Raw genomic sequence first — 43570 nt, 5'->3', positions numbered from 1 at the left:
TGTTTCACTCTCCATTAAAGCGTGGCGACATTGCCAGAACACAACTGATCTTGTGTTAACGAAGCAATATAGTATCTTTTTTTTGATACAATAACAAGTGATTGAGATCACATAAATACAGTGCTGTATAAATGCGTTTTCTCGATCTGCTCTTGGTGATTTTTCTCTAACTTCGTGACAACACGAGCGTAGTTATTGCGAAATCCGCCGTGTTTTTCTGCCAATTCATCGAATGTTAAACCGTCAGTAAAACGCTCTTTTAACGCCAACAAAATGCTTGGTTTAAGTGCGGGACTTAACGCCAGTATCAGTTCATCTATATGATGAATAACCATTTTATAACGTTTAAGGAGCTGCTCTAACTCGTCGATAGTCAGACCGTTTTCGGTCGCGGCTTCCTGTATCGTTTTCGCCCCACTTTCAACACTCACAAGCGCGTTCGATCTCGATTTATCTTTGATGCCGAAAAACGTTTTCAACGTCGCCTCTATCGCTATCTTCTTACTCATACTGATATATCCAACAACAACAAACCCTCGCATGTTATCAATTTTTTTATACCATTGAAAGGCATTTTTTGATACAATACTATCAGTGTTAAGGCAATGAGGCATTAACACTAAATAAAGGAAAACATGAATGGATGAGTAATAAAACAAACGTCTACTTCGGATCGGATCGAAAAGAGGTAAAGCTGAAACAAACCAAGTTACGACTTGAGTGTGAAGAGGCTAAACTTAGACTAGAGAAGATGAGGGTAGATAAGCAAGAGGCAAGGCTGAAAGTAATCAAACTGGTGCTCGAAATACCACTAATTACAACAGCCTTAATAGTCGGGATAGATAAAATCCTGAGTCTATAAAAAGGGAGGCGGTGACAGCCGCCGCCCTTTCATTAAAAAGGATAACACATAATGCGCTTTAGTACCGAATGGCTACCTGTAATCATTGCTCTAGGCTTAACCGTGGCGAGTGTGAGCACCTATTTCATATTCTTACGCTGAGTATTAATAGTGTTATGAGGAGCTGCGCGACGAATGCTAGACACTCTCTTTGCTGACGTACCGCGATCATAAATGCATTGGGTGAAAACAGCACTGTCAACCCACGCAGCACCTCCCCCCCTTCCTGCTAGACTGCGCGAAGCGCCTATGTCACTGAACGTTCAGCAACACAGAAGCTTGACGGTCGGATGACAAAAGGAAGAACCCGCAACAAAGATACGTGCTCCTGGCGAAGACGAAGGCTTGGCCTACTCGCTTTAGACGTGAACGCAGTTCTGGTCGTCGCTTTTCCTAGCCCTGACCGTTACCCGAATGGGCGGAGACGCGAAGCGGCTACGTTTTTCTAGCGAGACAAGGCCGAAGGCCGCCGGAGAGTGTGAAAAATAGGGCATGGTTGCCCGTAGGGCGCTTCAAGAACTAGCCATCAACAACAGGTAAACTAAGTCCCAACGTCTCATACATCGCCAACGTTTCATGAGGCGTAACATTCAACTCAAAGTCAAAACTACCTTCAACAGTCGCACGCAGTTTTACAGACTCCCCATGATGAAATAAGTAGCAATCTGACAAATTCAGTTTGATTCCCATATACCCAGAACTCACAAACAAAAATGGCCGTTGCAACACCACACCCAATTCATCATTCGTCCACTCAACAATCTCCACAGCACCCCTCACTCATCCATAAAAAATACGCATTCAACGCATCGCGAATACGCATCATAGGGTCATCAAACACAACCGGATTTACACATGTGTAAAACGCTAGCCCTGTTGTTCCTTAATCAGAGCAATATTCGCTTTCACCGCAGAACCCACCACATGCCCTGTTTGCAGTACCAACATCTCATACAAATTGATGTCATTCGTATTCGCTTCACCAAGTACACCACCAAGGATCTTGAACTCCAACGACTCAATCAACTGCAAAGCAGGATCTGGAGAAGCCTGCTTACTCTCCTTCTCACTCTTGGCCAGTTTCTTACGCTCTTGTTCCAAATCGGTATGACGCAAGCAGATTTCTATATCGTGATAAGTCTTGCCTTTCCTGTGTAGCCTATAACCTTTACCTTCATCATCCGTCGCAGACCACATCCCCTTAGATGCCTTGATCAATTCAGGAAAAGCCACATCCAGAACATGACGGCGAAAATCTTTAAACGCCTTATACTTTGGAATCCGCTCAGACTTGCCCTTGTCATCTCGCTGCATCTTATAATCACCAAGGCGCTTACCCGCTTTCTCAGCCTCATCCTTGTCTTCATACACCGCAAAATCCACGCCAAACATCCGCTTGAAATCAGACAACGCGATACGCTGGCGTTCACGTTCCTTATGCTTACTGACCAATTCAAGAAGACGTTGAGAGTGCTGGCTACTCAAATTACACCACACCGACAGATCGCTAGAGCTATAACCCAAGCTGTGGTCCATCAAATAAGGAACCGCAAGATCCAACACCCCAAGTGTCAACACCCCGTCTTGATACTTCGCATAAGGAATAGGCGTCATTACCTCAAGCGTTCGCTCATTCTCAGTCAAGATCACCGACTTATTCGGGATAGCCGCCGTCGCCCGACGAATAGCCCGACGAATTTCCTCCACAGAACCATTAAAGAAACGAGTCAGCACCTCATGATCATAAGTGTGATAGCGATTCGCCTTCATCATCATGTCGTGATCGGGAATATAGTTGTTGTAGTGCAGGCGTTTTTCAGCGGGAGACAAACTCTTAGCCGCCTCCTTCCCTTTTGGGTCAATCTCATACAAGCGGTTTCGCTCTTGCTGTAACGCAAGCATGGCCAAAGCCACCATGCGTTTTTGATGGACACTGAACCCCTGCCGCGCCTCCAGAATTCGAGTAGGCACAACATAGTGAGAGGGTGTTTTCGTAAAGGCTTTACTCGAATCTGGATCAGACATAACGGACACTCAAACAAATCAATATAATACAAACTTATCATAGGGAGTCACAAAACTCAAAGCTCCCTTTTAATAATCAAAACCTACCAAACCACTCCCCTTTTAGATCACAAAACGAACAATACGCCATACATCAACCGATCAAACCAGTTCGAGCAAATATCTAATTCATCCAATGATTTAGTAATAATATTTCTATAAACAAGTGGCCTTGTGATAGTTACACACACCCTCTCGGACAATTACTCCCTTTATTCGGGACATTTACTCCCTTTTAACGCGATCCACGTCCAAAAACCCCCTATAAGCTCCCCATTCATTAGCACTAGCTCCCTATAAGCCGGACATTTACTCCCTTTCAAACCCGATTAACTCCCCAAGATGATCCCCCCACTCCCTTTATTCGGGACATTTACTCCCTCTTAAGTGAAGACATATCCCCGAACAAACGTGGCCATATCATGACAAGTTCCCGTACAAGCAAACTTAATACAATCAAAGCATCGGGACATTTACTCCCCTTTAACGTGACATTCGCTCCCTGTTCATTGGGACATTTACTCCCCCTTACCGGACATTACCTCCCTGCGTCAGGACAATTACTCCCTATGATGGGACGTTAACTCCCTCTCACCGGACATTTACTCCTCTTAAACGGACGTTAACTCCTCATGATCGGACAATTACTCCCCTTGATCGTTTTTTTACTCCCTTTGATTGACGCTAACGTAATGTTTTTAAACAAGTTAAAATCGCAAGTATTAAAGCTCTAAATGTTTAAAGATCCAAAGTGATTAAAGTTAATTAAAGTTAAAAGTAAAAAAGAAAAAGTCTTTAAGTGGGCGCGGGCAATCACGAGACAAAGAGAATGTGGATAAGTCAAAGACTTACCGCACAATCTCTTTGAGAGGGAAGGTGTTGAAGCCAGTCTGCGCTCCGCGCTCAAATTGATCTTTATTCTTGTATATAAAGATCAAACCAAACCTTGAACTACGACGCATCGTTTGCAGTATTGATTGAGAAATCAGCCGAAGAAACGACGTCTCCACCTATCCAGCCAAGCACGACTTGATACGCTTTTTGATTCATATTCAATGGATTGAAAAACGTATATGCCCGTGATCAAACGAGATAACTACACAGAAAGCGATATAGCCGTAGCCTATGACCAAGGCGGCAGCTTAGAAGCGATGAAGGTACTGTTAGACGTTAGCTATCCAACAGCGCAAAGATGGGCGCAAGACACCGGCATAAAAGTCAAAAGTCAGGGATATAATGCACCCATGCTTTCCATTACTGGCTTACAGTGTCGTCATGCAAGGGAATACCTTGGATTAACGCGTGATACGTTCTGTGCGAGTGCTAATGTAAGCAAAACCGCATTGAGGCAATTTGAGTTAGGGAAAGCATCAATTCGGCGTGAAACTGAGCAGAAGATCATGCAGTATTTCAAAGGGCAGGGGATTGCATTCAAAGATGGCCTCTTTACCATCAATAATCCAACCGAGACAGTCAAAAACAAGAAGCTAACTGAACTCGGTGTTGATAGTCCGTATTTCGTTTTTAGGAAACATATGAGTAAAACCGAGCTAGCGACAGATCCCGTTGTACTGATGCTGTTGGAAGACATCAAAAGCTACGTTGCAGGGGAGCGACACTTGCTAACGGAAGCAAAGCGCTCTGCGCAAATATTGAAACATGAATATGACATTACCCCCTCGTTTCTGGCCAAGATCTGTAATGCGGATTTGATGGAGATCAGTAATATTTGGTGAACAAAATCTGGGTGTTTTGTCGGTTCTTCTTTTGTGCGATTTAACCTGGTCGGTTAAAGCACTTCTACGCTGATAGAGCAGTAGACAATTTTTACACATGTGTAAATTGAAGAGGGCGTGCGTAAAGCACGCCCTTTTTACTACCTACTCAAAAACTCCAATACGGTTGGAATGAAGATAAGAATTAAGATGGTAGCTGTTGCGAATTGAAACGATTTCATTAGTTATCCTCTTTAGTGTGTTATTTAGATCAACATAAATGAAAATCAGGCTAATTTTCCCGCTTAACGGCGCTAAATTCGCTGCTTAAGGTTTTAGTGGGGGGGAAATGCCCAGTATTCGTTATCGTCACAACTATCGGGGAGTCGTTCTCAACGGTATAGATTCTCCGGAGAGTCGAGGGATTTCTGGCAGCACCATTCCTGCGCTACTGAAAGATGGGTCGTATCGGTTCTTTCCATTCGGTGGTTTTTTGACTCTGGAATTTGTAGAAAGTAACAGTCTCCAGCGTGTGAAACTGCCGAACATTGATGGATTCAGCACAGATGATCATGGTCTACGAGATATGGCCTATATCCCTAACAATCAATTATTGGGCGTGTTTCTCGACGGTCGCCTCTATGTCGTATTAGAAGACAAATTTCCGATCACATTGATTGATGAAAACGAATGCTAATGGTGTTCGAGGCTGCTTGAACACCAAATCATATCCTTCAAAAAATCTATTTCGAACACGTGCATATGATTAAATTAAAATGAGATTCAAGTCTCATTATTGACACCAGTCTAAATGTGGGCTATATTTAACCCATCAAAGTATGGAAGGAGGTAAGTTCATGATATAGGGTAAAAGCAACACAAAGAAAGGTTGATACACTTTCTTTGTGGCTACATAAAAAACGCTCCCGCAAAGTTAGTAAGAGATGAGTTTAGTAGTTAGTAGTTGTTTGGTAAGAGCACCAAAACAATAGATTATAGTCAAAAAATAGCGTGTATCAGTGGGTTAAATCTAGAGGAAAGAAAGATGAGCACTCAAACAATTAGCTTTTTAAAAAAATACGCGGCAAACCTTCCATTGGAAGAGCCACTGATCATTACCCAAAATGGGTTGCCAAAATATGTTGTTGAGTCTTTTGAGGAGAATCAGCGACGAAATGAGGCAATTGCCTTGATGAAACTTATCACGCAATCAAAGCAGGATAAGGCAGCAGGTCGGGTAATGAGCAGCGCTCAATTCAAGGATGGTTTGTCGAAAAGACTAACCAAATTGAAGGGGGATAATACCCATGAACCAGAGCAATACCGCGAGTAAAGAAGTAACAATAGTACCAACAGAAACCTTTAACAAAAGTGCAGATAATACGATTGCCTATCTTGGTGATCATATGGGCGAATTGCAGGCCGTAGAACACATTCAAGCGGTCTACGAGAGCTTTGAAGGGAATGTTACTGACAACCCGTATATGTACCGTAGTTGCCCTGATCTGAGGCAGTTGGGAGTGAACACATATCGGGAATTTATATTCAAAGGGTTACGGATCATTTACGAAGTTGAAGAACAACAAGATAGCATTGTTGTCACCGCTCTGTTGTTTTTGACAACGCGGCAGAGTATACAAAAGCAAATGGTCGATTTTTACTTGTTTCAGTCATGATTATGATTAGCCCATGCCTTCGTGCCTTTTTGACTAATGGACTAATTGGAAAGCACAAAATAAACAGGACGCTCCAAAATTTGCAGTGTTCTTGTACTGAATTGAAAAAGTAATCATCATCGCGGTGTAGATTTCTAGGTGAATTGCCCTAGGTCTGCACCGCGAAAATTTACACATGTGTAAATATGCGCAACGCTAGTCTAGCTTGGACAAACCACTATCCAGTCAGGGATAAGCTTCATGCAAATTACTCACCTTCTAATCGTTAGCGTTTGTCTCGTTTCACCCGCTCTATCAGCAAACATCTATTCTCCCTTTTGTCCTTTAGGCTGTCCTGAAATGAGAGCGGGTAACAACCTCGTTTTTACGCACATATACGCCTTATCTAACAACCCAACGACTAAGTTTGCTGATTGGGCTGCGTATGAAGTTGATGTCGTTAATTTTGGGCCAAGTCCTGGGCGGAGTTGGGGGAGCAATCCAGTGATTCCCGAAGAGGATGTTCTTGAGAAAGGCGACTATTCAGGTGCGTTCAAATCGATAGGTGTTGACCGTGGCCATATGGCTCCTTTAGCTGCGTTTGCAGGGAGTAAATATTGGTATGAGACGAATTACATGAGCAATATTGTTCCTCAGACTTCTGCGTTAAACCAAGGTGCTTGGGAAGAACTAGAACAGGCCATCCGCGACGGTGTTAGCTATGGTGAGCCACTGTTTGTTATCAATGGATCTCTCTATGAAAATCCTATGGCAGATATGCCAAAAGCTAATGAAGACCATGAGATACCGTCGGCATTCTATAAGATTGTTTACGATGTGAAGGGCAATGCGGCGGCATTTATCATGGAGCAAGATACGCCAAGATCTGCGTCTTACTGTTCTAAGCAGGTTTCGCTTGATGAGCTAAAAACTCGGGTTGGGTACAAGCTGCCGCCAGTGTCATTGCGTGGTGGTGTGCAGAAGCGGGTAGGGTGCTAGCTTCGGGGTCTATCTAAAGCGATTTAACACTTTGGGTATAATGCGTAGTGGGGCGGTCGAAAAAGGTTAGAATCTAGCTCGTTTATGCCCCAAAGTGATTTTGAACCGATGTCAGAGCTAGTCAGCAAGAAAATATTTTGTGATACCTGAACTAATAGATAGGCATACGCAAGCTCTGATCCCTTCGGTTTTCGTAGTTTTCAAGTCCAAATCAATGGCTTAGTTATTATCACCAGATAGAATACTCTTGTCTTTAGTAAAGTGGATAGGAATAGATGGGAAGCTACACGTATGATTACCTTAATGATTCACTTCTTTTAGATGGTACATTGGTTACACGAATGTACCGTGGCATACCAGATGCAGCATTAGAGAAAGAGCTGCGCGATTATCGCGAATATTGCCTAAAAGTGCTGCCAGAAGTGCGGGAAACCGTTAAGGCAAGCAATGGCTCTGTTAGCTGCATGGCAACCGGTACTATGTCTCGTACTTCGCATCTAAAACAAGCAGCACTGTACTTAGAAGAAGCCGTTGTGGCTGATCCGATCTTTGAACTAACTGACTTTCGCTCGAAAGTATCAGAGAACTTCAAGCTATTTATGGGTATGGCAGCAACCCCGAACATTGATCGTAAAAAACTAGCCCAAGCAGCATCTAAATTAATTGACTTACGCCCGCTGGTTGCTGGCGGTTACGTTAAGCTGTATCCAGTGACCTTCGAGTTAGAAAGTAAGACAGAAGTTATTCCATTGCTTCACTCTGATAATGCTTTCGAAGATATATTGCCAGAGTCAATACTAAAGCAATACAAAACAAATGCTCTAGTTCGAAGCGTACAGAATGACAATGGTAAACTACTTGTCATGCGACATCTGCATGTAGGTCGACATATACACATCGGATTCCAAGGCATGCAGCGTGGCTTTGGTATGGGATATACGCTTTTCCCACCAGAAATTCTTTCAAGCAACGAAGAGCAAAGAACAATCACGATTGCATTGAGAAAGGATACACCACCACCAACTAAAGAAGAGTTCAATGCGTGGGTAAATCAATCAGTCAATCAAACAGCCCGAAATCATTACATCGACCTGAACAAACGGATCGCTTTGTGTGATTACCTCGGCTGTATGTTCGGTACAGAGCATCCTTTTGAAAGCAATATGCTGAACATGAACACTGATTTCACTGATATCAAATCAAATACCTTGAACTGTGCTGTTCAAATGGATGTACCATTTCTGGATCAGGTATCGTCGGTTGATTTAATGTCCATTCGAAACAATGATGGTGAAGCATTCCAATCGTTCCGTTCTGAACTAGAGAAAGGATTACGTGAAGCTAGGCATGAATCAGATCCGATTCGTGTACGTGCTATTATCGAAGACACACAGCATGAACTATTTGAAGTTCAAATGAGCCAGATCGCACCACAAGTGAAGCACATCAAAAACACGCATCTAACTGAAGCTGGCATTGCTGTTGCTGGATTAGGGTTAAGTGTGCTGACAGGCGGTGCTAGTTTATTGGCTACTGGGATCGCTTTGGCACATGGCTATAAGTCGCATAGTGACTACAAATCAAAAGTCACGGCTAATCCATGTCATTTCTTATGGAATGTGAAGCAGAAAGCAAAAACTTAGTTAGCCGTGTGCTTACATACTTAAGCTAATTTTTGTTTGTTCAATTTGACTAAAAAGCCTAACTCATCTGGGCTTGTTGCAAAAAATTCGATGGCGCGGATTTCACCACACATCCTCCTGACATTACGTGTAAACCCCCTCGACATTAAAGAGTCGATTCATGAAGGCGGATCTCTCCCGCACAAGCACTTTACGTCCATCCTGACGTAACCAACAATCGAGTTGCCCCTTATTCAACATGCGCAGTGATTCAAATCCTTTGATGGTCGCCCAGGCTCGATGATAGCGTTTGAAACCGCCGGTCGCGGTGATGAGTTTTTTTAACGGCGCATGGTCAGATTCAATGCGATTATTGAGGTATTTCACTTGCCGATGTGCCACATCTTCTCGCAGTAATCCCTCTTCTTTCAGTCGAGCAATCGCATTACCATAAGAAGCGTGCTGGTCGGTATTGAGGGTCTTTGGCTGCATGTCGTGTTTGTACTTTTTCAAACAATGCTTTAGGAAACGATAAGCGGCATGTTTATCGCGTTTTTTCGAAAAGTAGAAGTCTAAGGTTTCGCCTTTTTTATTGATGGCACGGTACAGGTAACGCCATTTACCCTTCACTTTGATGTAGGTTTCATCAAGTTGCCAAGAGGAGTCAGCGCCGATAGGTAGGTAGCGACGGAGTTTCATACGAAGTGCGGGGGAGTATTCAATAAACCACCGATAAATCGTTGAGCGGTTCACTGAAATCCCTCTTTCCGCCAACATATCACTGACGTTGGCATAACTCATGGGTGTTGAGCCATACCAACGTAGCGACCAAAGGATGATCTCAGGGGCGAAGTGTTTCCATTTAAATTCGTTGTTGGCCATTGACTACCCATCCGCTAAGGCGATATGACTATGTTGGGTCACGAGGGATTTTTTGCAACAAGCCCGCTGGACCGACTGCTTCATCACTCTCACATCATTCAGATAAGTGGAGAGAGTTATCGGCTAAAAGGAAAAAGGGCGTTAGGGACAGTGCCAACCGTTCTACAAAATGAATCGGAAAGGCAGAGATAACTACCATGGGTGGGTCAATTTTACTTCGGCGATAGCGTCGCTAAGTGGATCAGTTTTAAGTCGGCGTTGACATCTATATGAAAAGCCAATGGAAGACATGCCTAAAGCCAATGAGGAACATGAAATCCCTTCGGCCTTCTATAAGCTTGTTTATGATGTGAAGGGCAATGCTGCTGCATTTATCATGGAGCAAGATACGCCAAGATCTGCGTCTTATTGTTCTAAGCAGGTTTCGCTTGATGAGCTAAAAACTCGGGTTGGGTACAAGCTGCCGCCAGTGTCATTGCGTGGTGGTATGCAGAAGCGGGTAGGGTGCTAGCTTCGGGGTCTATCTAAAGCGATTTAACACTTTGGGTAAAATGCGTAGTAGGCATTGAAATTTAGTAAACCTGTTATCTTATAAAAATTAACTTCAGCAAAGCTTCTTCTCTAATACATTCAGGCTTATTCTAGAAAAATTTGTAGCAGCTAGTTTGTTTTTTTACTTTTGAAAATCCTGTGCTTACTCTATTTTTGCTTGTAATATAAGCACTTTAACTAGGTTTGGTCCGTAATTTAATTCGGTAATAGGGCTCTTAAGAGTAGAGAAAAATGACAGGTAAGAATATTATTGCATAACACCAGAAACAAGTGAGCCACCCTCTAGAGGGTGGCTCTTAAACTCGCTACCTGTTGTCAATACTGTTTCCAGCGGAAGAGGACAGGGCTATCACAACAAGAGGCAATGCCTCAGTTGAAGTTAATATACATCGTAATTTTGCTAAGGGCAAATATTTTGGACTTTGAAGAGATTAAGCAAGGACTTTCTACAGAGAAACTAGAAACCTATCGTCAGGTTCTTGACTGCAAATCTGACAGTGAGTTGATTGCGGTTTACATGGCGATGCAAAGTATCATGTCTCAGTTTTTCTCGGTAGTGCAGTTACTAGAGGTAACATTGAGAAACTCCATTCATAAGGTGGCTTCAGAACATTTCGAAGATGATGAATGGTATCTGCGTATACCGATAAGCCCAGAGTCGAAAAAACAGGTCAATTTTGCGCAGCAGCAGTGTTTGAATGATGTTGGCAGTCGGTATACCTGTGATGATTTAATTTCTCGCTTACCCTTTGGTTTTTGGGTACACATGCTTCATCGGAATTATAACAACCCTCGTGAAAAAAAATATAATCTTTGGCAGACACAGTTAACTAATTGTTTTCCAAATGCAAAAGTGAAAAATGTAACGGTCAATACTCTATTTCAACAAATGGGTTCTCTTAATAAATTTAGAAATAGACTATTTCACCATGAGCCAGTTTGGAAAGGAAAAAGTACTAAAAATCGAACTGAGGCCATCCTATATCTGCACAAAAAGTTCAATGAGCACATAGACACTATATATTTGCTGTCCACATCTAAACGAGAACTGATTACCATTTTGGGGTTTGAAGAGAGGTTTGCTCGAGAATGCGACGTTAAAAGTTTAGAACGATTTGAGTCATTGCTGGAACCAAAAATTGAATAATGTGGCTACAGACAGTCAAAATTTACTTGTATAGGTAAAGTGCTTAATTGGTCACTTATGATGGGTGAAAATATGAAGTATATGGGAAGTGAACAGAAGCAGTAAACGGTTGTCAGATAAGGTTAATTAACTCCAGAATGCGTATGGAATTAAATGATGGAGAGCTAATGTATAATTGGCTCTCCAAGTTACGCGTAAGACGTTTAGTTAGTAGAGTGATTGAACGGCTTCATCCCCAAACCATTGATTTAATAAAGCCAGTGATTCATCCGATAGATGTTGTGTAATAAGCACTGTCAAATTATTCTTGGGTCTAGAGCACGCTACGTAAAATAGGTTTCGATTTCTTTCCAATGCATCTATTTTATTTGCTGGACATGTCGTATGTAACCACGTAAATAATTGATCCCAATTGTATAAATTCCACCCTCTGCCCAAAACAACTAGAACATTATCAAACTCTGCACCTTTCACTCCGTGCTTAGTCGAAAATGGTGTGTGATTCTTAATAAACTTCTCAAAAGTAATCAGCTCTTTAAAAGGCACGTCTCTGAGTTTTTGTAGCTCAGTTAAAGATCTACTCTCTGATATTTCGTCACTTTCAGATGTATCTAACTTGTCCTCAAGAGAGGATATCTTGTCGGGTAAAATAGAAGGGGACATCGGTCTGAGGAGAGCCATCACGTCACCGACAGAACCCTCTTCTTTCAGTTCAGACAATGTGTCAAAGTTAGCTTTCCATACAGCCTTATCGGAAGCTTTCTTTATTTTGGGAGCATTTGTCCCAAGAGCTAAAAACATCTTCCCATATAGCCCTTCTTCAAAGCTTTCTAAGGCAGGCAGCAGCGTGTTTACCATATAGCTTACATGAGCATTTTCTAGGTTAAAGAGCGAATCATTATTGGAAAAAGCATTAACTAACGCTTCATAGCCTTGCTCAGATGCCATCACCTTGTGCGTAAGCATGAGAATTCTTGAAGTTTCTGACGAAAAGTCCCAACCAACTTCAGTTAACCTACTTTTTGCCAAAACTAAGGCATCATGACTGTCACGAGGAAACAAATCCCCTTTCCAATGACCACCAGTTTGTCTATCACCTTGCCAACTATTCGTGTGATATATAGAAACATGCCCCAAATCAGCGCCCTCTCTAGCAATCTGAGGTAGTTCAGGTCTCATGTTATTGAGGGTTTCAATTATTTTAGAGGCGGAACGGAAGTTTGCACCTTTTGCAATTTCGGTTAAATTTGGATGGGCTAATGAGCCAGCACCTGTTCGGTATATCTTTTGCCAGCTATCCCCAAAAAAACCTAATAACGGTGTAGATGGTCCATATTCAGGTGCGACAAAATATTCTATGAGAGCCTCTGCAAACTCTTTGTGTGTGTCTTGATATTCATCGATGAAAATTATTGGGTATCTAGCCGCTAAGTTTCGACGAAACTTTTCCTTGCTTAACAACAACACCATCAAAGGAAGGATGTCATCATGGCTAAGATGAGCCTCGGCATCAGTTAATCTGCGTCTTCCTGTTGAGTAGGTAATCTTCCTTTTTTCACCATCTTCTATCTCATTTATCATCTCCTCCCATTTACTATGTATTGTTGGAAGAGACTCCCACAAGAATGGTTGATGGTCTTGTATTAATGACCAACAAAAACCATGAATAGTGGAGGCAAAAACTATAGGGTTACTGTCTGTTCGAGTCTTGATTTCCTCTGTTGCTACATTGGTGTAGGTGATACAAGCAACTCTCTGAGACCGTTTGGCTAAATGTGTCCCTTTTTCATCAATAATGAATTGAAGCCCTTTAACAAGAGAAAACGTCTTACCCGCCCCTGCACCAGCCTCTAACTTAAAGTGCCTTTTGTTTCTTATACAACTATACATTTGACAGAGTGCTTCTTCAGCAGCTACTTCTGCACTTTCAATTACATGTGGCATTTCAATCAGTCTCCACCGGAGCATCGTTAGTTTCAGCGACTCTTGGCTCTGTAACAGGCACTTGCTCTTCTGGCTCAATCAACAGTAATGGTGCAGTGCAGAATTCTCTAGCTAACCATTCTAGGCCTTCTTTTATATATAGGGGAGTCTCCCAGTCAGTGATTTGAACACTGTACTTTATCGCGAAGTCAGTCTTGTCTTGCTCTTGTGCAATATCCCAAGCTTTTAGCTCTCGATTCTCTTCACCAACATTAGGCATACCACTAAACAAAGTGCTGTTTGATAGGATAAATGCATCTTCAAAACTACGAGCGCTTGCATCACCTGTAGCATTAGGTATTTGATAAGCTATTCGCAGCTTATTCTGAACCTTGTACTCTTCGTCAAGCGCAATCAATTGTGAAGGAGCTATCTTTTTATCAAACCAAGCTTTAATGCAGCTATTACTGGTTCCATCGCTCTCAGACACACGACATTTCTTTCTTCTCGTCGAGCCTTCCGGTTTGTATGTAGCGTCAATATCGGTGATAACTAATGTTGGCAACTCTAAAAAGTCTAATAGTGGGAAGAATATTTGAGCGTATGCTCCTCCGACCTCCATCGTAGTAACGTAACTACGACCAAGAGCATATGAACCTCCACTATTGGCATCAACTTTTCGGATCATTTCAGGAAGCATTAAACGCTCAGTAGTACCTTCAATAAGTATTGCTTGATCTGCAAAAAACAAATCGCTCTTTGTTTGTGTCAGGTATTTATGAAGAAACTCTTTGTTTTTATTCTTGTCAGGTTCGCTCAAGTCGCCCCCCTGATACAGTTCTTTCAAATTCTTAACTTCAGTATGACGTGAGCAGGCATTTAGGCTTTGCCCTTTAGTTAAGAAGTATCTGATAGAGGAGAAGCCTCCTTCATTCGCTAGGTGTGATGAGTGTGTTGTTACTAGATACTGACTTTCACACAAGTTATCAGTATCAAAGGCGTTGCGGATCTCTATTAGTTGTCGAATAAACACACTTTGCATCTGCGGGTGCAAATGTGCTTCAGGTTCTTCAATAACGATAAGATGCACACAGGGTTGAGGTTGCATTACACTCAATGCCTGATAGAACTCATAAAGTTTTAGCAGCATGAATAGTAGATTTCTGCTTCCAAGACCATTGAAGCTCTCTGGTAGATTAATCCCGTTATGACCTTTGTATGAGACCGTCGTGTGATTGCTAAGTAATTTGGTTACATCAAGTTTTGTTTCAGTTTGCAGGTGCGGATCGACTAAACCGGGATAATTGAACTTATCAAATATCGGTGCGAGAGCACTGAGATTCTCATTAAATTGTTGGTTGATGTCGTTTTCAACACTTTTAGTCGCCAGACTAAGAACATCTGCCAAATTTCTACGCTCTGATCCTATCTCATGCCTATTTGCCGATTGGAATAGCTCTTCAAGAACCTTCCCTAATATAGGTTTTTCTCCATTATCCAAGACTCTCTGTGCGTCAATGAAGTCGACTCTTATTATTGAGTCTAAGTTACTGAAAGATATTGTTTTTTTGTTATTTTCATCAGAGGGGTCTTGAGCTTCAATAATCAAATTATACAAGGTGGATATTTTATCTTTCATTGAGGCAATGATACTTTGAGGATTGGCATCAGCTTCCAAGGGAGATTCTGCAAATAGCTCGTCTATTTTTCCAGCCTTTAAGCTAAAGAGTACGTTAACTTGGGCCACATTGCAGTTGGGGTCCAAATCGATTACAAAATCCCCAAGTGCTCCCAACTCTTCATTTTCCCCGTAGGAAATTGTTAACGTAGCAGAGATTTCTGGGAGAACAGCTCTAATGTCCTCAAGATCGCTATCTTCTACAAACAGTCTGTGGGCTTCAATAAATCCTTCTACACAACTTAAAGAAAAGTCTTCAAACCTAAAACCACCTTTAGCGTTTAGTAGAATTCTTAAAAATTCGGTAAGTGATGTTTTACCACTGTTGTTTCTACCTACAACAATCGTAGAGTCTCGCTCTAGTGATAGCTTGACGTCTTTCAATAAGCGGAAATTTTTAACGGAAATTGCCTTAAGATTCATTGATTTCTACCTCATTACAAGAACAGGTAATTCTATCATTAGGCTACTAGGTTCAGTTGATTGCGAGTCATATAAATAAGATGTTTATTACGTTAAGTGAGGGGGGGGGGGTACTCAACCACTACAAGCGGGCTCCACTATTACCTGCACTACAGCAAAAGTGATATTCACTACCAATACTGAAAACTTGGTTAAGTTGCGCTAATTATTTGTAGTAATTTAAGAATTACTAATTTATCAAAGGAACTGGCAAAGCCTATTTTGCAGAATTCACCCCGCCAAAATCCTACACACCTGCGATCGGCTGTAATTGGTCGCTTCTGCAATCTCTCTTAGGCTTAATCCTTTCTCTCTATAGCTTTTCACTTTCTGATGCCGTTCGGTGTCGGCTTGCTTGCCTTTGTACTTTCCTGCGGCCTTGGCGGTTTGTATTCCCTGGCGTTGGCGTTCTCGTCGGGTTTCGTAGTCCTTTCTGGCCATCGCTGCCATCAGTTCTATCAGCATGTTGTTAATGGCATCGAGCACGGCTTTGATGATGGGGTCGTTGTGGGTGAGGGCGTTGTTGTCGAGTGCCTGCCAGCTGGTTGGTACGTCCATGCTGACGATGCGTATGCCTTTTTCCTCAATAATGCGCTTGAGCTGTTTCCAGTCGTGGTCATTAAGGCGGGTGAGGCGGTCGATTTGTTCAACAAGCAGAATGTCGTTTTCTTGCGTGTCGTTGAGTAGGCGATTTAGCTCAGGCCGTTCCAGTTGAGTACCACTGATGTTTTCGGTGTAGTAACTGGCAATGCGTTGGCCATGTTCGCTGATGAACTGTTCGAGAGTGGTTTTGGCTCGATCTGCGTTTTGTTCATCGGTGGAGGCGCGAAGGTAAGCGCGAATAAACATGGTGTGTCTCCCTGAAAGTGGCCAACGTCGCATTTAGGTGGTCGCAATAGCGAGTGTCGCATTTAAGTGGTCACATTGCCAGTTTTGGCATCAGCGTAGGGTGGTCGCGCTGGGGTATACTCTAAAGATAGAGTTACACATGTGTAAAAATCAACCGCTTCAACGTGCTTAACTTTTTGGGCTTGGTGGCTAGATATAAATACACTCGGCCGGATCGAAAATGTCATTTAACAAATTAGTCAATTACATTTATATCTATGAAGTAGCCCTAATCGTTAATTTTCTGATTTTAACTTTATATATATTCACGCTTAAATCCATGCCAATCGAATGACGTTAACGATGGAACTAGTCAGAAAGAATTTTCAAGATTATATCTAGGCGCATATCATCACTTTCTAATGATTTAATTATCTCAATACATTGTTGTTGTTTATCTGAAATATCTCTTTTCCCCAAAAGAATGAACTCAGGATTTAAATTGTAAAAGGTTGTGAACTGTATTAATGATTCTACTGAAATTTTTCCGGTTTTTGCCCATTTTCCAACAGCGGCTCTACCTACATCAATATCTCTAGATATTTGGGATGGCGATAGGTCAAGCTCGTCAATTACATCAATTAGTCGTTGTTCAAAATCAGTCATAATTTTTAATTCTATCAATTTTAGCGTCGATTCTAAGAGGGGTTGACATTCAATACAAACGTATTCATAGTAACCATATTGTATCTTATAGGATACAAAAGGAATGGTAATGAAAAAATCTAAATCAGAATCTAGTCCAAATAGTACTGCGGTAACTGTTTTCTTGTTCGCTTCACTTAATCGACTTTTAAATGAAGCGATTGAAAGAAGCGGGAGAAGCAAGAAACAAGAAGCGACAATGAGAATCGTGGACGGCTTGAGTATTCAATCTGATTTGAAGTTCGAACAATTGCCATTAGCCGGAGAGTCATCTTATGTTGGCGTTTCTCTAGCAAAGACAGCAAATGATGAACTAGAAGGGCTAATTGCCAAGTACAAGTCAGTAAATGGACGCAGAATTACGAAGGCTCAGGCTGCGGCGGCTTGTCTTTATGAACATTTGAGTGTGTATCACTCGATTAGTGAAATAGGTAAGCGCTATAAATCCACTTAGTATTTTGTATTGTACAAAACAAACTGATAGCGCTAAGAAGGGCGCGGGCAGGTTAACCCAACAAATCCGAACGCCAAAGTTGGGCGTTGACTGTAGCTCGAAAGCGCAGGAATTCAGCTTATTTCTAAGTGTTTGTGAGCGAATGCTTAGACATAGGAGGGAGCTAGAAATGCTAATCGAAAGCACATTGTTATTGTCATTGTTAAGTCAGTGTCAATCATCGGTTGATGCAAGCGTACTTTCTAGGCTTATTGAAATTGAGTCTGGGTCTAATCCTTATGCGATAGAAATTGAGGGCATGTCATCGGCATCTCAACCAAGTAATAAAAACGAGGCTATTAGTATTTCGAAAGACCTTACTGATAAAAACATACCGTTCAGAGCGGGGTTGTTTCAGTTGAGAAGTAGTGAGTTTTCTTCATTAGGTATTACCGAAGAAAGTGTATTTGAGCCATGTAATTCAATATCTGTGGCTGCTTCAAAATTTTCATCCTGTCAAATTATGGTTGAGAAAGAAGAAGGAAATATTTCCGATAGAGTACATAAGTCGGTTAGCTGTTTTCGATACGGGAATTTTAATGAAGGGTTCGATAGGAAAGGTATGAAACAAAGCTATGTGGAAAAATTTACACATGCGCAAATAGAAAGTAAGGCCAAAATAAATTCTGGAAAAATATCGGACTTGCCGAAAATAAAACCTAATCCAGCGGCGGCTTGGGATGTTTTTAGTGAACTATCAATTAATTGAAAGGAATCAAAATGAAACTCGTTAATAAACTAAAAAAAGGAACACTTACTATCGCATCAGGTGTTTTTTTGTCTTTAACAAGTACAAGTGCTCTTGCGGCGGGTCTTTCGGCGGGTACTGATGAATTGAATGCACTGAAAACATGGCTTTATGGGGCCTTGGGTGTCATCGCGTTCATATATCTCATGTATTACGTGGTGATGGCGAAGCTAGAGAAAAAACAATGGGGTGATGTGTTAATGGCTCTCGTACAAGTTTCACTTGCAGGCGGCGCGTTGACGGCTGTTTCTTGGGCATGGGCAATCTTTGCATGACCGAAACAGATAAAACGGAATATGCGTCTTACAACGGGTTAGCGCGAAACGCGCTGACCTTTGGCGTCCCCACTATTACCCTAATCTCTTTGATGTGTTTTACCCTGTTTAGCTTGATTTTGGGTGTGTGGCTAGTAGGCGCAATTGCAGGGCTAGTTCTTCCTGCTCTCTCTCTCGCACTTATTTTCGTAATCAAATTTAAGTGTGAAGAAGATTCAAGAGCGGTTGATGAATGGATGTGGGAATTAAAAGGGGCATATTTACGCGCTCTTTGCCAATCCTCAATTGCTAGCTTTTCTTCTTATGAAGAGAGCGCCAGAAAAAGGAGAAAACATGTCCAGCAATTCTTTAAAGACCATCCCGATTGCAGATAGCGTACCAAAGTATGGAAAGCCCATCTCTCGTGAAATTATACATTTAGATGATGGAAAGCTGTTGGCTACGATCAAGCTATCAGGAATGCCTTTCGAATCAGAAACAGATAGCAGCGTAAAGAACGCTTTCGATACACTGACTAACTACTTTAGCCAGCTTGCAAAGCGATTTGGTTCAAGTTTGGCTGTTTGGAGCCATATTGTAAAAAGAAAAGACACGCTATCGGCATCGTATGACTTTGGCAGCAGTGAGTTTATGACGGCTTTCAGCCAAAAGTATCTCGATGGGTTTCAGGGGCAGCGCTTCTTCAAAACAGAATATTTCATTTCATTTGTTCTCAAATATTCAGAATTTGAGGATGGCTACGAACAGTTAGAAGATGTGTTGAAATTATCCAATGCAGTTTTACGTCGATACTCTTGTCAAACACTGTCCATCGTAGAAGATAAAGAAGTTGGTTATCACTGCGAAAATGCAGCTTTTCTTAGTTATCTTCTCAATAACATGGATGAGAAAACGCCTCTTACCTCCGCCAATGTTCGCGATGTATTACCAAAATCAGACTGGCACTTTGGGTATGACTTGCTTGAAATGCGGCATCATAATAGCGACTCCGCGACTTTTGCTACGTTCTTCGAATTAGATGGGTATCCAGCAACAACTAGCTGTGGAATGTGGGATTTTATTCTTGGTCTACAAGAAGAATTCATTCTTACTCAATCAATGATTTTCATGTCAGCCATGAAGACCATTAAGAAAATTGATTCCCAGATCAACTTGTTGGATTCATCCGGTGATGGTTCTGATCATCAAATTGATGAACTAGCGAATGCGCGTGGGTATGTCAGTACGGGTGAGGCTTGTTTTGGCGATTATCATTGTAACGTGATGGTTATAAATGATACCGCTAAATCTGCCGTTAATAGTGGTAATGAGTTAGCCTCTGCTTTTCTACAGCGCGGAACAGTCCTCAAACGTTCTAACCTGAAAGCACCGTATTCATTGTCTGCAATGTTGCCGAATTCAAAGAATCGCATTCTTCCAAGCCCAAGAACCACACGCAATCTAACATGTGGCTTTAGTTTGCATAATTACTCAAGCGGTAAAGCCTCTGGAAACCCTATCGGTGATGGTACTGCATTGCTACCGCTAAAAACCGTTTCTGATACGTTGTTTTACTTAAACTGCCATGCGTCAGAGTTGGGTAAAAATGTCACTGGTCAAAAGTACGCTGGACACACAATGTTATTGGGTGCGTCAGGTACGGGAAAAACGACAACAGAAGGTGTGTTAGCGGGTTTCGCTATGCGATTTAATCCGCAAATGTTTGTCATTGATTACAACCGCTCAACTGAATTGTATGTGAGAGCGTTTGGAGGCCAATACTTTGCTATCACTGAGGGACAAAGTACAGGCATTAACCCATTCCAGTTAAGGGATACGCCACAACTTAGGGCTTTCCTTGCTCGTCTTGTTAAACGAATGGGCTGCGACAATTTAGGGTCAATTACAGAAACAGAAGAACTACAGTGTGACAAAGCGATTGAAACTGTCATGAGTATGGAAATGTCGTCTAGGCGAATATCTATGGTTCTTCAGTCAATCCCCCAATCCCCTCTAAAAGATCGTCTGGCAAAGTGGTGTTACGCTGCTAAAGGTAGTTTAGCCTGGGCGTTAGATGCGCCTGTAAACAAGTTTGATCCTGAAACAATGGATCGCATAGGTTTTGATACTACGTTTCTTCTCAACGCAAGCGAAGATAAAACCCACCCTGCGACAGAAGCTGTTCTTGCTACGCTATTTTTCCTCAAAGACCTAATGCAAAAAGAAGGTCGGTTGATGATGACTGTGGTTGAGGAATTTTGGATGCCTGCAAATTTCCCTCTTACGCAATCGTTAATGAAAAAGACTTTGAAAGCTGGACGTCTAAAGAATGAGTTCATGGTTTTGGCGAGCCAAAGTCCGGAAGATGCTATTAACTGCGAAATATTCCCTGCAATAGTTCAGCAGACAGCAACAAAGATTTACTTACCAAATCCTGATGCGGAATTCGAAAGCTACAGTCGCTGTAACGTTACCGAAAAAGAGTTTGAAAGGTTGCAGGCACTATCAAAGGACAGTCGAACTTTCCTTGTGAAGCAAAGTAATAGTTCTGCGTTTGCAAAACTTGATTTGCATGGTTTCGATGAATATCTACCGATTATATCTGGTTCGGATACGGAAATTTACGCATGTGAAAAAGTCAGAGAGCGCGTAGGAGATGATCCTAACGTTTGGATTCCTGAGCTACTGATTGAACTTGGAATACGAGAGAGAAAAAGGATTGATTCTCATGAAAAAACGACTACTTAAAGTTTCGTTGATAAGCATATTTATGTCTTTTAGTACAACAACATACTCGACGGGTATACCTGTTGTTGATGTGGCTGGCATTGCTCAAATGATTAAAGATGGATTGGTTCAAGCGCAACAATTCAAGCAAACCTTAGATACAGCAAAAGGTCAACTTGGGGCTATCAAAGATCAAGCTGACCATTATAAGAGCATGGTCGAAGGGCATTGGGACATTGATGATGTGTTGAATGACCCAAACCTAAACTCCTTCATGGCGCTGGATGATTGGAAGGATATACATGACTCGATAGCCGACATCACAGACCTTAGAGATGAATTTGGCCTTTATTCCGATGATCCGATTGTTCAGGCCAATTATGACCGTGCGATGAAGAGTTATGCTGTACAAGAATCCATATATGAAAGCACTGTCGAACGTCAGAAAAAAATGAAGGACTTAGTTACGCAATTTAATTTAGCGAATACGCCAGCTAAAAAAGCTGATTTATCAAATTCAATTCAGTTTGAAGGGGTTCAGATAAAGAATGATCAAATGATGTTGAAGTCCTTATATTCTCTAATGGAGAAGGAACAGAAGCTAAAATCAAAATCTGATCAACAACAACTAATTAACACATGGAAGAGTTAATCATGAGAAATTTTCTAGCCATTTTAGTTACCCCATTTTTTCTTTTTGGTTGTTTGAAAGAAGAAACAAGAGACAAGAACTGGTTTATTGAAAACCAAGTTGAAATGGAAGCTAAGATCAAAGAATGTAATAATCATGCTGAAAAATTATTGGAAGCAGATTGCGTTAACGCACTTCAGGCGAATAGAGAGATTAAAAAAGAAAATCAAAAAGATCTTCTTAATAAGTGGAAAGGCTAATGTCGATAATTTCAGACTTGGACTCTCTCATAACAAAAGTCATTACAGTTGAGGTTGCTGATGGTTCGCAACTAATAGCGGAGGTCATACAGCCATTAGTTGGTGCGGCTGTTATGCTTTTCCTTATGTACAGTGTTTATAAGTCATTTTTTGATGCACCTAACTTGATGGTTATGGATGTAATTAAGAATGTTATGGCATTAGCAGTCGTAACTACCTTTGCTTTTAATATGATTAAGTATAACGCTATAGTTGTACCATTTGTTATGGAAAGTGGAGGTGAAATAAGTGCCTTTTTGATGGGAGGGGCTAGTGCTATTTCATCCATTGACATAATGAATGATGCCATATGGAGTGCAGCATGGGGCATTGTTGATAGTGTAGAGTTTGATCTAATGGACATGAATTTTGGTGTTATTATCAGTGCATTTTTCATGTTTGGATTAATAGTGGTGTTAGGTATGCCATTTATTGTAGTTTCTGCTGCATATCTTCTTGTTGCAAAGGTGATGGTTGGACTTCTATTGATTGTCGGTCCAATTTTCATATCAATGGCTTTTTTCCCCGCAACAAGAGACATGTTTAAATCATGGTCTGGACAGTGTTTCAACTACATTCTTCTTAATATTCTCTACTCTATAGCGTTTGGTGTTTTGACTCAGGCAATAGATACGTTGGTTTTTTCAGGAGGATTTACAGCAACTTACACCTCAACCGCCGCATTGGCCTTGGTTATGATCGTCTGCTTTATTGTAGCTCTTCAAATTCCGGTTTTAGCATCATCAATAAGTGGAGGCATTGGAATCAGTGGTTTAGCAGGTAATTTAAACACACTTAAAGGTGCTGTAGGGGGAATGGGTAAAATGACTGGAGCTAACGCTGCTGGTAGAGCTATTGGAGGCGCTGCCAGCAAAGCAGGCAGTAGAGCAGGCAGTAGAGCACTTAAGACGATAATGAGAAGTAAGAGCGTAGAGGCGGCATAATATATGAAAAAGACACTCATCATTTTTGTAATTTTTTTTGGTGTTACTGCTTGTTCAAGTGCGCCACCTCCGCCTCCTGAACCAAAAGGAAACCCAACCGCAATTAACCCTGAAAAAATAACCCTTTCAGACTTAGAGGTTTAATATGTCATTAATTGATCAGGCTCTTGCGGAAAGCAAGAGCGATATTCTCGCACCCAAAGAAGACGTTAATAAACCTGTAGATAGTTTCATTTCTGAAATGAAGGGGTTTGAGAAAGATAGAGTTGAAATCGCAAAGGGTAGTGCAAAGTTAGCATGGAAAATTGCTATGGCTAGTTTGGTTATCGCACTGCTAGCGGTGATTGCTGTTATTTCACTTGCACCATTAAAAGAAACAATACCTTATGTAATTAAAGTAAACGAGATTTCTGGTCAGGTTGAAATCGCCAAATCGATATCGGATTCTGAAAACATATCTTACGGTGAAGTTATGGATAAATATTGGCTCACCCAATTTGTAATCAAGAGGAATTCATATAACTGGCAAAGTATACAATCAAAATATGACGCCGTGCAGTTAATGTCATCACGAGATGTTTTCGCTCAATACAATGGGTTTATCACATCCGATAACTCGCCAGTCAACATTTTCGAAGACTACCTTGATATCGATGTTAACGTCGATGGCGTTACATTTGTTCCTGTTTCCGATGGTTCGATGATTGCCCAAGTCCACTTTGAACGAAGTGTTTTAAGCAAAGATGGTTCTCGATCAAATGAATACCAGTCTTCTGAATGGATTGCGACAATCACTTGGGATTATCAGGCTGAAATTTCTCATGAAAATGAGCGAATGATAAACCCATTGGGATTCAGAACAACTTCGTATAGAGAGGATCAGATAATCAAATGATCAGGAAATTATTACTTCTATTGGTATTGAGTGGTTCTTACACATGTGTAAATGCCGCAACTCTACCAAAGTCACAAGGATTTGATAAACGTGTCACTGCGGTGAAGTACAACCCTTCTGATGTTGTTCGCGTTCGAACCCGAGTAGGAAAGGCAACGCTGATTCAACTTGAGAAAGGGGAGACCATTGTTAAAGAGATTAGTGGTATAGGCATGGGAGACGCGTCGGCTTGGGGATTTAATGTAAGGGGTAATTCCATATTTCTTAAACCGACGGCAAGAAATCCAGATACTAATTTATTGATAGTTACAGATAAGCACCGATTGTATAGCTTTGAACTGGTTAGTTCTAAATATCCGCACTATGTCGTGAAACTTCAGTACGAGCAGCCGAAGAAACCGAAAGATTTTAAACCGCGTGTTCCATGCTCGACACGAGAACCTAACTTTGATTATTTAAAGTGGGGTGACGACTCGCTATCGCCGCAATACGCCTGGGATGATGGTCGTTTCCTCTGTATGAAGTTTGCCGAAAACTCAGAGCTTCCAGTCGTTTTTCAAGTTGGTCATGATGGTGAAGAACAGATGGTTAATTATCACATCGAAAAGGACACAATGGTCCTTCATTCATTAGCACCTGAATACAGATTGCGTATCGGTAAACTGGTTCTTGGCGTTAAATCAGAGTCGGCCAAAAGTCAGGGCTATAACAAGCGTGGCACAACTATTGATGCTAATCGTGAGGTGATAACGCCATGAGTAATGATTCAGGAAGAGTCCCAGAAATAGGCTCTAGTGACCGTGGCAATCTTTCTATTGTAGGGAGAGAGAGAAACAAGAACGTTTTCATTATTGGCGGTTTTGTTCTTGTTGGCATCATTGTCATTGCCGTAGCGCTTGGACTGGTAGTAAAAAACATCAATAACAAGATCGCACCGGTTGATGAAACCTCTGGGATTATAGAAACGACTGGCGATACTGCTTCACTTCAAAAAGGTAGTAGTGACGTGGGTGATGCTTCATTTTTCTTTAAACAAGCGAAAGAAAAAATGGATCAAGCCAAGAGGCAAAAGGAAAGAGATGAAGCACAGAGACTTGAGGAAGAGCTTAGGCTAGCTAATGCAGCAAAAGAAGTTACTACAAAGCCATTGAAGGTTGCGTATATAGGCACTGATGGATTGGAACGACCAGACCCAAAACCAATGAATAGACCAGTGGCAAAGCCTCGTCCCAAAAAGGACAACGTTGTAACGCTTGAACAACGTCAGTTGGGTGGGTCAGTGATGGTTGAAGTTGGTGGTTCGCAAGGGGGGTTGTCGCAAGGTAGTGGGTTGTTAAATGGTGCAGGAGGCGGTGGATACGACACATCATTTGATGGTAGTGCATTTGCTACTGGTTCAGCTGCCGTTAGAGATCCATATAGTAGAGACTTCTTGTTATTGAATGGAACAACGATTCCCTGTGTGTTAGAGACAGAGATCATTTCGGACTACTCTGGTTTTGTTAAATGTCGTGTCACACAAGATATTTACAGCACAACAGGCGCAATTCTTTTGGTTGAAAAAGGTAGCTCTGTATCAGGTACTCAGAAAGTGGCGATGACTCAAGGCAAAACCCGAGTGTTTACCTCTTGGGCGTCAATTGAAACGCCAGAGGGTGTATCTGTCCGAATCGACTCATTAGGAGCAGGGCCTCGCGGCGCATCGGGCACAGGTGCTTGGATTGATAATCACTATGCACAGCGCTTTGGTGGCGCTGTCATGTTGTCACTTATAGATGATGCTCTCGCAACGATTGCCAATAATTCGGGAAGTTCGGGTTCTCAACTCGTGGTAAGCAATACAACGGATAATGCGGGAAACATGGCATCAGAAGCACTAAAAGCTTCTATCGACATTCCCCCTACTGCTTACGTGAATATCGGTACTCGGCTTAATATTCTCATAGTAAGAGATATTGATATGAGTTCTGTCTATCGCATATCGAATTGATATAACCAAGTCAAAAAGCCAACTTCAACGAGTTGGCCTTTTTCTAGGTTCTCATTTGAATCAAAGGATTGAAATGTGTTTGAGTTACATGAATTTAATAAATGCGCGACAGTTAGAGACCTGTTAAAGCAAACGGAACTACAAGCAGTACTTGATCTTGATGGATTGACTGAGGTTGCTGTTAATTGCCCCCTCGAAGTGTGGTTTGATCGCGGAAAAGGATGGGAGAGTCAGCCTATGAAAAACCTTTCCTTTGAACGCTGTCAGCAACTTTCAAATGCATTATCGATTTACTCCGAAGTGGGTAAGTTGGATTATCACAACCCCATAGCCAGTGTCATCTTGCCTGATGGCGAGCGAGGTCAGATATGTATTCCGCCAGCGAGTGAGCAAGGAGTAATTAGTTTCACTATTCGAAAGCCTTCTACTGCCCGTTTTACGTTAGATGATTATGAGAGAACGGGGCGATTTACACATGCGAAAAAACAGACAACTTCTGAAAATAAATTAAATGATACCCAAGCTCAATTGCTTGAATTAAAAGAGAGCAATCGAATTGCTGAATTCTTCTCTTTAGCTGTCAAATCCAAGCAAAACATTCTATTGGTTGGTGGTACAGGTAGTGGCAAAACCACAGTAATGAAAGCAATGGTTGATCAATACCCAACCGACAAGCGCATTGTCACGATAGAAGATGTTCATGAGCTTGATTTACCCAATCACAAAAATCATTTACACCTTTTTTATAGTCACGGCGGTTCAGTTACTCCAAAACGGCTCATTGAATCATGCATGAGGATGAAGCCGGATCATGTCCTACTTGCTGAACTCAGGGGCGATGAAGCCTGGAACTATATAGAAATGCTAAACACAGGCCATGGTGGGTCAATCACCACTATTCATGCGAATGACTGCTACTCGGCATACTCACGTTTGGCGCAGTTGGTAAAGCAAAGTGAAGTAGGCCAAACATTGGATTATGACTTCATACTCAACACCATTAAAAGCAGCATCGATGTCATAGCGTTCTTCAAGTACACACATCTAGAAGAACTTCACTTTGAACCTCACATGAAGAATACATTACTTTCAGAGGGTAGCTCATGAAGACATTCATTTACTTTGTGCTGTTTCTAATCGCCACAGCGATATGTGGCGTCACTTCTCAGTTTATCGGAGCTTGGGTTTTCTTCAAACTAACTTATATGGATACGAATGCCATTCAGTTAGATTCGCTATGGGTTTATATCAATCTCTACGGCAATGACCAATATCTCAGCACATATGTAGAGATGGCTATTGCGGCTTCTGTGCTAGTAACACTTATCCCAACAATAACCGCAATTGTTGTCTATCTGATGACTCGTCATATAGAAGAACTTCACGGAAGTGCGAGATTTGCCAATGATAAAGAGTTGAAAGAATCAGGTCTTTTTGACAAAGGTGAAGCGCCAGCAATCTTGGTAGGTAAGCGAAAGGGGGGCAAGTTTGATGGTGAATTTGTAACGTTTCGTGGTCAACAGTTTGTTGGTGTTGAAGCACCTACTCGCTCAGGAAAAGGCGTGGGTATTGTAATACCTAATCTTGTTACCTATCCAGATTCAATCGTGTGCTTTGATATTAAGCTGGAAAATTTCACGAAAAGTGCTGGATATCGAGAGGCTCAAGGGCAAGAAGTCTTTCTGTTTTCACCTGACGGTTATGCAGAAAATGATGAAGATAGAGATGAAGTAAAGATTCGTAGTCATCGATGGAACGCATTTAGTTATATCCGAAGAGAGGGTGCATATAGAGTTGGGGATATTCTCACTATGACTAACTCGCTCTATCCAGTAACAGGCAGTAAGGATGACATTTGGAACGAGTCAGCGGGTAAATTGTTCAAAGGTCTAACGCTATACATGTTAGACATGGAAACCAAAACAGGAATCAAACCCACGTTTCCTCGTTTGTTGTCTCTTGCGTCGCCTGATGGTGGTTTGGCTCGTTGGATGGAAGCTCAATTACAAATAGGTCATCTTAGTGAGGAATGTTCCTCGGAGTTCAAAGCCTTTTTGGGGTCAGCTAATGAAACGAGAGGGTCAATTTTGACTAACTTTGTTGCACCACTTGCCATCTTTTCAGATCAAGTGGTCGCAGCTTCCGTATCAGACGATGATTTTGATCTTCGTGATGTTCGTAAAAAGAGAATGACTATTTACGTTGGCGTTGCTCCCCGCAATATCGGTCGCTTCAAAAAGTTGCTCAATTTGTTTTTTGAACAACTTTTGAATGAAAACACGCAAACACTCCCAGAGCAAAACCCAAAACTCAAATACCAATGCCTATGTGTGTTGGATGAGTTCACAGCGCTCGGCCGTATCAATATTATTGAAAAGGCCATTGGTTTTTGTGCTGGCTATAACATGCGCTTGTTGCCAATTTTTCAATCTCGTTCTCAGCTTGAGCAAAAAAATGCTTATGACAAAGAAGGGGCTGACATAATCATGAAAAACATGGCAATACGGGTCATATACCCACCGAAGGAAGTAGATCAAGACACTAAAAAAGTCAGTGAAACACTTGGATACAAAACAGTCAAAAGTACCAGTCGAAGTCGAAATTTTGGCACTGCAAGCAAGTCAGGGAACGATAGTAAAAGTGTATCAGATCAGCGCAGAGCATTAATGATGCCTCAAGAAATTGTCGAACTTGGTTTTGAAACACACGCCTCTGGACTTGGTATAAAAACTCTCTTGATTAAAGAAAACATGCGCCCGTTCATCATGGAAAAAATCATCTACTTTGATGAGCCTGATTTTCAGATTCGCGTAGATTTTGCGATGAAAAATTTACCTAAAATCCCTCTACTGCCGCTCACGAAGCAAACAGAAATCAGACAAAAGGAGATCCGAGAATGCACGGTCTAAAACGGATTACAATTGTATTTACTTTGGCAATAGCCATCATGATTTCTCCATTTCCTGTTATCAAACCAGCGCAGGCTGAAAGTGACGCGGCTTGTGCTATTTGGCTGTGTCTGCCTACAGGATTTCCGTCTGGGTGCGGTGATGCTAAGTCTGAATTCAAGAAAAGGCTAAAGAAATTCAAACCCCCCTTACCACTGCTAACATCTTGTATTGTTAAGTCAGATGTAGGCGGTGGCTCAAACATGAACAGTAATGAAGGATATGCGGCTAGATACCCTGCTAGTACGGAGTGTGTCAAAAGACCAGCTAACGCAACAGGATGTATAGAATGGCAAACCACACCAGCGAGAACGATCGAAGGTGAAAGCTGTCATGACCGAGATGATACATGTACTGATCTGAAATATGTCGAAGTAACTATTGATGGTGAAATAACAGGAAGTCGTTTCTACTATTAGCTACAACATCTAAGAGTATGAAATAATTAAATTATCATGGGTATAAGGAAGTTGAAATGAAGTTGGTAAAGTTATCGCTTATTGTGGGAATCATAAGTGCTCTTTCAGGCTGTGTGAGTGGGTTTTCAAACTCAACAGTAAGAGAAGAAATAGTTGTCGTGTCTATTGAGGGTACATATATCTGCATTGATAGCCGTCTTATTGAGAACGGTGATGTAAAAACGTTCACAGCAAACAAAGTAGATTGTCAGACTGAATATTCAAGTGTGACTAGCACTATTGGCAAGCAAGATGTTCCAAGTCTACTTCTGTTAGATGGTTCAATTGTGATGTCGAGATTACATGTTGATTCTCCAATCCCAAAGTATGCCGAAACAATCAAAGTTGATGGAGAATACGTATACCTTATGGAAACAGAAGGCAAAATTTTCGAAGAAAAGGTGGGTGGTTGTTCACTTGTTAAAGATGGCCACAAATCTAGAGTGCCATGTCACCCCCCGGTGTCAGGATAGTTGTCCAGATCTTAGAACGCCCAAAAATCCAGCAATGGAGGGCTAACGAAGGACACTATGCCGAGATATTCCGAAGAAAGAAAAGCTGCCATCTTGAAGAAGCTACTGCCACCGCATAACAAAACCATTCCAGAAGTTGCTGCGGAGGATCACATCAGCGAAGCAACGTTATACAATTGGCGTAATAAACTCCGCTCCGAAGGTAAACCTGTGCCAGGTAATCAAAAAAATTCTGAACATTGGTCAGCTGAAGCCAAGTTCGCCACCGTCATCGAAACCGCCAGTTTGTCAGAAACTGAGCTTAGCCAGTATTGTCGCCAGAAAGGTTTGTACCCTGAACAAGTTAAAGCGTGGAAACTCGCTTGTATCAGCGGTGCGGGTCAAGCAGAGCAATCTAAGAAAGCAGAGCAGACAGAGCGTAGAGCGGATAAAAAGCGTATCCGAAAATTGGAAGCAGAGCTGCATCGTAAAGACAAAGCCCTGGCAGAAACGGCGGCGCTATTGGTGCTGTCAAAAAAGCTCAAGGCCTTGTACGGGAGCGACAGCGAGGAGGACTGACTCCTCTCGATATGCGCGAGACATTGCTGGCGCTTTTTGATGAAGCGGTTGCTAATGGCGCGCCTCAGTACAAGGCTGCAGACCTCATGCAAGTTCCACAGCGAACGTTGCGCCGCTGGCGTACGTCACAGGGTCATGTGTTGCCCGATCTTCGTCCTCTGGCTATCAGACCAGAGCCGAAAAACAAGCTGTCAGAGCAAGAGCGCCAACATATTCTGAATGTCTGCAATGAGGCTGACTATGCCAATTTACCGCCCAGTCAAATCGTGCCGAAACTGGCCGATCAGGGAGAATATATGGCCAGTGAGTCAAGCATATATCGTGTGCTGAAAGCTAACGACCAACTGCACCATCGAGGACGGGCGAAACCGCCACAGCCTACGACGGAGCCCGCTTCTCATGTGGCGACAAAGCCCAATGAGATCTGGACTTGGGATATCAGTTATCTGCCCGCGAAGGTTCGTGGTCTGTACTGGTATCTTTATATGGTCATTGATATCTACAGTCGCAAAATTGTGGGTTGGGAAGTCCATGACTGCGAATGCGGAACCCTTGCTTCTCAGCTGATTGAGCGAGCCACCTTCAGTGAACGCTGCTTCGTGAAGCCTCATTATTTACATTCTGACAACGGGGCCCCAATGAGGTCACTCACCTTGCGTGCAAAGCTTGATGAAATGGGCATCCGAACATCCTTCAATCGTCCGGGCGTTAGTAATGACAATGCCTATTCAGAGTCATTGTTCCGTACAGCCAAGTACCGGCCTAACTATCCGGAGCATGGCTTCGAAACGCTGGCAGAGGCACGTGAATGGATGCTGAATTTTGTAAACTGGTACAACAACGAGCATCACCACAGTGCGATTAAGTTCGTCACTCCAGCAGAAAGACACAGAAACTTAGATACAACAGTGCTGGCGAAGCGGCATGCCGTGTATCAGCAGGCGAAAGCCAAGCATCCTGAACGTTGGGCAAGGGAGACTCGCGACTGGTCACCCGTTGGTTCGGTAACACTCAACCCCAAAAGCACAGACAATAACGAACATGGCGGTCAAAAAAGAGCCGCTTAATTAGAAAATCTGGTCAACTACCTTGAAATCTACCGTCACAGTTGATCCTAAAAATGCGTATAAATTGTGCCGGCTTAATCGTCGGCTTTTTTGTCTTTGCTAATCTAAGAACAGCGTAAAAAATGCATATCGCAATCCACGCATAAGACGTTCAGTGAAGGCTTTCCCCAAAGATTTGAATTGCACTTAGGGCATGTGAACTTGTATCTAGTTTGAGGTCGTTCAGACGGTGTAATGCTTTGTTCTTTAGTAAGCTCATTGAGCTTACTTTGCTTAGGATTTGCAGCAGAGATTGAAGACATTAGCGCATTGAGTACAGTAGTACCGGATGACTCAATGCTTTTCTTTGGTGGGAATCGATCATACCAAGCCAGCTTAAACTCATTGGTTATGAGCTGATTCAATGCACTTTCAAATCTGCCGCCGTCAACTATATAATCCCCCATAAACTGACCTGTAACCGCGCCTCCTACTTTCCCTGTTGAACTTGGCATAAGACCAATTTCCTGCATCTTCGCCGCCCACTCCTTGTTGTGATACCCCCCTCGGCTAGGTTTCCCATGTTCGTTTTGCCACAAGTGGCACATCTCATGAGCGAGTGTTTGCAATATTTCACTGACTGGATATAAAGGGAACATCTCTGGATTCAGTGCAAGTTCGGAAACCACTTCTCCGCGACTATTGACGAATCGATTACGGCTTAAGTAACCGTGAGTGTTGGGCTTTCTTTGAAGCGTGATCAGGCATTGAGGCAATAAGGAGTCAAATAGCTCCGCATTAAAAAAGTCGAATGCATCATTCAAGCCTTGATACATTTGGTGAGTCGGTTTCGCCATGCTTAAATCAATCCAAATCAAAATTGTATTGTACATTACAATTTAGGAGTAAACAAAAAACCCAGACTAGCTGGGCTTTTCATTAGCAATATTAGCTAACGTAACGAACTTCATTGACCGTGAGTTCTTGGATAATCAGTTTCCAAGTTTGGATAACATCGGGTTGATCAATTTGCGATTTAGCAAGGTCTAACGCGGTACTTAACAGTGAATTTCGCACATTAAGTTACGGCGTCACATGAGGGCGCGATTGATTACGCATGTGTAACTAACGAGTCATCGTATGTGATGCCGTCTTCGTTGATGCTTGAGTGATTTCTTTAAACGTACTATCAAGCGTTCTCGGCTTCGCTTTATCTATCGCATCACCTGCTAATTTCAGGTCTAGTTTTCCGTCCAAAATGGTGTCAGATTGGTACTTAGATAGGAAAGGGTCATTCCTGCGAAGCTCATCAGCTTGGCCTCTATCAAGAACTTCATTGGGCTTTTTCCCGTTAACAGTGAACATCAGCTTTCCTTCATCAGGCGAGTATTTGAAATCCAGCTTGTAATTTGATGAATTTTCGACCGTCTTCTTTGCACTTTCCGATATTGAAGAGGCACTTACATCACTTTTAACCAATGTATCAACCTTTTCGAATTTATCCACTTTCCACGTATTTCTATGCGTTTGAATCTCCCTCTCTCCGGTATACTCACCTTTATCATTGAAAACAGACTGGCTAGTTGTTACTGGTTCTTTACCAGTCATTTCTAAACGAACGAAATCACCCTTATTCACTTTAGACTCATCAAGTGCGTCTTTTAAACCCACGCCCCAAACCTGCTTACCATCAGAAAATTCGACAAAATAGCTTTCCTTGTTCTTATCGTTGAACTCATAAGGAGCTTTGCCAAAATCAACGACCTCTCTACCTTCTTGCTTTGGCTGTGTATTGCTGGCGACATCTTCACTTTGACGCTTAGCTTTGATTTCCGACACTTTTTCACTAACTGAAGTAGCGCCCTGCTCTTGCACATTTTTACTTTTGCTATCTATCTGCTCAAGTTGCTTATTGGCTTTCAATTCATCTTTCATCTTCATGAATTGCTCTTGCATAGCCTTATTGTCAAAAACAATGTTCAAATTCTTTGCAACCGCTATTTCAAGCACTTGCTCCTTAAATTTGCTGTTTCCACTCACCTTCACCTTGCCAAACTTCTCAGCCGCAAGAGTCAAGCCAACCGCGACACTGTTATCATCAGGTTTGCGGTCAAACACAAGGCGTTCACCTTTATCAACAAACAGTTTCTTCCCTGTGCTCGCATCGTTGTATTCAACTCTCCCTTTCTTCATATCCTTAACCGCAACCACATCGGACATTTTTAACGTCAGTGCATCAGCTAAATCGCGCTGACGACGAAAGACGTTGTTCAGATTAGTGACCGATAGTTCAGATTGCTCTGATAGTGAGTTTTCATTCTTACTATCCTCTGTTCGATGAGCTTTCAAATCTTGCAATGACATAGATGCATCTCCATATTTTTCGCGGGCTTTAAGTAATCGAAATACCATGATCGACTCATCTAAGCGGCTTAATTTCCCCGAACTCTTTCTAGGGTCGGTGACATAAGACGAAACGAATGTGAGGCTGTTAACTGCTTGGCGTTCTTGATTGCTTTGTTGTTGATTTTCGTAGCACTCGGTGAGGACTGATTTTGCTTCTTCCCACGTTAAGTGCATGTGTTTGGTGAGGAAGTCACTAACATTAAGTGACCTGTCGTTGGCCTTTATCCTTGCTCCACCTCTCTTTGAATGAAAGTGAGGGTGTTCAGTTGGATCAACGCCATGACTGCCTTTCAGGTGTTCTAGTAAACGTTGAGCGTCTAACTTCAGCCGAATTTCTTGAAACGCTGCTCGCTCTGATTCGCTAACTCTTGAATTGCTTTTATTTACGGCTAACTGTTCAGGTAATGTTTTTACTCGTCGTCCTGGTCTAGCTGTAAACCGTCGCAATTTGTGATTAGTACCGGCTCTGTGGGAGTCCAAATGATGTGACGCATTACTCGACAATACACTTTGAGTATTTGCTGTCCTTGCTGCTCCTCTTGAATCCACATTGCGGCGGAGCACACTTGGCAAGCCGTTTGGGATGTTGGCAAACGTTCGTGTTCGGTCTCGCTCAAGACGAGGCTTGTGATAAGCCTTCCGTCTTCTCTGTCGAAGATTGTTTGTGTTTGAGTGCTTTTCGATTCGGTCATTAAGTAGCAGTTCCTTTTCTTCAACATTTGCTGAGTAGTATTTCTTGCGAAATGATGGCGATGCAGTGTGTATATGCTTCATTTCAAATGCTCGCTTACTCACCCACTCATCGACTAATTGAGCCACCTTTTTATCTGTGGGTTTTTGTCTTTCTATCAACCGATCTGAAATGTACGCATGTGTAAAAAATGGCTCTTTAAGACGGATAAACTTATCTTGGCCATGAGGTTTCACTTTCAAATATTCACGACCGGAGCTTTCTCTGCCCGTACCCACTTCACCAAAGTGAACAAGTTCTCGCTTGAGCGCGTCCACCGTTCGAATGTCTTTATCATGAATACGGGACAAAATGGCTGATTTTACTTCTCGATTTGCGCCTTTGAATTCATCCCCCTTGTGACGTGACAAAATCTCATTCTTTCCTGTAAATCGGTAGTTCCGTTGATTGTCATAAGGTGACTCTAGTTTGAGGTGTCTGTTTACATGCTCTTGAATAGCATCATGATGATCGACATTATTTTGATAACGACCAAAAGGATTCATTGCTTTGCCTGTCGCTAGATTTTTGGTCGGAACAACAATGTGAACGTGAGGTAACCGCTCAATTGATTCACCAGTTTTTTTATCGATATAACTCTTTATTTTCGGGTGATGTATTTCAGCATAAATATTGAATTCAGAACTATCATATGCTGCAAAAACCTTATCTTTATACTCTCCATAAGCCTTTGACATTGACTCTGAGCTTATGTTTTTTTCCGCAAAGCTTAAGGTGATATGTAGATAATTATCGCTGTCGCTGTTCTCTCCCATCTCTTTAATAATTGACTTGGTAAGATCTAAGTTACCTTCTAAAATTTCCCTTTCATCAAGTTCATCACGAGATTGTTCCCTACCTTGTTTAAGCCCTTCTTCAAGGTACTCGCCAATGCCAGCTTTTCCGCTTGAAACTCTAGCAATCATCTATAACCCTTTGCATCAAGGATTCAATAGAGATCAACCGATTCAAAGTTTCTCTGTAAAGAGATTCAGAAACCGTTCCATTGCGATGAGTGTCGTTCAGCTTATAAGCAACCTGATTGATGTTATTACTAGATTTGTTAAAAAGAAAAACCAATTTCTGATAATCGACTGGCTTGTTCTCATTGACCGTAAATTCATATTTCTTTGAAAGAAACACCCCTCTAAAGAACTCAGTCTTAGTTAAATTGGTCTCTCTAAATAAACTCTCATAGGGTTTGAATTCTGTTTCTGTCAGTCTAAATGAAACCAATACGGACTTCTTCTCTTCCATGACAACACCAGTAGTATCAAGGCTCGTAGAGCCATTATGGGTTCAAGGGTTTACCCTTGGCACGCGATTATATAAGGGAGCGAAGCGAGCTTGTATACATCGACAGCGTGCCTATGTTCTTATCAGCCATTATCCTTTCTCGTCACGACACCTTCAATTCTACGTCACCGTTACATCAATATTTCATCGTATATTGGATAGTGACGCCGAATTTACATCAGCATTACATCACATACACCTCACAAGCACTTCAAATACAAAACAGAGTGCATTAATATAATGTTTGCCAACCATCAAAATAATATCTTGCTATGAAAAACCTAAATGAAGAATTAGCACCACTGGCTGAAAGATTAAAATGTGAAGGGTTGTCATTTCAGAAGTCATTTAATGACAATATACATATTATTGAGCAACTACGAGAGTTCGGTTTTAGTCGTCAAGGCATAATAGAGTCATTAGTTAATAGTGGCGTATCTCTTACAGAACGCGAGTATGATCAATACATATATCGAGCCAAAAAGAAAACAATCAAGAAAGTCAAAAACGATGAACATTCAGATAGCGTTAACGTTATTAATAATTCTGAATCATCAAATTGGAAATTACATTTTCCATTTATAGTACAGCCATTAGTAGATGATATCTTACTTCATGGGTTCACAATCGAAGACGTTAGATCATGGAAAGTTAACAACATCCAGCAGTTGACTAAAACGTTACAGCAAAAAATCCAACTCAAAAAATTTAGTGAGGATTAAATGGAAATGCTCAAAATTGCGGTAATTAACAATTCTGGCAATGTCGGTAAAAGTACCATCTGTGACACTTTATTAAGACCACGCATTACCAACTCTGAAATCATAAAGATTGAAACCATCAATAGTGATGGTACGGACGATGAAACACTATCAGCATCGAACCTTTTAAAGGTTCAGGAAAAAATTGATCTTACCGATATCGCAATCATTGACGTGGGCGCGTCGAATATAGAAATGTTTATCGATAACATGCAAAAATCAGCGGGTTCTCATGAAGATATTGATTTCTTTGTGATCCCCACTACTCCACAAAATAAGCAGCAAGTCGATACCCTAGCGACAATCAAAACACTGATCTATATGGGTGTGCCAACTGACTGTATTCGCGTCATTTTCAACATGGTAGAAGAAAATCTATCAATCGAAGACCAATTTCAAACTATCTTGTCCGATCCTATAGCTAAACAGCTAGGTATCAACAAGCAAGAGAACCAAGCAGTGATTCCTCACAATCCGGTGTTTGATCTAATGAACACTGTGGGAATGAAGTTCGATGATTTGCTCAACGATAACCGCGATTTTCGTCAGTTAATGAAAGATGCCAAAACAACAGAAAAACGATCAGTGTTGTCATTCCAACGCTCGGGCCATCGTCTCGCTCAAGGATTCAATAACAAACTGGATGCTGCATTCTCGGTACTCGCGGTAACCTCGTAATCAGCTATGACAGCGGCTCTTATCCACAACGCTACTGAGCATGAAAGTAGCTCGGTCGTGTTGTGGGTAAGAGCATTTTGCAATGCTAAGGAAGAAATAATGGCTGATACTTCTTTTTCCAAACTTGCGCAATCAATGACATTTGAATCAATTAGCGCTCTCAATGATGACATGGCAGCACTTTCAAGAGCTGTCGAGCAATTTCCGAAAGATCTTGATAGTACAATGCAAAAAAAAGTGAATCGCTTGATAGACATAACTCAAGAAATCGAATTTCACGCAACGTCATATCGAAACGCGCTGATGGTCGAGGCAAGAGAAAATCGTCAATCTCTGATCAGCGAAATTGTTGATGTACTCCCAAAGGCTGATGAAAGACAGAGCGTTGGGAGTTCGGTTTTTTGGTATGTGCTAGCTGCGGGACTGATCGGGGGTGTTATTGGCGCATCGTTGTCTGTAATTGCGCTGCATGTTCTAGCATAAGTGTTGCTAATCCTTACCCACAGCACGACCGAGTTGTTTTAATGCTCAGTAGTGCTGTGGATAAGGGTTCAGAGGCGTTGCTAGCTAACGGAGGCGTAATCTACATAAGCGAGCGAAGCGAGCTTGGGTCGATTACGCATCAAAACCAGTAGGCTCGAAGCCTACTGGTTTTGAAAGTGCGGTTAAATTCAAAACGAGACCAAAAAAGGCGGCTTTCGCCGCCCTTTTGATATCACGCTGCTCGATCTAGCGAAAACGCCAAATCGACACAAAGCTGATGCGCCTTGCTTGCTGCACTTGCCGCTTTAAAAATAAAGCGTTTATCATCTTTCAATCGATCCAACCAACTTGCGATATACGATTCGTGTTGTACATCGCCTGAGATTCCAAGATCAGCACACATAAACGCCGCTCCTAGCTCCGCAACAAGTTCCTCGAACGCATAATCACTATCACCGAAGCGTTTACCGCCCTTGCGGTCTAAACGGCTCTTATGGCCTGTCCAGTGCGCTAGTTCATGCAATAGCGTGGCATAGTAATCATTTGCTTGGTTAAAACGCTCCCTGTCTGGCATCGTAATTTGATCTTGTGAGGGTGAGAAGAAAGCGCGATCTCCTCTCTCGTTCACTATAGCGCCCGTAGAAGCCACGAAACCCTCAACGTAATCCAGTGCATCAAATCCACCGCCACCATGCTTCTCTGTCGCTTCTGGTGACGCAATATCATCAATCTGATCTAAGTTGAAAACGGTAAACGTTCGCAGCATCGGGATCTTTTCTTTGTCGCCGTTATCAGTTTCTTTTTCAAGTGTTTTGTAGAACACAATCTGAGTGCCTTTCTCACCTTTTCGCACCTGACCACCTAGTGATTTCGCTTGCTTGTATGTCAACCATGCAGGGCTGCTATAACCATGCTCTGCCGCTGCGCCCCACAACAACAAAACGTTAATGCCGCTGTATGTTTTCTGTGATTGCAAGCTGTAAGGAAGTCCATTAAAGCGGCTACGCTCCCACGGACAAACCCAAGGCTTAACGCCATTTTCAAGTGCGGTAATGATTTGGTTTGTGATCTGCTGATAGAAATCCGTTTTCATGATTTTTCCTCTTGGATGTGGCGACATCGCCAGCTTTGGTATCAATTTAGTGATGAATTCACATGCAAACCTTGTCGGCTTGCATGTGTTTTATCCGTGTTATTTGCCGTTTAAGCTCAAGAATTTAGTAAATAGCTCACCCGCTTTTTGGTCGGTCATTCCTGCTTTTTTGGCGCAAGTTAGCAACCATAACTTTTTAGTCTGGTTTGAATACTTATCAACACCGTTAGGCAAAAGTAGATCCGCGCTGAACTCATCAGAAAGCGCATAGAAAGCCTTTGAAAACTGGCTTGCACAGATAGCGTCATCATTAAAAGATGTGCTCAAAGCGCTAAGTTTAGAGCGGTAATCGCGGCATGTATTTAGATAGAAATCGCGTGGCATAACGCGATAATGAAGACCAACAAAAATTTCAGCGATACGGACGTGATGTTCTAGTGAAGTGTTCTTACACATGTGTAATTCCTCTTGGAAGTGGCAACATTGCCGAGTGATTTAAGCTCTCCCAAATCACAAGACTATAGTATCAATATAACGATACAATGTCGATATACCCAAGTGGCAGAATTCAATGTAACATTATGAAAAATAAGAATATTTGGAGCTGCGCGACAAATGCTAGACGCGCTTTTTACTGACGTGTCGAGATCAAAAATAGACGAACTGAAAACGGTACTATCAGAAACCACAGCCCCCACCCCATTCCCTGCTAGGCTGCGCGAAGCGCCTATGTCACTGAACGTTCAGCAACACAGAAGCTTGACGGTCGGATGACAAAAGGAAGAACCCGCAACAAAGATACGTGCTCCTGGCGAAGACGAAGGCTTGGCCTACTCGCTTTAGACGTGAACGCAGTTCTGGTCGTCGCTTTTCCTAGCCCTGACCGTTACCCGAATGGGCGGAGACGCGAAGCGGCTACGTTTTTCTAGCGAGACAAGGCCGAAGGCCGCCGGAGAGTGTGAAAAATAGGGCATGGTTGCCCGTAGGGCGCTTCTTTCTGCTTCTAATCTTTCAAAGTCTTGTCATATTCCATGCTGTCCTTTGCATGTCCCAGCCTTGATAAAGCATCACATGAAAATGCCAATCACCTTCATCACACCACGCCCGATAAAACGAAACCAACAATGATTTCAAATTGACTTCGGAAACACAGGCATCGAGCAAAGACAAGAGATAACGTCCCGCGTCGTGTTCAGTTTCAAGCGTCACAATATGTTTTTCAAAGCACTTCAACTGCCGAGTTTCTTCTGCCTTTTCCCTCGCATAGTTCTTAGCAAAGATCCTGCTATCTCGTTCAACGACCATGTGAGTTCTATTGGTTTGGCGATCTTCGTGGTGCTGACGAATGGATGGGAACATCTGACCGACTGCATAGTGGCTCAAATTACCAGTTTTCCTTCCACCTGTTCGTAGACAAGTTTCAAGCTCTTGTTTGAATTCATCCACGGTTCGGTAATAGTGCCCCCTATCGTTTTTGGTTCGACCAAACGCTGAGTATATGCGCTCTAGGCTATAGCCTTTTTTTCGTAGAATTGAGATCAGGCGATTTGCTCGCGGAAAATCTGTCAGATAGTTTTTGTTGTCGGTTTTCAATAGAACAGCAGTAGCAGCTTGCTGAAAATCGTTAAGCACAACCAAAGCGCGGTGTGATGGGATCATTTTTATATACCTCTTGGTAGTGGCAACAGTGCCAGAGTGATTAATTACACATGTGTAAAATCACCGTAGAGAGTAAAACCGAGTGCTTTGCATGTCACACGTTTCAAAGTCTTCAAGCTCTTTACCGTCAATAGAGCGATGTAGAACGGAGATAAGATCGCAGCCTGATACCACATTTCTTATTCGTTCTTCCCACTCTCCAGCTCCAAACGCAGTAAACAATAATTCATATTCAACGCATGGCTTGAATTTGTCCGTCAGCGTAGCAATGACACGCGCTGTATCGTCAGCATCCACAGATAGAGCATTTAGCGCTTCGCGATAACTATCATGACGAAAAGCTTCTGAATGCTTAAGCGCGGCCGTTAGCCAATAGCGGGCTTTTTGCTCATCAATACCGGAAGGATATAGAAGACTAAAGTCATCGGGTTTATCGATAAGTTGATAAAGGCGGGTCATGGTGTACGCCCAACAAGCAAATTCCTCATCTTTTTGTGGTGTCCAATCGGTAAAGCGCATCAAACAGTCAACCGAACTCACTACCACCCAAGCCTGAATTTTTTTCCCTTCTCTGTCATTTATCCACGTTCGGATATTCTCGCCCTTCACTGGCGAGCGCGGCTCAATCAAGCCCAAACGGATAGCGTTGAAGGTCAGAAGCCGCGCTTTTTGCGCGGGAGACAATGACGGTAATCTAAGAGAAAACAAATAGACAATAGTAGAGCGACCGTTAAGGTCGCTCTTAGCAAAATTTTGGGTCATCAATTGCACCAATCGTTAATACGTTTAGCGAGTTCCTTCGCTTGATCTTTTGATAGTTCGGCAATATCTCGCCCGTCGAGAACCAACGTGCCATTCAGAAAGTTCACGACTTCGACTGTCATCACACGCTCTTTCTTCGCTTTCTTCGGCGTCTTAGTAACATTTGGCGAACACTCATCAACGAGATCTGAAAGTCCGTTACCAAGTAACAGCTCCTTGTCCTTTTCAAGATGATGATGCAATGCTGACAACGTATGTGCTATTTCTGCTTCATTAAGGTCACGGCGAGAAAATTCATCCTCAATGTTCTGTGCGCCTTGTGTGATTTGGTAGTCACTGAGTTCATGAGGTAACGACTCGACAAAGGCGGTATACACATAGCCAGACTCATCATCTGAACCATTTTGTACAGCAGAAGTATCATTTTTAACGGATGTATTCTCTGTTTGCTTTGGAGGGTTCTTAATCGTTTTCAGTAAAGACTCTAGCCCTTTACGCTCGAAAGAACCGCCAGCCATGACCACTTCAAATGTCGCCTTATCCGCTTCATAGATTTTGACCAACACACCCAATGTTTCAGCGTCTTGACACACTTTGCTTTTGCAAAGTTCGATCACTGAATCAGGTGCATTCAACAATTTCACGTAGCGAGAAATCCACGATGAAGGTCGCCCCCATGCCTTACCAATTGCCCCTTTTGACATTTTGTAAGGCTCTTGGGTCAGCATGAAAATGGTATCAGAAATCTCGAACGGCTTTAGGTCGTCGCGGTTGATGTTATCCGCCGCTTGCGCCAATACTGCTTTAGCACTGCGGATTTTCTCACCGTTAAAATCAATCAATGAAAGCGATGTATCAACGATGATAGGGATAGACGTTTTACCGAGTAGCTTCATCGCTTGCCAACGGTTTTCACCATTGTGGATCAGATAGCCTTTCTCAGATTTTGGGTAGACCTTTAACGGCTGCTGCAAGCCGTTTTCATCAATCGACTGCGCAAGCTCTTTGACGCGATCGGGGTCGAGCGAATCACGCACCTGTTTGGTGACATAAAGCTCATCAGGATGAACAGAAAGAATACTTACGCCGTCAGGCGCATCTTTCTTTTGGCCTGATTTACCAAGGGATAAGTTAGAAAGGGCTGAAACATCAAAAGACATATAACAAAACTCCGTTTAGAGGTGGCGACATTGCCGACAGCTAGGCATTCCCTAACTGTCCAAAAATAGTATCATTATATTGATAACAAATCAATGTGTTTTTACACATGTGTAAATTTATCTTAATGCTACTGAGATAGCTGCAAACAGCATTTCACGCGCTGCTTTACTCGATGACGCCTTATATTCCCACACTGGCGTAAACGTCCGTATGGCATCTTTAATCGCCGTATTCGACTTAATCACAGGTGAAACAGTAACCGGAGAGGCTTTATAAATCGCCTCCAAACCATCTTTAGAAGAACGCGAGCGCATATCTACACGGTTAGGAACAATAGTTATTTGGGGTAATGGCAAATTCACTTGCTCACGAATGTTCACCACTCGCGTGATCTGCTTGTTGATGCCATCGAGACTAAAACCGTCGATCTCAATTGGCATGAGTAGATAGTCAGAGATAAGCGTAGCGGCTAATTGTCTGTTACCCAAAACAGGCGGCGTATCAATCACGACAACATCAAAATCACCCTGCTCTAGCAGTGTTTGAATGTTTCGATGTGCATGACCTAACGATTCGCGTCCCATTTCTTCGTCAACGTTATAGAGTTCATCCGTCCCCGCCAACAAATGCAGGTTATCGCTGACACGGTACGTTTTACCGCTCGGAAGCTCTGCTTTGAACACATCAGCCGAACTGATCACGCCATTATCATTGATATAGCTCTGGCTGATCTCCGCGCCATTGATCGACTTGGTGAAATTACCCTGCGGGTCAGTGTCCCACACCAACACTTTCAACCCCAAACGCTCTAAAAGCTTTGCGATGTAGTAAGACAGAGTGCTTTTCCCCACGCCACCTTTTTCATTGTTCAACACAATGGCTTTGCGAGACTTAGACAGACGTTTTTTTATCTTGGATAGTTCAGGGGTCGTTTTGAAGCTCAT

General features: G+C 42.3%; 45 protein-coding genes and 1 pseudogene. 29 read left to right on the top strand and 17 right to left on the bottom strand.

Annotated elements, in window-relative coordinates; all coding sequences use genetic code 11:
* Nucleotides 1-107: 107 nt before the first annotated feature.
* The 3 genes from AC3CIC_RS23225 to AC3CIC_RS23215 all read right to left on the bottom strand — a co-directional run bounded on the left by AC3CIC_RS23225 (nucleotide 108) and on the right by AC3CIC_RS23215 (nucleotide 2926).
* The gene (locus AC3CIC_RS23225; RefSeq protein ID WP_394213517.1) at nucleotides 108-509 is read right to left on the bottom strand and encodes a hypothetical protein; all 402 of its coding nucleotides are present in this window, start codon (nucleotides 507-509) and stop codon (nucleotides 108-110) included.
* Nucleotides 510-1420: 911 nt separating this feature from the next.
* Nucleotides 1421-1669 (bottom strand): hypothetical protein, encoded by a 249-nt coding sequence (locus tag AC3CIC_RS23220; RefSeq protein ID WP_394213519.1) that lies wholly within the window; start codon nucleotides 1667-1669, stop codon nucleotides 1421-1423.
* Between the two features lie 99 nt (nucleotides 1670-1768).
* A complete protein-coding gene (locus AC3CIC_RS23215; RefSeq protein ID WP_394213521.1) occupies nucleotides 1769-2926 on the bottom strand; it encodes a replication initiation protein in 1158 nt (385 codons plus the stop codon).
* 1112 nt (nucleotides 2927-4038) lie between these two features.
* Between AC3CIC_RS23215 and AC3CIC_RS23210 the strand changes: the two genes are divergently transcribed.
* The 6 genes from AC3CIC_RS23210 to AC3CIC_RS23185 all read left to right on the top strand — a co-directional run bounded on the left by AC3CIC_RS23210 (nucleotide 4039) and on the right by AC3CIC_RS23185 (nucleotide 8977).
* Nucleotides 4039-4701, top strand: a complete 663-nt coding sequence (locus AC3CIC_RS23210; RefSeq protein ID WP_394213523.1) for a helix-turn-helix domain-containing protein — start codon at nucleotides 4039-4041, stop codon at nucleotides 4699-4701.
* A 328-nt stretch (nucleotides 4702-5029) separates the two neighbouring features.
* Complete coding sequence (locus AC3CIC_RS23205; protein ID WP_488516887.1) at nucleotides 5030-5377, top strand: hypothetical protein; 348 nt, start codon at nucleotides 5030-5032, stop codon at nucleotides 5375-5377.
* Between the two features lie 348 nt (nucleotides 5378-5725).
* Nucleotides 5726-6013, top strand: coding sequence for a type II toxin-antitoxin system Phd/YefM family antitoxin (locus AC3CIC_RS23200; RefSeq protein ID WP_488516886.1), 288 nt, complete (start codon nucleotides 5726-5728; stop codon nucleotides 6011-6013).
* Nucleotides 5988-6356, top strand: coding sequence for a type II toxin-antitoxin system RelE/ParE family toxin (locus AC3CIC_RS23195; RefSeq protein ID WP_488516885.1), 369 nt, complete (start codon nucleotides 5988-5990; stop codon nucleotides 6354-6356). The genes AC3CIC_RS23200 and AC3CIC_RS23195 overlap by 26 nt, the downstream gene beginning before the upstream one ends.
* Nucleotides 6357-6695: 339 nt before the next feature.
* Entirely contained in the window at nucleotides 6696-7334 is a 639-nt protein-coding gene (locus AC3CIC_RS23190) for a DNA/RNA non-specific endonuclease (RefSeq protein WP_488516884.1), read from the top strand.
* Between the two features lie 275 nt (nucleotides 7335-7609).
* On the top strand, nucleotides 7610-8977 hold the full coding sequence (locus tag AC3CIC_RS23185; protein ID WP_488516883.1) for a hypothetical protein: 1368 nt from the start codon (nucleotides 7610-7612) through the stop codon (nucleotides 8975-8977).
* A 123-nt stretch (nucleotides 8978-9100) separates the two neighbouring features.
* Here the strand turns inward: AC3CIC_RS23185 and AC3CIC_RS23180 are convergent, their stop codons facing one another.
* Nucleotides 9101-9838: an IS6 family transposase gene (locus AC3CIC_RS23180; RefSeq protein ID WP_488516882.1), complete on the bottom strand. Its 738-nt coding sequence runs from the start codon at nucleotides 9836-9838 to the stop codon at nucleotides 9101-9103.
* Nucleotides 9839-9892: 54 nt separating this feature from the next.
* Here AC3CIC_RS23180 and AC3CIC_RS23175 point away from each other — a divergent pair.
* The 3 genes and pseudogenes from AC3CIC_RS23175 to AC3CIC_RS23165 form a co-directional block, all read left to right on the top strand.
* Nucleotides 9893-10030 (top strand): annotated as a pseudogene (locus AC3CIC_RS23175) (ATP-binding protein); the annotation flags it as partial.
* An 88-nt stretch (nucleotides 10031-10118) separates the two neighbouring features.
* Complete coding sequence (locus AC3CIC_RS23170) at nucleotides 10119-10349, top strand: DNA/RNA non-specific endonuclease (RefSeq protein ID WP_488516881.1); 231 nt, start codon at nucleotides 10119-10121, stop codon at nucleotides 10347-10349.
* A 456-nt stretch (nucleotides 10350-10805) separates the two neighbouring features.
* A complete protein-coding gene (locus AC3CIC_RS23165; protein WP_488516880.1) occupies nucleotides 10806-11537 on the top strand; it encodes a hypothetical protein in 732 nt (243 codons plus the stop codon).
* Nucleotides 11538-11744: 207 nt separating this feature from the next.
* On the opposite strand, the gene AC3CIC_RS23160 is transcribed toward AC3CIC_RS23165, so the two are convergent.
* The 4 genes from AC3CIC_RS23160 to AC3CIC_RS23145 all read right to left on the bottom strand — a co-directional run bounded on the left by AC3CIC_RS23160 (nucleotide 11745) and on the right by AC3CIC_RS23145 (nucleotide 17094).
* Entirely contained in the window at nucleotides 11745-13481 is a 1737-nt protein-coding gene (locus AC3CIC_RS23160; protein ID WP_488516879.1) for a UvrD-helicase domain-containing protein, read from the bottom strand.
* Between the two features lies 1 nt (nucleotide 13482).
* The gene (locus tag AC3CIC_RS23155) at nucleotides 13483-15561 is read right to left on the bottom strand and encodes an ATP-dependent nuclease (protein WP_488516878.1); all 2079 of its coding nucleotides are present in this window, start codon (nucleotides 15559-15561) and stop codon (nucleotides 13483-13485) included.
* A 270-nt stretch (nucleotides 15562-15831) separates the two neighbouring features.
* A complete protein-coding gene (locus tag AC3CIC_RS23150) occupies nucleotides 15832-16449 on the bottom strand; it encodes a recombinase family protein (protein ID WP_488516877.1) in 618 nt (205 codons plus the stop codon).
* Between the two features lie 348 nt (nucleotides 16450-16797).
* On the bottom strand, nucleotides 16798-17094 hold the full coding sequence (locus AC3CIC_RS23145) for a hypothetical protein (RefSeq protein WP_394213456.1): 297 nt from the start codon (nucleotides 17092-17094) through the stop codon (nucleotides 16798-16800).
* 109 nt (nucleotides 17095-17203) lie between these two features.
* Here AC3CIC_RS23145 and AC3CIC_RS23140 point away from each other — a divergent pair, with 109 nt between their 5' ends.
* From AC3CIC_RS23140 to AC3CIC_RS23060, 17 genes are all read left to right on the top strand, one after another.
* Nucleotides 17204-17587, top strand: coding sequence for a TraY domain-containing protein (locus AC3CIC_RS23140; protein WP_394213458.1), 384 nt, complete (start codon nucleotides 17204-17206; stop codon nucleotides 17585-17587).
* A 169-nt stretch (nucleotides 17588-17756) separates the two neighbouring features.
* Entirely contained in the window at nucleotides 17757-18335 is a 579-nt protein-coding gene (locus tag AC3CIC_RS23135) for a transglycosylase SLT domain-containing protein (RefSeq protein WP_488516876.1), read from the top strand.
* A gap of 11 nt (nucleotides 18336-18346) precedes the next feature.
* Complete coding sequence (locus AC3CIC_RS23130; protein ID WP_394213462.1) at nucleotides 18347-18649, top strand: TrbC/VirB2 family protein; 303 nt, start codon at nucleotides 18347-18349, stop codon at nucleotides 18647-18649.
* Nucleotides 18646-19023 carry a conjugal transfer protein traD gene (locus tag AC3CIC_RS23125; protein WP_394213464.1) on the top strand — a complete coding sequence of 126 codons (378 nt, stop codon included), beginning with the start codon at nucleotides 18646-18648 and terminating at the stop codon, nucleotides 19021-19023. The genes AC3CIC_RS23130 and AC3CIC_RS23125 overlap by 4 nt, the downstream gene beginning before the upstream one ends.
* Nucleotides 18983-21376 carry a VirB4 family type IV secretion/conjugal transfer ATPase gene (locus AC3CIC_RS23120; RefSeq protein WP_488516875.1) on the top strand — a complete coding sequence of 798 codons (2394 nt, stop codon included), beginning with the start codon at nucleotides 18983-18985 and terminating at the stop codon, nucleotides 21374-21376. The genes AC3CIC_RS23125 and AC3CIC_RS23120 overlap by 41 nt, the downstream gene beginning before the upstream one ends.
* Nucleotides 21357-22007, top strand: coding sequence for a type IV secretion system protein (locus AC3CIC_RS23115; protein ID WP_394213468.1), 651 nt, complete (start codon nucleotides 21357-21359; stop codon nucleotides 22005-22007). Before AC3CIC_RS23120 ends, AC3CIC_RS23115 begins: the two co-directional genes overlap by 20 nt.
* 2 nt (nucleotides 22008-22009) lie before the next feature.
* Nucleotides 22010-22246: an EexN family lipoprotein gene (locus tag AC3CIC_RS23110; protein ID WP_394213469.1), complete on the top strand. Its 237-nt coding sequence runs from the start codon at nucleotides 22010-22012 to the stop codon at nucleotides 22244-22246.
* Nucleotides 22246-23229, top strand: coding sequence for a TrbL/VirB6 family protein (locus AC3CIC_RS23105; RefSeq protein WP_488516899.1), 984 nt, complete (start codon nucleotides 22246-22248; stop codon nucleotides 23227-23229). The genes AC3CIC_RS23110 and AC3CIC_RS23105 overlap by 1 nt, the downstream gene beginning before the upstream one ends.
* A gap of 3 nt (nucleotides 23230-23232) precedes the next feature.
* Nucleotides 23233-23373 (top strand): hypothetical protein, encoded by a 141-nt coding sequence (locus AC3CIC_RS23100; RefSeq protein ID WP_394213473.1) that lies wholly within the window; start codon nucleotides 23233-23235, stop codon nucleotides 23371-23373.
* Nucleotide 23374: 1 nt separating this feature from the next.
* Nucleotides 23375-24124 (top strand): VirB8 family type IV secretion system protein, encoded by a 750-nt coding sequence (locus tag AC3CIC_RS23095; protein ID WP_394213475.1) that lies wholly within the window; start codon nucleotides 23375-23377, stop codon nucleotides 24122-24124.
* A complete protein-coding gene (locus AC3CIC_RS23090) occupies nucleotides 24121-24882 on the top strand; it encodes a TrbG/VirB9 family P-type conjugative transfer protein (protein ID WP_394213477.1) in 762 nt (253 codons plus the stop codon). The genes AC3CIC_RS23095 and AC3CIC_RS23090 overlap by 4 nt, the downstream gene beginning before the upstream one ends.
* Nucleotides 24879-26114 (top strand): TrbI/VirB10 family protein, encoded by a 1236-nt coding sequence (locus AC3CIC_RS23085; RefSeq protein ID WP_394213479.1) that lies wholly within the window; start codon nucleotides 24879-24881, stop codon nucleotides 26112-26114. Before AC3CIC_RS23090 ends, AC3CIC_RS23085 begins: the two co-directional genes overlap by 4 nt.
* A 75-nt stretch (nucleotides 26115-26189) precedes the next feature.
* Nucleotides 26190-27221 (top strand): P-type DNA transfer ATPase VirB11, encoded by a 1032-nt coding sequence (gene virB11 / locus AC3CIC_RS23080; RefSeq protein ID WP_394213481.1) that lies wholly within the window; start codon nucleotides 26190-26192, stop codon nucleotides 27219-27221.
* Complete coding sequence (locus AC3CIC_RS23075) at nucleotides 27218-29023, top strand: type IV secretory system conjugative DNA transfer family protein (RefSeq protein ID WP_488516898.1); 1806 nt, start codon at nucleotides 27218-27220, stop codon at nucleotides 29021-29023. The genes virB11 and AC3CIC_RS23075 overlap by 4 nt, the downstream gene beginning before the upstream one ends.
* Nucleotides 29011-29481, top strand: coding sequence for a conjugal transfer protein TraL (locus AC3CIC_RS23070; RefSeq protein WP_394213485.1), 471 nt, complete (start codon nucleotides 29011-29013; stop codon nucleotides 29479-29481). The genes AC3CIC_RS23075 and AC3CIC_RS23070 overlap by 13 nt, the downstream gene beginning before the upstream one ends.
* Before the next feature lie 56 nt (nucleotides 29482-29537).
* A complete protein-coding gene (locus AC3CIC_RS23065; RefSeq protein ID WP_488516897.1) occupies nucleotides 29538-29993 on the top strand; it encodes a hypothetical protein in 456 nt (151 codons plus the stop codon).
* A gap of 57 nt (nucleotides 29994-30050) precedes the next feature.
* Nucleotides 30051-31618 (top strand): IS3 family transposase gene (locus tag AC3CIC_RS23060; RefSeq protein WP_488514672.1). Its coding sequence is split into 2 segments (ribosomal slippage): nucleotides 30051-30504 and nucleotides 30504-31618, totalling 1569 coding nucleotides; the frame shifts between segments, so codons are not numbered across the junction.
* 104 nt (nucleotides 31619-31722) lie between these two features.
* Here AC3CIC_RS23060 and AC3CIC_RS23055 read toward each other — a convergent pair.
* The 3 genes from AC3CIC_RS23055 to AC3CIC_RS23045 form a co-directional block, all read right to left on the bottom strand.
* Nucleotides 31723-32454 carry a SprT-like domain-containing protein gene (locus tag AC3CIC_RS23055; protein WP_488516896.1) on the bottom strand — a complete coding sequence of 244 codons (732 nt, stop codon included), beginning with the start codon at nucleotides 32452-32454 and terminating at the stop codon, nucleotides 31723-31725.
* Between the two features lie 268 nt (nucleotides 32455-32722).
* A complete protein-coding gene (locus AC3CIC_RS23050; RefSeq protein WP_488516895.1) occupies nucleotides 32723-35659 on the bottom strand; it encodes an LPD7 domain-containing protein in 2937 nt (978 codons plus the stop codon).
* A complete protein-coding gene (locus tag AC3CIC_RS23045; protein ID WP_488516894.1) occupies nucleotides 35649-35990 on the bottom strand; it encodes a plasmid mobilization protein in 342 nt (113 codons plus the stop codon). The genes AC3CIC_RS23050 and AC3CIC_RS23045 overlap by 11 nt, the downstream gene beginning before the upstream one ends.
* Before the next feature lie 311 nt (nucleotides 35991-36301).
* On the opposite strand from AC3CIC_RS23045, the gene AC3CIC_RS23040 reads away from it, so the two are divergent.
* The 3 genes from AC3CIC_RS23040 to AC3CIC_RS23030 all read left to right on the top strand — a co-directional run bounded on the left by AC3CIC_RS23040 (nucleotide 36302) and on the right by AC3CIC_RS23030 (nucleotide 37951).
* Nucleotides 36302-36751: a hypothetical protein gene (locus AC3CIC_RS23040; RefSeq protein ID WP_488516893.1), complete on the top strand. Its 450-nt coding sequence runs from the start codon at nucleotides 36302-36304 to the stop codon at nucleotides 36749-36751.
* Nucleotides 36752-37468 carry a StbB family protein gene (stbB, locus tag AC3CIC_RS23035; RefSeq protein WP_488516892.1) on the top strand — a complete coding sequence of 239 codons (717 nt, stop codon included), beginning with the start codon at nucleotides 36752-36754 and terminating at the stop codon, nucleotides 37466-37468.
* Between the two features lie 99 nt (nucleotides 37469-37567).
* The gene (locus AC3CIC_RS23030) at nucleotides 37568-37951 is read left to right on the top strand and encodes a hypothetical protein (protein ID WP_488516891.1); all 384 of its coding nucleotides are present in this window, start codon (nucleotides 37568-37570) and stop codon (nucleotides 37949-37951) included.
* A gap of 232 nt (nucleotides 37952-38183) precedes the next feature.
* Here AC3CIC_RS23030 and AC3CIC_RS23025 read toward each other — a convergent pair whose 3' ends face one another.
* The 6 genes from AC3CIC_RS23025 to AC3CIC_RS23000 form a co-directional block, all read right to left on the bottom strand.
* Entirely contained in the window at nucleotides 38184-39044 is an 861-nt protein-coding gene (locus AC3CIC_RS23025) for an ArdC family protein (protein WP_394213503.1), read from the bottom strand.
* 99 nt (nucleotides 39045-39143) lie between these two features.
* On the bottom strand, nucleotides 39144-39500 hold the full coding sequence (locus AC3CIC_RS23020; protein ID WP_488516890.1) for a hypothetical protein: 357 nt from the start codon (nucleotides 39498-39500) through the stop codon (nucleotides 39144-39146).
* 555 nt (nucleotides 39501-40055) lie between these two features.
* The gene (locus AC3CIC_RS23015) at nucleotides 40056-40703 is read right to left on the bottom strand and encodes a plasmid SOS inhibition protein A (RefSeq protein ID WP_488516889.1); all 648 of its coding nucleotides are present in this window, start codon (nucleotides 40701-40703) and stop codon (nucleotides 40056-40058) included.
* Between the two features lie 60 nt (nucleotides 40704-40763).
* Nucleotides 40764-41465, bottom strand: a complete 702-nt coding sequence (locus AC3CIC_RS23010; RefSeq protein WP_394213511.1) for a hypothetical protein — start codon at nucleotides 41463-41465, stop codon at nucleotides 40764-40766.
* Nucleotides 41465-42625: a ParB/RepB/Spo0J family partition protein gene (locus tag AC3CIC_RS23005; protein ID WP_488516888.1), complete on the bottom strand. Its 1161-nt coding sequence runs from the start codon at nucleotides 42623-42625 to the stop codon at nucleotides 41465-41467. Before AC3CIC_RS23005 ends, AC3CIC_RS23010 begins: the two co-directional genes overlap by 1 nt.
* 117 nt (nucleotides 42626-42742) lie before the next feature.
* Nucleotides 42743-43570: a ParA family protein gene (locus AC3CIC_RS23000; RefSeq protein ID WP_394213515.1), complete on the bottom strand. Its 828-nt coding sequence runs from the start codon at nucleotides 43568-43570 to the stop codon at nucleotides 42743-42745.

The sequence above is a fragment of the Enterovibrio sp. QJM3NY_24 genome (assembly GCF_057786035.1).
The sequence above is the reverse complement of the archived record's forward strand: the minus strand, read 5'-3'. Positions and strand labels throughout refer to the sequence as shown.

What these genes read in the sequence shown, in the direction of transcription:
- AC3CIC_RS23225 (WP_394213517.1), bottom strand. Translation starts at nt 509, where the DNA reads ATGAGTAAGAAGATAGCGATAGAGGCGACGTTGAAAACGTTTTTCGGC.
- AC3CIC_RS23215 (WP_394213521.1), bottom strand. Translation starts at nt 2,926, where the DNA reads ATGTCTGATCCAGATTCGAGTAAAGCCTTTACGAAAACACCCTCTCAC.
- AC3CIC_RS23210 (WP_394213523.1), top strand. Translation starts at nt 4,039, where the DNA reads ATGCCCGTGATCAAACGAGATAACTACACAGAAAGCGATATAGCCGTA.
- AC3CIC_RS23205 (WP_488516887.1), top strand. Translation starts at nt 5,030, where the DNA reads ATGCCCAGTATTCGTTATCGTCACAACTATCGGGGAGTCGTTCTCAAC.
- AC3CIC_RS23200 (WP_488516886.1), top strand. Translation starts at nt 5,726, where the DNA reads ATGAGCACTCAAACAATTAGCTTTTTAAAAAAATACGCGGCAAACCTT.
- AC3CIC_RS23195 (WP_488516885.1), top strand. Translation starts at nt 5,988, where the DNA reads ATGAACCAGAGCAATACCGCGAGTAAAGAAGTAACAATAGTACCAACA.
- AC3CIC_RS23190 (WP_488516884.1), top strand. Translation starts at nt 6,696, where the DNA reads ATGAGAGCGGGTAACAACCTCGTTTTTACGCACATATACGCCTTATCT.
- AC3CIC_RS23185 (WP_488516883.1), top strand. Translation starts at nt 7,610, where the DNA reads ATGGGAAGCTACACGTATGATTACCTTAATGATTCACTTCTTTTAGAT.
- AC3CIC_RS23180 (WP_488516882.1), bottom strand. Translation starts at nt 9,838, where the DNA reads ATGGCCAACAACGAATTTAAATGGAAACACTTCGCCCCTGAGATCATC.
- AC3CIC_RS23170 (WP_488516881.1), top strand. Translation starts at nt 10,119, where the DNA reads ATGGAAGACATGCCTAAAGCCAATGAGGAACATGAAATCCCTTCGGCC.
- AC3CIC_RS23160 (WP_488516879.1), bottom strand. Translation starts at nt 13,481, where the DNA reads ATGCCACATGTAATTGAAAGTGCAGAAGTAGCTGCTGAAGAAGCACTC.
- AC3CIC_RS23155 (WP_488516878.1), bottom strand. Translation starts at nt 15,561, where the DNA reads ATGAATCTTAAGGCAATTTCCGTTAAAAATTTCCGCTTATTGAAAGAC.
- AC3CIC_RS23150 (WP_488516877.1), bottom strand. Translation starts at nt 16,449, where the DNA reads ATGTTTATTCGCGCTTACCTTCGCGCCTCCACCGATGAACAAAACGCA.
- AC3CIC_RS23145 (WP_394213456.1), bottom strand. Translation starts at nt 17,094, where the DNA reads ATGACTGATTTTGAACAACGACTAATTGATGTAATTGACGAGCTTGAC.
- AC3CIC_RS23140 (WP_394213458.1), top strand. Translation starts at nt 17,204, where the DNA reads ATGAAAAAATCTAAATCAGAATCTAGTCCAAATAGTACTGCGGTAACT.
- AC3CIC_RS23135 (WP_488516876.1), top strand. Translation starts at nt 17,757, where the DNA reads ATGCTAATCGAAAGCACATTGTTATTGTCATTGTTAAGTCAGTGTCAA.
- AC3CIC_RS23130 (WP_394213462.1), top strand. Translation starts at nt 18,347, where the DNA reads ATGAAACTCGTTAATAAACTAAAAAAAGGAACACTTACTATCGCATCA.
- AC3CIC_RS23125 (WP_394213464.1), top strand. Translation starts at nt 18,646, where the DNA reads ATGACCGAAACAGATAAAACGGAATATGCGTCTTACAACGGGTTAGCG.
- AC3CIC_RS23120 (WP_488516875.1), top strand. Translation starts at nt 18,983, where the DNA reads ATGTCCAGCAATTCTTTAAAGACCATCCCGATTGCAGATAGCGTACCA.
- AC3CIC_RS23115 (WP_394213468.1), top strand. Translation starts at nt 21,357, where the DNA reads ATGAAAAAACGACTACTTAAAGTTTCGTTGATAAGCATATTTATGTCT.
- AC3CIC_RS23110 (WP_394213469.1), top strand. Translation starts at nt 22,010, where the DNA reads ATGAGAAATTTTCTAGCCATTTTAGTTACCCCATTTTTTCTTTTTGGT.
- AC3CIC_RS23105 (WP_488516899.1), top strand. Translation starts at nt 22,246, where the DNA reads ATGTCGATAATTTCAGACTTGGACTCTCTCATAACAAAAGTCATTACA.
- AC3CIC_RS23100 (WP_394213473.1), top strand. Translation starts at nt 23,233, where the DNA reads ATGAAAAAGACACTCATCATTTTTGTAATTTTTTTTGGTGTTACTGCT.
- AC3CIC_RS23095 (WP_394213475.1), top strand. Translation starts at nt 23,375, where the DNA reads ATGTCATTAATTGATCAGGCTCTTGCGGAAAGCAAGAGCGATATTCTC.
- AC3CIC_RS23090 (WP_394213477.1), top strand. Translation starts at nt 24,121, where the DNA reads ATGATCAGGAAATTATTACTTCTATTGGTATTGAGTGGTTCTTACACA.
- AC3CIC_RS23085 (WP_394213479.1), top strand. Translation starts at nt 24,879, where the DNA reads ATGAGTAATGATTCAGGAAGAGTCCCAGAAATAGGCTCTAGTGACCGT.
- AC3CIC_RS23075 (WP_488516898.1), top strand. Translation starts at nt 27,218, where the DNA reads ATGAAGACATTCATTTACTTTGTGCTGTTTCTAATCGCCACAGCGATA.
- AC3CIC_RS23070 (WP_394213485.1), top strand. Translation starts at nt 29,011, where the DNA reads ATGCACGGTCTAAAACGGATTACAATTGTATTTACTTTGGCAATAGCC.
- AC3CIC_RS23065 (WP_488516897.1), top strand. Translation starts at nt 29,538, where the DNA reads ATGAAGTTGGTAAAGTTATCGCTTATTGTGGGAATCATAAGTGCTCTT.
- AC3CIC_RS23055 (WP_488516896.1), bottom strand. Translation starts at nt 32,454, where the DNA reads ATGGCGAAACCGACTCACCAAATGTATCAAGGCTTGAATGATGCATTC.
- AC3CIC_RS23050 (WP_488516895.1), bottom strand. Translation starts at nt 35,659, where the DNA reads ATGATTGCTAGAGTTTCAAGCGGAAAAGCTGGCATTGGCGAGTACCTT.
- AC3CIC_RS23045 (WP_488516894.1), bottom strand. Translation starts at nt 35,990, where the DNA reads ATGGAAGAGAAGAAGTCCGTATTGGTTTCATTTAGACTGACAGAAACA.
- AC3CIC_RS23040 (WP_488516893.1), top strand. Translation starts at nt 36,302, where the DNA reads ATGAAAAACCTAAATGAAGAATTAGCACCACTGGCTGAAAGATTAAAA.
- stbB (WP_488516892.1), top strand. Translation starts at nt 36,752, where the DNA reads ATGGAAATGCTCAAAATTGCGGTAATTAACAATTCTGGCAATGTCGGT.
- AC3CIC_RS23030 (WP_488516891.1), top strand. Translation starts at nt 37,568, where the DNA reads ATGGCTGATACTTCTTTTTCCAAACTTGCGCAATCAATGACATTTGAA.
- AC3CIC_RS23025 (WP_394213503.1), bottom strand. Translation starts at nt 39,044, where the DNA reads ATGAAAACGGATTTCTATCAGCAGATCACAAACCAAATCATTACCGCA.
- AC3CIC_RS23020 (WP_488516890.1), bottom strand. Translation starts at nt 39,500, where the DNA reads ATGTGTAAGAACACTTCACTAGAACATCACGTCCGTATCGCTGAAATT.
- AC3CIC_RS23015 (WP_488516889.1), bottom strand. Translation starts at nt 40,703, where the DNA reads ATGATCCCATCACACCGCGCTTTGGTTGTGCTTAACGATTTTCAGCAA.
- AC3CIC_RS23010 (WP_394213511.1), bottom strand. Translation starts at nt 41,465, where the DNA reads ATGACCCAAAATTTTGCTAAGAGCGACCTTAACGGTCGCTCTACTATT.
- AC3CIC_RS23005 (WP_488516888.1), bottom strand. Translation starts at nt 42,625, where the DNA reads ATGTCTTTTGATGTTTCAGCCCTTTCTAACTTATCCCTTGGTAAATCA.
- AC3CIC_RS23000 (WP_394213515.1), bottom strand. Translation starts at nt 43,570, where the DNA reads ATGAGCTTCAAAACGACCCCTGAACTATCCAAGATAAAAAAACGTCTG.